47 protein-coding genes and 7 pseudogenes (1 of these 54 cut by a window edge) are annotated in these 57,671 nt (G+C 69.8%); 25 read left to right on the top strand and 29 right to left on the bottom strand.

All coding sequences use genetic code 11. The annotated features are described in order from the left end of the window. Positions 1-207 carry the 3' portion of a MaoC family dehydratase gene (locus F3T56_RS06665; protein WP_009301942.1) on the top strand. It extends 249 nt beyond the left edge of the window, so only the last 207 of its 456 coding nucleotides appear in the window; the start codon falls outside the window, past its left edge; the stop codon is at positions 205-207. A 69-nt stretch (positions 208-276) separates the two neighbouring features. Here F3T56_RS06665 and F3T56_RS06660 read toward each other — a convergent pair whose 3' ends face one another. From F3T56_RS06660 to F3T56_RS49245, 4 genes are all read right to left on the bottom strand, one after another. Next, the gene (locus tag F3T56_RS06660) at positions 277-1,083 is read right to left on the bottom strand and encodes a protein kinase (protein ID WP_246203448.1); all 807 of its coding nucleotides are present in this window, start codon (positions 1,081-1,083) and stop codon (positions 277-279) included. 7 nt (positions 1,084-1,090) lie between these two features. Continuing rightward, entirely contained in the window at positions 1,091-1,966 is an 876-nt protein-coding gene (locus tag F3T56_RS06655; RefSeq protein WP_149823739.1) for a radical SAM/SPASM domain-containing protein, read from the bottom strand. A gap of 379 nt (positions 1,967-2,345) precedes the next feature. Then, positions 2,346-2,585, bottom strand: a complete 240-nt coding sequence (locus F3T56_RS06650) for a DUF7848 domain-containing protein (protein WP_149823738.1) — start codon at positions 2,583-2,585, stop codon at positions 2,346-2,348. Beyond that, positions 2,582-2,704, bottom strand: a complete 123-nt coding sequence (locus tag F3T56_RS49245) for a hypothetical protein (protein WP_281291810.1) — start codon at positions 2,702-2,704, stop codon at positions 2,582-2,584. Before F3T56_RS49245 ends, F3T56_RS06650 begins: the two co-directional genes overlap by 4 nt. Positions 2,705-3,094: 390 nt before the next feature. On the opposite strand from F3T56_RS49245, the gene F3T56_RS06645 reads away from it, so the two are divergent. After that, on the top strand, positions 3,095-4,450 hold the full coding sequence (locus F3T56_RS06645) for an NsdA family TPR-like regulatory protein (RefSeq protein WP_149823737.1): 1,356 nt from the start codon (positions 3,095-3,097) through the stop codon (positions 4,448-4,450). Positions 4,451-4,591: 141 nt separating this feature from the next. Here F3T56_RS06645 and F3T56_RS06640 read toward each other — a convergent pair whose 3' ends face one another. From F3T56_RS06640 to F3T56_RS06605, 8 genes are all read right to left on the bottom strand, one after another. Beyond that, positions 4,592-6,253, bottom strand: a complete 1,662-nt coding sequence (locus F3T56_RS06640) for a PHP domain-containing protein (RefSeq protein ID WP_149823736.1) — start codon at positions 6,251-6,253, stop codon at positions 4,592-4,594. 24 nt (positions 6,254-6,277) lie between these two features. After that, positions 6,278-8,119 carry a LamG-like jellyroll fold domain-containing protein gene (locus F3T56_RS06635; protein ID WP_149823735.1) on the bottom strand — a complete coding sequence of 614 codons (1,842 nt, stop codon included), beginning with the start codon at positions 8,117-8,119 and terminating at the stop codon, positions 6,278-6,280. Between the two features lie 77 nt (positions 8,120-8,196). Then, complete coding sequence (locus tag F3T56_RS06630) at positions 8,197-11,160, bottom strand: glycoside hydrolase family 2 TIM barrel-domain containing protein (RefSeq protein ID WP_149823734.1); 2,964 nt, start codon at positions 11,158-11,160, stop codon at positions 8,197-8,199. Beyond that, positions 11,160-12,191, bottom strand: a complete 1,032-nt coding sequence (locus tag F3T56_RS06625) for an alkaline phosphatase family protein (RefSeq protein ID WP_149823772.1) — start codon at positions 12,189-12,191, stop codon at positions 11,160-11,162. The genes F3T56_RS06630 and F3T56_RS06625 overlap by 1 nt, the downstream gene beginning before the upstream one ends. Before the next feature lie 93 nt (positions 12,192-12,284). Beyond that, positions 12,285-13,154 (bottom strand): carbohydrate ABC transporter permease, encoded by an 870-nt coding sequence (locus F3T56_RS06620; RefSeq protein WP_149823733.1) that lies wholly within the window; start codon positions 13,152-13,154, stop codon positions 12,285-12,287. Next, a complete protein-coding gene (locus tag F3T56_RS06615; protein ID WP_149823771.1) occupies positions 13,151-14,035 on the bottom strand; it encodes a carbohydrate ABC transporter permease in 885 nt (294 codons plus the stop codon). Before F3T56_RS06615 ends, F3T56_RS06620 begins: the two co-directional genes overlap by 4 nt. A 124-nt stretch (positions 14,036-14,159) precedes the next feature. Then, a complete protein-coding gene (locus tag F3T56_RS06610) occupies positions 14,160-15,440 on the bottom strand; it encodes an ABC transporter substrate-binding protein (protein ID WP_149823732.1) in 1,281 nt (426 codons plus the stop codon). 66 nt (positions 15,441-15,506) lie between these two features. Further along, a complete protein-coding gene (locus F3T56_RS06605) occupies positions 15,507-16,526 on the bottom strand; it encodes a carbohydrate kinase family protein (RefSeq protein ID WP_149823731.1) in 1,020 nt (339 codons plus the stop codon). A 126-nt stretch (positions 16,527-16,652) separates the two neighbouring features. On the opposite strand from F3T56_RS06605, the gene F3T56_RS06600 reads away from it, so the two are divergent. The 4 genes from F3T56_RS06600 to F3T56_RS06585 all read left to right on the top strand — a co-directional run bounded on the left by F3T56_RS06600 (position 16,653) and on the right by F3T56_RS06585 (position 23,069). Then, on the top strand, positions 16,653-17,402 hold the full coding sequence (locus tag F3T56_RS06600; RefSeq protein WP_149823730.1) for a DeoR/GlpR family DNA-binding transcription regulator: 750 nt from the start codon (positions 16,653-16,655) through the stop codon (positions 17,400-17,402). A 135-nt stretch (positions 17,403-17,537) separates the two neighbouring features. Beyond that, positions 17,538-18,878, top strand: a complete 1,341-nt coding sequence (locus tag F3T56_RS06595; protein ID WP_149823729.1) for a 6-phospho-beta-glucosidase — start codon at positions 17,538-17,540, stop codon at positions 18,876-18,878. A gap of 94 nt (positions 18,879-18,972) precedes the next feature. Next, positions 18,973-22,029: an alpha-mannosidase gene (locus F3T56_RS06590; protein WP_149823728.1), complete on the top strand. Its 3,057-nt coding sequence runs from the start codon at positions 18,973-18,975 to the stop codon at positions 22,027-22,029. Between the two features lie 158 nt (positions 22,030-22,187). Further along, positions 22,188-23,069 carry a sulfotransferase family protein gene (locus F3T56_RS06585; RefSeq protein ID WP_149823727.1) on the top strand — a complete coding sequence of 294 codons (882 nt, stop codon included), beginning with the start codon at positions 22,188-22,190 and terminating at the stop codon, positions 23,067-23,069. A 286-nt stretch (positions 23,070-23,355) separates the two neighbouring features. Here F3T56_RS06585 and F3T56_RS06580 read toward each other — a convergent pair whose 3' ends face one another. Then, entirely contained in the window at positions 23,356-24,465 is a 1,110-nt protein-coding gene (locus F3T56_RS06580) for an ATP-grasp domain-containing protein (protein ID WP_149823726.1), read from the bottom strand. Positions 24,466-24,757: 292 nt separating this feature from the next. Here F3T56_RS06580 and F3T56_RS06575 point away from each other — a divergent pair, with 292 nt between their 5' ends. From F3T56_RS06575 to F3T56_RS06565, 3 genes are read left to right on the top strand one after another with little or no spacing between them, the layout of a single operon-like run. Continuing rightward, positions 24,758-25,666 carry a metallophosphoesterase family protein gene (locus tag F3T56_RS06575; protein WP_149823725.1) on the top strand — a complete coding sequence of 303 codons (909 nt, stop codon included), beginning with the start codon at positions 24,758-24,760 and terminating at the stop codon, positions 25,664-25,666. Further along, on the top strand, positions 25,614-26,321 hold the full coding sequence (locus tag F3T56_RS06570) for a 4'-phosphopantetheinyl transferase family protein (protein WP_149823724.1): 708 nt from the start codon (positions 25,614-25,616) through the stop codon (positions 26,319-26,321). The genes F3T56_RS06575 and F3T56_RS06570 overlap by 53 nt, the downstream gene beginning before the upstream one ends. Then, a complete protein-coding gene (locus F3T56_RS06565) occupies positions 26,318-27,298 on the top strand; it encodes a polyprenyl synthetase family protein (protein WP_149823723.1) in 981 nt (326 codons plus the stop codon). Before F3T56_RS06570 ends, F3T56_RS06565 begins: the two co-directional genes overlap by 4 nt. 57 nt (positions 27,299-27,355) lie before the next feature. Here F3T56_RS06565 and F3T56_RS06560 read toward each other — a convergent pair whose 3' ends face one another. The 5 genes from F3T56_RS06560 to F3T56_RS06540 form a co-directional block, all read right to left on the bottom strand. Beyond that, positions 27,356-27,583 (bottom strand): hypothetical protein, encoded by a 228-nt coding sequence (locus F3T56_RS06560; protein WP_149823722.1) that lies wholly within the window; start codon positions 27,581-27,583, stop codon positions 27,356-27,358. A gap of 139 nt (positions 27,584-27,722) precedes the next feature. After that, the gene (locus F3T56_RS06555; RefSeq protein ID WP_149823721.1) at positions 27,723-29,222 is read right to left on the bottom strand and encodes an FAD-dependent oxidoreductase; all 1,500 of its coding nucleotides are present in this window, start codon (positions 29,220-29,222) and stop codon (positions 27,723-27,725) included. Continuing rightward, positions 29,206-30,414: an MAB_1171c family putative transporter gene (locus F3T56_RS06550; protein ID WP_149823720.1), complete on the bottom strand. Its 1,209-nt coding sequence runs from the start codon at positions 30,412-30,414 to the stop codon at positions 29,206-29,208. The genes F3T56_RS06555 and F3T56_RS06550 overlap by 17 nt, the downstream gene beginning before the upstream one ends. A gap of 21 nt (positions 30,415-30,435) precedes the next feature. Beyond that, the gene (locus tag F3T56_RS06545; RefSeq protein ID WP_149823770.1) at positions 30,436-30,984 is read right to left on the bottom strand and encodes a toxin-antitoxin system, toxin component; all 549 of its coding nucleotides are present in this window, start codon (positions 30,982-30,984) and stop codon (positions 30,436-30,438) included. Positions 30,985-31,015: 31 nt separating this feature from the next. Then, on the bottom strand, positions 31,016-31,672 hold the full coding sequence (locus F3T56_RS06540) for a helix-turn-helix domain-containing protein (RefSeq protein WP_149823719.1): 657 nt from the start codon (positions 31,670-31,672) through the stop codon (positions 31,016-31,018). Positions 31,673-31,945: 273 nt separating this feature from the next. Between F3T56_RS06540 and F3T56_RS06535 the strand changes: the two genes are divergently transcribed. After that, positions 31,946-32,629 carry an MmyB family transcriptional regulator gene (locus F3T56_RS06535; protein ID WP_149823718.1) on the top strand — a complete coding sequence of 228 codons (684 nt, stop codon included), beginning with the start codon at positions 31,946-31,948 and terminating at the stop codon, positions 32,627-32,629. A gap of 52 nt (positions 32,630-32,681) precedes the next feature. Here F3T56_RS06535 and F3T56_RS06530 read toward each other — a convergent pair whose 3' ends face one another. The 4 genes from F3T56_RS06530 to F3T56_RS06515 all read right to left on the bottom strand — a co-directional run bounded on the left by F3T56_RS06530 (position 32,682) and on the right by F3T56_RS06515 (position 36,080). Continuing rightward, positions 32,682-33,476 carry an ABC transporter ATP-binding protein gene (locus tag F3T56_RS06530; RefSeq protein ID WP_149823717.1) on the bottom strand — a complete coding sequence of 265 codons (795 nt, stop codon included), beginning with the start codon at positions 33,474-33,476 and terminating at the stop codon, positions 32,682-32,684. A gap of 23 nt (positions 33,477-33,499) precedes the next feature. Beyond that, positions 33,500-34,276, bottom strand: coding sequence for an ABC transporter permease (locus F3T56_RS06525; RefSeq protein ID WP_149823769.1), 777 nt, complete (start codon positions 34,274-34,276; stop codon positions 33,500-33,502). Between the two features lie 8 nt (positions 34,277-34,284). Beyond that, the gene (locus tag F3T56_RS06520) at positions 34,285-35,052 is read right to left on the bottom strand and encodes an ABC transporter permease (protein WP_149823768.1); all 768 of its coding nucleotides are present in this window, start codon (positions 35,050-35,052) and stop codon (positions 34,285-34,287) included. Positions 35,053-35,114: 62 nt separating this feature from the next. Further along, positions 35,115-36,080 (bottom strand): ABC transporter substrate-binding protein, encoded by a 966-nt coding sequence (locus F3T56_RS06515; protein ID WP_149823716.1) that lies wholly within the window; start codon positions 36,078-36,080, stop codon positions 35,115-35,117. A 295-nt stretch (positions 36,081-36,375) separates the two neighbouring features. On the opposite strand from F3T56_RS06515, the gene F3T56_RS06510 reads away from it, so the two are divergent. Continuing rightward, on the top strand, positions 36,376-37,254 hold the full coding sequence (locus F3T56_RS06510) for an IclR family transcriptional regulator domain-containing protein (protein WP_149823715.1): 879 nt from the start codon (positions 36,376-36,378) through the stop codon (positions 37,252-37,254). Here F3T56_RS06510 and F3T56_RS06505 read toward each other — a convergent pair. From F3T56_RS06505 to F3T56_RS06500, 3 genes are read right to left on the bottom strand one after another with little or no spacing between them, the layout of a single operon-like run. Further along, on the bottom strand, positions 37,205-38,140 hold the full coding sequence (locus F3T56_RS06505) for a PDR/VanB family oxidoreductase (protein ID WP_149823714.1): 936 nt from the start codon (positions 38,138-38,140) through the stop codon (positions 37,205-37,207). The genes F3T56_RS06510 and F3T56_RS06505 overlap by 50 nt on opposite strands. Further along, entirely contained in the window at positions 38,137-38,307 is a 171-nt protein-coding gene (locus F3T56_RS46030; RefSeq protein WP_172638829.1) for a hypothetical protein, read from the bottom strand. The genes F3T56_RS06505 and F3T56_RS46030 overlap by 4 nt, the downstream gene beginning before the upstream one ends. Continuing rightward, positions 38,304-39,368, bottom strand: coding sequence for an aromatic ring-hydroxylating dioxygenase subunit alpha (locus F3T56_RS06500; protein ID WP_149823713.1), 1,065 nt, complete (start codon positions 39,366-39,368; stop codon positions 38,304-38,306). Before F3T56_RS06500 ends, F3T56_RS46030 begins: the two co-directional genes overlap by 4 nt. A gap of 495 nt (positions 39,369-39,863) precedes the next feature. Between F3T56_RS06500 and F3T56_RS50005 the strand changes: the two are divergent. From F3T56_RS50005 to F3T56_RS49995, 13 genes and pseudogenes are all read left to right on the top strand, one after another. After that, positions 39,864-40,151, top strand: a pseudogene (locus F3T56_RS50005) (Rieske 2Fe-2S domain-containing protein); the annotation flags it as partial. A gap of 9 nt (positions 40,152-40,160) precedes the next feature. Next, positions 40,161-40,406, top strand: a pseudogene (locus F3T56_RS49640) (muconolactone Delta-isomerase family protein); the annotation flags it as partial. Continuing rightward, positions 40,406-41,157, top strand: a pseudogene (locus F3T56_RS06490) (CoA transferase subunit A). The pseudogenes F3T56_RS49640 and F3T56_RS06490, both read left to right, overlap by 1 nt. Continuing rightward, a pseudogene (locus F3T56_RS06485) lies at positions 41,157-41,803 on the top strand (CoA transferase subunit B). Before F3T56_RS06490 ends, F3T56_RS06485 begins: the two co-directional pseudogenes overlap by 1 nt. 2 nt (positions 41,804-41,805) lie before the next feature. Continuing rightward, positions 41,806-43,433, top strand: a pseudogene (locus tag F3T56_RS50000) (acetyl-CoA C-acyltransferase). A gap of 112 nt (positions 43,434-43,545) precedes the next feature. Further along, on the top strand, positions 43,546-44,649 hold the full coding sequence (locus F3T56_RS06475; RefSeq protein WP_149823711.1) for an NAD(P)-dependent alcohol dehydrogenase: 1,104 nt from the start codon (positions 43,546-43,548) through the stop codon (positions 44,647-44,649). Positions 44,650-44,870: 221 nt separating this feature from the next. Beyond that, positions 44,871-45,113: an alpha/beta fold hydrolase gene (locus F3T56_RS06470; protein WP_149823710.1), complete on the top strand. Its 243-nt coding sequence runs from the start codon at positions 44,871-44,873 to the stop codon at positions 45,111-45,113. Then, positions 45,110-46,555, top strand: a complete 1,446-nt coding sequence (locus F3T56_RS06465) for an aldehyde dehydrogenase (RefSeq protein WP_149823709.1) — start codon at positions 45,110-45,112, stop codon at positions 46,553-46,555. Before F3T56_RS06470 ends, F3T56_RS06465 begins: the two co-directional genes overlap by 4 nt. An 83-nt stretch (positions 46,556-46,638) precedes the next feature. Further along, positions 46,639-48,288, top strand: coding sequence for an ATP-binding SpoIIE family protein phosphatase (locus F3T56_RS06460; RefSeq protein WP_342786899.1), 1,650 nt, complete (start codon positions 46,639-46,641; stop codon positions 48,286-48,288). A 759-nt stretch (positions 48,289-49,047) separates the two neighbouring features. Then, entirely contained in the window at positions 49,048-49,860 is an 813-nt protein-coding gene (locus F3T56_RS06450; protein WP_216372928.1) for an oxidoreductase, read from the top strand. Positions 49,861-49,925: 65 nt separating this feature from the next. Continuing rightward, complete coding sequence (locus F3T56_RS06445) at positions 49,926-50,444, top strand: nuclear transport factor 2 family protein (protein ID WP_149823707.1); 519 nt, start codon at positions 49,926-49,928, stop codon at positions 50,442-50,444. 295 nt (positions 50,445-50,739) lie between these two features. Further along, the gene (locus F3T56_RS06440) at positions 50,740-51,897 is read left to right on the top strand and encodes an L-dopachrome tautomerase-related protein (protein WP_149823706.1); all 1,158 of its coding nucleotides are present in this window, start codon (positions 50,740-50,742) and stop codon (positions 51,895-51,897) included. A 57-nt stretch (positions 51,898-51,954) separates the two neighbouring features. Beyond that, positions 51,955-52,572: pseudogene (locus tag F3T56_RS49995) on the top strand (reverse transcriptase domain-containing protein); the annotation flags it as partial. An 81-nt stretch (positions 52,573-52,653) separates the two neighbouring features. Here F3T56_RS49995 and F3T56_RS49990 read toward each other — a convergent pair. From F3T56_RS49990 to F3T56_RS06425, 3 genes and pseudogenes are all read right to left on the bottom strand, one after another. Next, positions 52,654-52,791 (bottom strand): annotated as a pseudogene (locus F3T56_RS49990) (tyrosine-type recombinase/integrase); the annotation flags it as partial. A gap of 71 nt (positions 52,792-52,862) precedes the next feature. After that, a complete protein-coding gene (locus F3T56_RS06430; protein ID WP_149823705.1) occupies positions 52,863-53,696 on the bottom strand; it encodes a PIG-L family deacetylase in 834 nt (277 codons plus the stop codon). Positions 53,697-53,902: 206 nt separating this feature from the next. Then, positions 53,903-54,538: a TetR/AcrR family transcriptional regulator gene (locus tag F3T56_RS06425; RefSeq protein ID WP_172638828.1), complete on the bottom strand. Its 636-nt coding sequence runs from the start codon at positions 54,536-54,538 to the stop codon at positions 53,903-53,905. A gap of 316 nt (positions 54,539-54,854) precedes the next feature. On the opposite strand from F3T56_RS06425, the gene F3T56_RS06420 reads away from it, so the two are divergent. Beyond that, entirely contained in the window at positions 54,855-56,990 is a 2,136-nt protein-coding gene (locus F3T56_RS06420; protein WP_246203444.1) for an MMPL family transporter, read from the top strand. 93 nt (positions 56,991-57,083) lie between these two features. On the opposite strand, the gene F3T56_RS06415 is transcribed toward F3T56_RS06420, so the two are convergent. Then, a complete protein-coding gene (locus F3T56_RS06415; protein WP_149823703.1) occupies positions 57,084-57,527 on the bottom strand; it encodes a hypothetical protein in 444 nt (147 codons plus the stop codon). Between the last annotated feature and the right edge of the window lie 144 nt (positions 57,528-57,671).

The following is a 57,671-nucleotide window of genomic DNA, read 5'->3' as shown; positions in this document are numbered from 1 at the left end:
GTCTCGACGAAGGTCAACTACGGCCTCAACAAGGTGCGTTTCCCCTCCCCGGTGAAGGTCGGATCCAAGATCCGCCTGGTCGGCAAGCTGGCCTCCGTCGAGGACGTGCCCGGCGGCGTCCAGATCACGGTCGACGGCACCATCGAGATCGAGGGCGGGGCCAAGCCGGCGGCTGTGCTGCAGAGCCTGTCCCGGTTCTACGCCTGAGCGTTGCAGGTACGGAAAGGGGCGCGGATTCCCGCGCCCCTTCTGCTGGTACGCCAGGCATGGGCACCGTCAGTCCACCGTTACGCCGCGATGCTCGACCCACGACTGACCCGCCGCAACCATGGCGTGAAGCCACGGCGAATCCGGCTTGCGCCCCACGGCCGTGCGGTACATGCGGAGCTGAGCGGCGGCGAACTCGTCAAGAGCCTTCGGCTCCGCTTCTGCCCACGCCGTACACTGTGCCCCCCCACGACTCCGCAGACTCGGCACTGTGTCCGGCGGCCACCAGTTGAAGATCCAGGATGGCCGGATCGATGAAGGCCGCCCCCCCCGAGTTGGCCAGGCCCAGTCCACTGCCCACATGCCCGACTCGCCGACGAGCAAATTGCTCGGGTTGATGTCCGTGTGAAGCAGGGTCTCGCCCCGGAAAAACTCGGCCTCCGAGTCGTTACGAACGAAGGGGTCCCAGCGGGTCTCTGGCCAACCCTCGGCGACCGGGGGGAGCTTCAGCCGTCCGATGCACTCGACGAGTTCAACGATCGATCGCAGATCCGCGGAGTCCGGTCCGAAGTTGGCCGGCCGCCCTTCGACCGCCTCGAAACCCAACACGACCCAAGACCCATCTTCGACATGCCACCGCAGGGCCGGGGAGATGGGCCACACGAACGCATTGACTTGCTTCTCGCGCGTGATGGAGTCGCGGCGACCGCCGGGGCTGTTGCGAACCGCCTTGACGAAGAATGGCCCCCTCTCGCAGTCGACGATGGCCGTGAGATCCGACATGAAGCCGCGCGCCGTTCGCTCGAAGCCGGTCACCGCCCCGGTGTGGGGGCGGATCAGGGCCTGAACCTCGGATGCGGTGAAGTCCTTGCTCATTTGTCCTTCAGTTCCTGGGGGTGCACTCACTTCCCGGCGTGCCGGGCGTGCATTCGTCGTCAGTGTCCGGAGTACAAGGTTTGGTGCCAGAGGCAACCGCGTCTCGGATGGACGCTTGAGCGGACGCCATCGCGGCGCCGCCGAGGATATCGGCCAGGGAAGCGGCTTGGACGTTGCCGACTGACCACGCCGTCGAGAACACGCACGGCGACACATCGCCATTCGGCCCGATGGCCGCCCGGCCGTCGCCGCATCGGCCACACAATCCACCCATGTCCGGGGCCGAACCCGTCGAGCCACGGCCGAAGGGGCGTACGTGGTACCTGCGGATGCTGGTCACGCCGAGGGCGTGAAGCTCCCGCTCCGCCTCGTCCGCGCGCCGCGCGTCGTCGCCGGCGATCAATCCCACGCGCAGCGGAATGCCGAGCTGCACTGCCTTGCCGATATTCGCCCGCGTACGGGCGTGACTCGGCCGCCCGGTCATCGCGTCGTGCTCCGCCGACTGGTCGGAGTAGTACGACGTCGCGAGCGTGACCCCGTCGCGCTGCAACAGGCCCCACCACTCTTCCGTGACGTGCACCAAGTTGCTGTAGACCTCGACCTTCAGCCCGAGACTCAGCACGCAGTTGACCAGCTCGGGCGCATCCGGGCGCATGGTCACTTCACCGCCCGTGAACTGGACGCCGGGCACACCGACACTGACGGCCTGGTCGAGAACGCCCTTCCAGTCGTCACCGGTCATGGCGCCGTGATCGCCGTCCGGCCCCGACGCGTTGTAGCAGTGCCCACAGCTGAGCTGGCACTTGCGGGTCAGGTCTAGCCACAGAAACCGGGGTGCGCCGGTGGCCGCCTCTACAGTCGAAGCTTCCGCGACTGTGGTCATGCTGCACTCTCCTTCGTGGGTGGCGTGCATCTGACGGACCGCCTTGCCACCCTCCGCCGACAGAGGATGGGCAAGGTGGGTAGTCCCCTTACCCGGGCTCGAACCGGGGTCGCTGCGCGCGGGAATCGAATCCTGCGAACAAACCGCGCGTATCTCAGTGCTCGTCCTGACCGAGCTACAAGGGGCCAGGGCGCGGTCTCGGCGCCTCAGTCTTGAGGGTGTGGCTTGGGCTGTTCGTGCCCGTCCAGGCCGCCACCCGGCTCGCCCTCACCGAAACACGGCTCTTTGCACAGGGAGGAGAAGTTCCGGGCCGCATTGCCCGCAGCCGCTTCATTCGCCGCCCTGCGGAATCGGACAAGTCATTGGCTCTCTCGCGCAGTCACAGCCATGCCCCCGCCTCGAATCGGTACGAGCGGGTGATGTGCTCCCGGTAGGTCAGGTGACCGGGGTTCGCCTTGAGGTGCTCGACGGCCCAAGCGCTGCCGTCCTCGCCCCACTCGGTGCCGTCGCTGCTCTCTCCGCACCCCTTGCACTCCATGGCGAACAAGGTGCGCTCGGCGTCCTCCCCGGTGTGGGGGTTCAGCGTCTGCTCACGGAATCGGTAGGTCGTGCGCGTCACGCCGCCCCCTTGGTCTCGCTGTGCGGATGGTTCACAAGCTCTTCGTTGCAGGTCTTGACCTTCGTCGTGTTCGCGACCCTCCGGGCGGCCTCACGCGCCTCGACCTGGGCGGTACACACGGTGCACCCCTCGACCGCCACGGGTTCGAGGCCGACTACCAGAACAACCGGCGCCCTCAGGGGCGTTACCGCCTCTTGCGGGTTCATGAGATGAGCCGACTCCGAAGACCCGAGAAGACACCCTCGATGTCCTCACGCGTCGGCTCCCTGAACCGTCTCGGCCACCATGCGGGGGCATGATCGGCCCACTTGCGCCACTGGTCCATCTCGACCACCACGGACACGGGCCCCGTGTAAGTCGGCCCCCGTTCCTGCACCTTGGCTGTCACGCTTCACCCCTCGCTGACGTCTGACACACACGCAACCGCGAATGAAGGCCGAGCGGTACCTTTGAAAGAGCGCGCGAAGTGGAAAGCGTGGAAGTTCGCCGACTTACGGGGAGCCGAGACCGTGACCGAGCGTCAGCCGAACGAAGGTCTGAGCGGGCTTCTCGCCGAAGCCCGGTGGACGCAAGTCGAGCTGGCCGCCGCAGTCAACCGGACCGGGGCGGAAGCTGACGTAGCCGTGAACTGCGACAAGAGCAATGTCAACAAGTGGCTTGGCGGAACAAAGCCACGAAAGGACGTGCGTCCACTTGTTCTTGAAGCCCTCTCACGACGACTCGGGCGGCCCGTCACCTACGAAGAAGCGGGTTGGCCGCTCTCGGCGGCCGAAACCGCGGTCTTCGCAGCGTCGCGGCCCGCTGACATCGTGGAAGGGCTTGTCACGACCGGAAGGGAAGACATGGACCCATCGCGGCGCAAGTTCCTCGCAACGACCCTCTACTCCGCGGCACTGCCAATCCCGGCGTTCGCGGAGCTTCAGGGGCGGGCCGAGGCGCACGCGTCAGGCCGCACTACGCGAATCGGGGCCGGCGAAGTCCGCACCGTGCGCACCATGACGGAACGGATCGCTGACATCCTTGACGAACTCGGCGGGGGGCACGCGCGGCCCATGGCCGCCGCCTTCCTGGTCAACACCGTTGCGCCGTACCTTCGGGCCGACGCGTCCGAGGCCGTGAAGAAGGACATGCTGGCCGCCGCTTCTGATCTCGTTTACTTGACGGGATGGATGGCCATGTACGAGAAAGCTCACGGACTCGGCCAGCGCTACTACGGTCAGGCCCTCGAACTTGCCGGAGCGGCTGACGACCATGTGACGTACTGCCGGACCCTTCGCGGCATGTCGCTCCAGGCCGCCAACCTGAAGCACACGCGGAAGAGCCTCGAACTCGCAGACTCGGCCGCCGAGGCGGCCCCGAAGGCGGGGCCTCGGCTTCAAGCCTTCCTGACAGGACAGCAAGCGCATGGCGCCGCTCTGGTCGGCGACCGGCGGCAAGCCTTCCAACGGCTTCGCGAGACCGAGGCCGCGCTGTCGAAGGCCGACAACCGACGTGACGCAGTGGGCGGTTACGATCAGGCCGCCTATCACTTCCATGTGTCCAGCGTCCTCTACGCCTTCGGCGACGTACCCGGATCGGTCAAAGCCATGCAGGACTCGAACCGGGTCCGCCCCTCGGTGGAGAAACAGGGAAGCGCTCACGCGAACGGCCTCCTGGCACAGCGTCAGTTGGAAATGGGACACCTCGAAGCAGCGTGCGCCACCTGGGGGAAGTTCCTCGACGACTACGAGACCTTGTCGTCGTCGCGTGCCGACGAACACTTCGAGATCATGCGGCGGCGCCTCCGCCCGCACATGTCCAACCTCTACGCGCGGGAACTCAGCGAACGAGCGCGCGAACTCGCGCGACAGAAGTCCGCGGTTTAAGGGCGCCTGCGCAAACCCCGGAACGATGACCCCCTGATACCAGAACGGCGCGGGGGACTGCAAGACCGTCGTGGCTGGTCGCGACCGCGCGGCGGAGCCGCATATCGACTCCGCCCCGCGCCACTTAAGGTTTGTTATTGCTCAACTCACATCCACGAACACCGGGTTCGAGTAGAACCAGGTGTCCTCCCACGGGTCCCCGTTGCCCGGAGCGTGCGGGATCGGGCCATGCGGGTCGACGGACGCGCCCAGATAGCCAGCCCCGTTGCGCTTGCCGTCGCTGCCGCGCAGGCGGAGGTAGAAGGACTCGTCCCCTGCCGTGATCGGGATGCACAGGGTGTACGTGCCCTTGCGGCCGGTCACGTCCTTCGTGTGGACGACCTTCGTGTCGGGGGCCTTCCAGGCGTCCCGGTCGGCCGCCGGGCCCCGTACCGTGCCTCTGATGACGTCCACGTGGGCCAACTCCGGGAGGATTCCCTGGGGGTTGGGGCGGGAGGCGGAGGTCACCGTGATGTTCAGGGTGAGTTTCTCGCCCTTGCGAACTCGCAGGCGGCCGCCCAGGGTGACGCCCCGGCCGTGGTCGTGGGCGCGCTTCACCCGGACGTCCAGGCCGTCCAGCAGGTGGCCGTGGTCGAGCCAGACGCGGCCGGCGCGCAGGCCCGCCATCACGGCGCGGTAGCCGAAACGCGTGACGCCCACGTGGGTGCGGCTGAACTGGCCGGGCCAGAAGTCGCTGCCGGGCTGCGGGGTGGTGGTGTTCACCGGGTCGGGGAGCCGGCCGGTGTTGTCGAAGTTCTGCCCGGCGGCCCAGTCGCCGTTCTTCCAGGTGTCGAAGACGATGCGGTGGGCGTCGGAGTTGGTGGTGATCGAGAACAGTTTGCCCTCGGCCAGCATCGAGTCCCAGAGGCCGCCGACCGTGGCCGTCGCCCAGTCGAAACCGCCGTACGTGAGGTACGCCTCCGCCGGGTAGCCGGGCCAGGACTGGGCGGACGGCTTGTTCTCGTACTCGCCGCGGATCGAGGTCGTGCCGCGCCAGCCGGGGATGGCCGCGCCCTGGGCGCCCGGTGCGCCCTCCATGCCGATCATGATCTTGGGGGCCGCGTCCCGCCAGTTGCGCATCTCGTGCGGGGAGTCGATGCCCAGGCGCATGGGGTGGTTGGCCAGTACGAGGACGTCGTCGACGTAACCCGTGCGGCGCTGCTCGGCCAGCCACTGGATGGCCTTGACCGCGTGTTCCTCGTTGCGGGCGGTGGCCGCGCCGCCGACGGAACCGTCGGTGTAGCCGAGCAGCTTGCCGTCGTAGGCGTTCTCGAACCGGGTGAGGAGGTCGATCTCGTTCGGGCCGGGGGCCGTGAAGACCGTGCAGTGCTCGGCGGCCGGGATGTACCACTCCAGACCCTGGAAGATCAGCTGACGCGGGTTCTCGGCGCGGGCCTTGAGGATCTCGGCGTGTTCCAGCGAGGCACCGTACCTGGCGTGCCCGATGTTGGAGTGCTCGGTGAACACCAGCCAGTCGAGGCCGTACTTCGCGCCCGCGGCGGCCAGTTGGGAGAACGTGTACTTGGCGTCGTGGCTGTAGACGGTGTGGATGTGGTGGTCGCCGACGAGGTACGCGAGGCGCGGGTCCTCGCCGCCGTGGTGGCCGGAGTCGGCCGTCGCGGGCGTGGCCAGTGAGCCCATCGCGAAGGCGGCCCCGAACAGGCCCGCGCCGCGCAGGAGCCCGCGGCGGGAGACGCCCTGCGGGTCCAGCGAGTCGGGGGAGACGGACGGGTCGGCCCAGACGGGCAGTTGCTGCTCGGACATGGTCGTACAGGCCTTCCGGGGGTGTCAGTGGTTCATGAACGACTTGACGGGCAGCGCGCGTTCGACGATGCGGACGTCGCCGAGTCGGCCGTACAGGATCTGGTCGATCCTGCCGCCGTACTCGTAGCCGCCGAGCAGCCACGGCAGGCCCACGGAGGTGATGCCGACAGAGGCCGCCTTCGGGTTGCGGACGACCGGGCAGCCCTCGACGTACAGGGTGGTGTGCTCGCCGTCGTTGACGACCGCCAGATGCCACCAGGTCTCCAGGGGTGTCTCCTGGCCCCAGTTGGTGGCGATGCCCTGCTGGTTGAGCGGGCGCATGGCCCACTGCGGCTCGCGGTCGTTGGAGAGGGACAGGGTGGCCAGCGGCTCGTCCGGGTCGTCGGCGGTCTTGCCGGCGGCGCCGCCGGTGCCGGTGCGGCTGACCAGGCCCGACCAGGCGTTGTGGGAGGGGTTCCAGTCGGCCGGGAGGCGGTAGAACGCCTCGATGGTGTAGCCGTTCTCGAACGTCGCCGAGTTGAGCGGGGCACCGTCGACCGTACGCAGATAGGCGCCCTTCAGCGGGGACTTGAAGCCCCGGAACTCCAGGCTGCCGTGACCGGGCTGGTCGGGGTGGTGGTCGGCGGACCAGCCCAGCTGGCCGCCGCCGACGGTGACCAGGGAGAGGTCGTTGCCGCGTCCGGAGCGGTCGCGGACCGTGTCGCTCACGGCCTGGTCGAACCGCCAGTACGCCACCGTGCCCGGGACCAGCAGCTTCGACACGGGCCGCTCCGCACGCGCGGGCACCGGGTCGAAGCCGTTGAAGCGGGCGGCGAAGTCGATGTCGACCGTGAACCGGTCGGCGTCGCCGGAGAGTTCGATCTCCTGCCGCTCCAGCTCGTTGAGCCCCTTCGCGGCCCGGCCCAGGATCCACGGGGAGATCGTCTCCACGTCGATGGCGTTCCGGTCGAGGTCGAAGTGGTAGAGGCGGATCATCGCCGCGCCGCCGAAGTACAGGTTCTGGTAGTTCGTGAGGTGCAGGTGGACGTCATGTCCCGCCGCGTTCTCGCGGGTCGCCCGGCCGGCGGGCCAGTAGTGGCCGTTGAGGGTGAGGAAGATCTGGTCGTGGTCCTTGATCAGCCGGTCCCACAGCTGCTGACCGTAGGACGACACCGCGTCGTCCTCCACGACCAGTTCGTGGGTCGTCAGGATCACCGGCGCCTTCGGGTGCCGTGCCATGACCTCCTTCGCCCAGGCGTACCCCTTGTCCGACAGCCGCCAGTCCAGCGCCAGGACCATCCACTGCCGGCCGCCCGCCTTGAAGAGGTGGAAGGAGTTGTAGCCGTCCGGGGAGGAACCGCCGTACGTCTTCTTGCCCTTGAAGCGGTCGGGGCCGAACACGTCCAGGTACGGAGTCGAGCCCCGCTGGTCGGTCGTCGACGACCTCACGTCGTGGTTGCCCGCGAGGATGCTGTAGCCCACACCCCGCCGGTCGAGGAGCCGGAACGCCTCACCGATCGCCGCGCACTCCTCCTTCGTGCCGTTCTGGGTGAGGTCACCGAGGTGGGACAGGAAGACGATGTTCTCTTCCCGACCGTGTTCCAACAGATAACGCAGGGACGCCTCGACGGGCTCCTTGTCGATGCTCGGCCCGTCGAAGAGGTACTGGGTGTCGGGCATCACCGCCAGCGTGAAACGGCGGCTGTCCGGATCGGGCCGCCAAGCGGCGGTGCGGGACTCGGCCGGGGCGGCCTGCGCCGTGGCCGCCGGGAGTGTGGCGACGGCCGTGGCCGCGGCGCCCATCAGGGCGGTGGCCCGCAGGAAGTTGCGTCTGCCGGCGCCGGCCTGGGCGGCCTCGCCCTGCTCGTGGTCATGCGAAGTACACACAGGTGCTCCGTGAAGGTGACAACAGCGGTGACAACAGCGGTGATGACAACGGGTGACAACAGCGAAGGGGGGTGGGATCAGAGGGCACGCAGCGTCCACGCCCAGCGGTGGACACCTGGTGGGATCAGATAGGAAGGCGAGGTGTCCGGGCCGCACGAGGCGGTGCCCAGCCCCCGGTGCGCCGCGTCGATGTGCACCACACAGCCCGGCCGGGGCACCAGTTCGTCGTGGTGCGCGGCGGCGGCCAGCTCCTCAGCCCGGTGACGGGTGACCGAGACCTGCCGGGGCCGGTCCAGCCGTACCGTCAGGACATGGTCGTCCCCCGAGAGCGTGAAGTGCCGTACGCCGTGCCGTCCTCCGCTCTCCTGCGGGCGCAGATACGGGGTGAACAGCTCGTCCACGGCTGCCGAGTGGTGCCCGACGGGCGCTCCGGCCGCGCGGTCCGGATAGCTCTCCCACGGGCCCTGCCCGTACCAGGCGAGGCGGTCGAAGCCGTCGGCGGTCTCGAACACCGTGCCGACGCGGGCCACGTCCGTCAGCTCCTCGGGCAGCACCGCCGTCTCCTCGACGAGGATCCGGCCGTCCACCAGCGCCGTGAACGTCTGCTCGTGCTCGACGGCCCCGGCACCGGTCAGCCAGCGGGACCGGACCCGCACCATGGGGCCCTTCCGCTCCACGGAGACCGTCTCCCGCTCCGGCCGCTCCAGGCCCAACTCGCGCCAGCGCCCGGCCATGCCACCGAGTACGTCGTTGTCGGTCGGGGCCCGCCACAGGCTCAGCGTCGGCGCGGCGGCGAGCAGCGGGTGCAGGAGCAGCCCGTCCTCGTCCGTCTCCGGCGGGGGTACGTGGCCCAGGTCGTCCTCGGCGCCCACCACCGGCTCGGCCGCGTCTTCCTCGGACGCCTCGTACCACTGCACCTGCGGGCTGCACACCTCGGTGCCGCGCGGTGCCCAGGGTTCGTCGGCGGCCGTCGTCACGCGGAGCGTCAGCCAGATCTCGCCGGCCCCGTCGAGTACCTCGGGCCGGTCGATCACGGCCGAGCCGCCGGGCGGTACGGCGGGGAGCTGGGCCGGGACCGTCCAGGTACCGCCGTCGGCCGCCGCGAACTCCCACTCGGCGGCCAGCCACGACAGATCACGGAAGTGCTGCCGGTTGTGCACCCGCAGCACCCGCCAGGTGCCCTCGCCCTCCACGGACAGCCGCACCGGCGCGGCGATCTCCCGGTGTTCGTACATCACCGGCTTGGGCGTGCGGTCGGGGAAGACGACCCCGTCGGCGATGAACGCGCCGTCGTGGACGGTCTCGCCGAAGTCGCCGCCGTACGCCCAGCGATGGCCGGGGGCGGCGACCCCGTTCTCGTAGAGCCCGGCGCCCCCACGCCCGGCCGGTCGTCCGTCGTTCACACACTGGAGAATGCCGTGGTCCCAGAACTCCCAGATGAACCCGCCCTGAAGACCTGGGGTGGCCTCGATGGCGGCCCACATGTCGGCGAGCGTGCCGTTGCTGTTGCCCATGGCGTGCGAGTACTCGCACTGGATCAGCGGCCGGGTCTGCGCACCGGAGAGCGCGTGCGCGACACAGTCCTCGATGGGCGCGTACATCGGGCACGCGAGGTCGGAGGCGTCGTCCGTGGCGGCCCAGTCCAGCTTCGCGGCGCCCTCGTACTGCACCGGCCGCGTCGGGTCGTGCCGCCGCAGCCAGCCCGCCGCCGCGTCGTGGTTGGCGCCGTAGTCGGACTCGTTGCCCAGCGACCAGATGATCACCGACGGGTGGTTCTTGTCCCGCAGGGCCATACGGGAGACGCGGTCCACGAAGGCGTTGAGATAGCGCGGGTCGTCGGCGATCTCATGGGCGTGGTCGTGCGACTCGATGTTCGCCTCGTCGACGACATAGAAGCCGAGCTCGTCGGCCAGGTCGTACAGGCCCGGGTCGCCCGGATAGTGCGAGGTGCGGATCGCGTTGAAGCCGAACCGCTTCAGCGTGACCAGGTCGGCGCGCATGTCCTCGTACGACACCGTACGGCCGGTCAGGGGGTGGAAGTCGTGCCGGTTCACGCCCCGGATGTAGACCCGATTCCCGTTGACGAGCAGGTCCCGGCCGCGGATCTCGACCTCGCGGAAGCCTATGCGGTGGTGCGAGGTGTCGGCGACGGTGCCGTCGGCGCGGTGGAGGTGGACGGTGAGGTCGTACAGCTCGGGGGTCTCGGCGGTCCAGGTCCGCACCTCGGGTACGACCGTCCGCAGCCGGACCTCGCCGAGGAAGTCGGAGACCCGCTCGTCCTCGGCGTTGACCCGGTCGAACTCGGTGTCCTGGGTGAGCGCCAGCCCGTCCAACTCCCCGCTGACGTACCACCCGGCGGGCAGCGCGTCCGTCCCCTCGGCCGACCGCACCCGGCAGTCCACCCGCAGCTCCCCGTCGCACCGCGCCCGCACGGTCACGTCCGCGAGATACAGCGGATCGGTGGCGTACAGCAGCACCGAGCGGGTGATGCCGCCGAGCCACCACTGGTCCTGGTCCTCGATGTGCGAGGCGTCGGACCACTTGACGACGGTGAGCCGTACGGTGGCGGGCGAGCCGGGGCGCACCAGGTCCGTCAGGTCGAACTCGGCCGCGAGATGGGAGTCCTTGGAGATGCCGACGGGCTGCCCGTCCACATGGACGAGCAGCACGCTCTCGGCGGCGCCGACCTGGAGGACGATCCGGCGGCCGGCCCAGGCGGCGGGTATGCCGACTTCCCGCTCGTACACACCGGTCGGATTGGCGGCGGGCACCTCGGGCGGGAACTCGGGCCACGGCATACGGACGTTGGTGTACTGCGGCGGGTCCTCCGCCGCCTCCAGGGCCCAGGAGCCCGGAAGCCCGGCCCACGACCAGGCGGGGCCGGGCTCGGTCTCGGGGGACGGCAGTAGTTGGAAGCGCCACTGGCCGTCGAGGGACAGCGCCCGGGCGCGGCGGTCGACCGCACTCATGGGCAACCGCCTCCAGGAGGTCACCTCGGGTGACTCCCAGGGGCGGAGGGCGATCAGGGGATCGCGAGGCATCAACGAAGGGCTCCCGTCGGTGGTGACTTGGGGGACGTGGTCGGCCGGGGAAGGATGCGGCCCTGCAGGCCCCAGGCGGGGTCGACGGGGATGCCGAGACGGTCCAGGACGGTGGGGGCGATGTCGATGAGGCGGGGCGTGTCCAGCCGGGTGCCGCCGGACGTTCCGGGCTCAGCTCCTGGCTCAGCTCCGGACTCGGCTCCTGGCTCGGCTCCGGGCTCAGCTCCGGGCTCGGCACCGGGCTCGGCTCCGGGCTCGGCTCCGGGCTCGGCGAGGACGACGAAGACCTCCTGCTCGGCACGCGTGTCGCCTCCGTGGCCGCCGGTGTCGAGATGTCCGTGGTCCGTGGTGACCAGCACGGTCCAGCGCTCTGCCGCACGGGCGGGGTCGGAGCGCCGGGCGTCGATCGCGTCCAGCAGCCGCCCGAAGTGGGCGTCCTGGTCGAGGAGGGCCCGGTCGTAGGCGGGGCTGAGGGGGCCCGCGGCGTGGCCGGCCTCGTCGGTGGCGCCGAAGTACACGAACACGACGTCCGGGTCGTCCTTGGTGAGCCAGCGCACGGCGGTGCGGGCGACGAGGCGGTCCGCGGTCTTGTAGCCGCGACGCTCGCCGTTGTAGCGCACACGTCGGCCGATGGCACGGCCGAGGGTGCCGCGGCGGACCAGTGCCGGCCAGGACACCGCGGCCGCCGTGCGCAGACCGGGCCGCGCGGTGGCGGCGCGGCTGAGGAAGTCCGGGTAGCGGGTGTAGTCGGCGCCGGTGAAGTCGTTGCCGGTCACCCCGTGCCGGTCGGGCCACACCCCGGTCAGCACGCTCGACCAGCCGGGGCCGGAGTCGGTGTAGGCCATGCTGGTGGACGGCCCGTTCTCGGCCTGGCCGTCCACCTCGCCGTAGGGCAGCAGGCTGGTGCCATGGGCGCCCGTGGCCATCAGGCCGTGCAGCACGGGTGCCGTGGACGGCGAGCGAAGCGAGATGGGGGTCCCCCCGGCCGGAGGCTGGGGGAGGATCAGCCGGTCGAAGCGCAGCCCGTCCATGCCGACCACGAGCACCTTGCCGCGCCGCGGCCGTTCCCCGCCGGAGACCTCCACCACTGTGCCCCTCCCTCTCGACTCCCTCTCGACACCGGTTCAGCTGCCCTGTACCGCGCCTTCGGTGGCGCCCGCGATGAACCCGCGCGCGAAGATGCTGAAGACCACGACCAGCGGGATGGCCGCCATGAGTACACCGGCCATGACCATGCTGTAGTCGGTGTTGTGGCCGAGGTTGAGCTGGGCGAGCTCCACCTGGAGCGTGACGTGGTCGGGGTTGGTGAGCACGATGAGCGGCCAGACGTAGTCGTTCCAGGCGTTGACGAAGGCGTAGATGGCGAGGAAGGACAACGCGGGCTTCATCATCGGCAGCGCGATGTTCCAGTACTGGCGGAAGAACCCGGCGCCGTCGATGCGCGCCGCGTCGAGCAGTTCGTCGGGCACGCCGTTCTCGATGTACTGGCGCAGCCAGAAGATGCCGAAGGCGTTGGACAGGGCGGGCCAGACCAGTGCCTTGAGCATGCCGACCCAGCCGATCTCGGACATCAGGATGAACTGCGGCAGGACGGCCAGCTGGAGCGGCAGCATCATGAACACCAGCAATGTGCCGAAGAGCACCTTGCGCCCGGGGAAGTCGAACTTGGCGAAGGCGAAGGCCGCCAGGGAGTCGACGAACAGCACCAGGACCGTGGTGACGCACGCGACGACGACCGTGTTGAGCATCGACCCGAAGAAGTCGATGGTGTTGAGCACGTTCCGGATGTTCTCGAGCAGATGGGAGCCGAAGGTCAGCTTCGGCGGGCTCTTGTAGATGTCCTTGGTGGTGTTGGTCGCCATCACGATCGTCCACACGAACGGGAAGACCGAGATCAGGACGGCCAGCATGAGGAGGATGTGTGCGGACAGGCCCTTGGGGCGGCGCAGCCGCCTCGCGCCCGTGGCCGGCCGCGTCGTGGCGGCTGTCGTCATGACTTCCTCCCTCGTTGCACGATGCGCCAGTTGATGACGACGAGCACGATGATCAGTACGAAGAAGGCCCACACGATGGCAGCGCCGTAGCCGTAGTCGTTGTCGAGGAAGGCCGACTGGTAGAAGTACAGCAGCGTGGTCAGGCCCGCCTGGCCGGGGCCGCCCTGGTTCTGGTTGGCGGCATTGCTGGCGAAGAGCACCTGGGGCTCGCTGAAGCTCTGCAGGCCGTTGATGGTCGAGATGACGACCGTGAACAGGATGATCGGCCGCATGATCGGCATGGTGATCTGGAAGAAGGTACGGACGGGACCGGCGCCGTCCATCTTGGCCGCCTCGTAGATCGACTGGGGGATGGCCTGGAGGCCTGCCAGGTAGATGATCATGTTGTAGCCGGTCCACATCCAGGTCATCAGCAGCGCGATCACCACTTTGATCAGCCACGGATTGCTCAGCCACGGGACGGGCTCGATGCCGACCGTGCCCAGGATCGCGTTGACGAGGCCGAAGTTGTTGCTGAACACCGCGCCGAAGAAGATCGCCACGGCGACGATCGACGTCACGTTCGGCACGTACAGGGCGATGCGGTAGAAGCCCTTGAAGCGGCGCACCGAGTGCAGCAGCGTCGCCAGCACCAGGGCGCCGAACAGCGTGGGCACGGTGGACAGCACCCAGATCAGCAGGGTGTTGCGGATCGACAGCCAGAAGACCGGGTCGTTCCAGAGGAACTCGTACTGCTGCAGACCCACGAACTGCTTCGCACCCAGGCCGTCGTAGCGCTGGAAGGACAGATACAGCGAATAGAAGACGGGGACGAAGCAGAACGCGGCGAAGATCAGGTAGAAGGGCGAGATCGCCAGGTACTGCCGCCAGTACGACAGCACCCCACGACGCCTGGGCCGAGCGGCGCCCGCGGGCGGGATGCGCCGCGGGCGGAAGCGGGCCGGGCCCGGCCCGCCACGGTGCTCGTGCACCGTGGCGGGGCCGGTGACCGGAGGGGACGACACCTCAGTTCACCCCCTGTCGCCGGGCGATCTGCTTGGCCTGGCTGACCGCGTCGTTCCAGGCGTCGTCGGGCTTCTTGCCCTTCGCCTCGATGCTGCTCAGCTCGGCCATGAAGGGCGCCATGACCGCGGAGTCGGCGGGTGCCTCGTAGCTGATGGGGATGGCCTCGGCGGCCGGGCCGAAGACCTCGATGATCTTCTGCCCACCGAAGAATTCGTCCCCGCCCGTCATGGCCTCCATCTCGTACGTCGCCGGAGAGGCGGGGAAAATGGTGGCGTCGGTGTAGCTCTTGGCGTTGTTGTCGGGGCTGAGGATCCAGCTGATGATCTTGAACGCCTCTTCGGGGTTCCGGCACTGCGAGGGCAGAGCCAGGTAGGAGCCGCCCTGGTTGGCCGGCCCGTCGGGCGACGCGCAGACCCGCCAATTGCCCTTGGTGCCCGGAGCCGCCGACTCGATGTCCAGCGCGTGCCAGGCGGCGCCGAGCTCGGTCGCCAGGTTCTTGCCGATGGCGGCGTTCCAGGTCTGGTCGTTGATCTTGGCGTCGATGCCCAGCGTGTAGGGGCGGATCGCCGTGTCCCATGCGGCGCGGATGTGGTCCTGGTCGCCGATGAAGTGGTTGTCCTCGTCGATGAACCGCTTGGTGCCCTGGCCGACCGCGATGTTGAACACCGAGCTGATGTTGTTGACCAGGAAGACGCCGGGCTGTGCCTTCTTCAGCTCCGAGCCGAGGGCGAAGTAGTCGTCCCAGGTCTTGGCTACGGCTGCGACCTTGGCCGGGTCGGTGGGCAGCCCGGCCTTGTCGAACAGGTCCGCGCGGTAGAAGAGCGCGGTGGGACCGATGTCGATCGGGAAGCCGATCTGCTTGCCGTCCTTGGTCTGGGCGAGCTTGGTCTTCCACTCCAGGTACTGGGACGAGATCTTCTTGAAGCCCAGGTCGTTCAGGTCGAGGAAGCGGTCGGCGTTGGGCAGGAAGGAGGCGATGTCCTCGCCCTTGATGCCGGTGATGTCGGGCACGGAGTCGCCGCCCGCCGCGAGGGTGGTGGTGAGCTTCTGCTTGAAGTCGCCGCCGATGGAGGAGCTGGTCAGCTTGATCTGGCCGCTGAAGTGTGTCTTGGCCTCGGCGACCACCTTGTCGCTGAGGGCGCCGCCCCAGTACCACATGGTGAGGTTCTTGCCGTTCTTGGTGCCGCCGGATCCCGAGCTGCCGCCGCAGGCGACGGTCAGGCCGGAGGCGGCCGCGGTGAGCGCGGCGGCCTGCAGGAAGCCTCTACGAGAAAGGTCCACGGGTCACTCCTGTTTGTTCCTGTTCGTGGTACTGAGGGGCGTTTTTCTGAGGGCTCGGCTGGGGGTTCAGTGCGGCCGCGCGGGCGGGGTGACCGGGGCGTGGTGCACCGGCGGGCCGACATCCGCCGGGATGTGGTGCGCGAGGAAGCCGTATGCCTTTTTCAGCTGGGGGTCGGTGGTCGAGCGCCACCAGCGGTCGACGCCGTACCAGCCGGGGGCCGCGAGCGCCCCGCCGTGGTTCCGCACCGACAGTCCGGCGGCCAGGACGGCGAACCGCAGCCGTTCCTCCAGCGGCCAGCCGCCGAGGGAGGCCGCGACGAAGCTCGCGCCGAAGACATCACCGGCGCCCGTCGCGTCGAGCACGTCGACGTCGAGGGCGGGGACCCGAGCGTACTCGCCGGTCGTCTGGTCCACGGCGATCGCGCCCTCGCCGCCGCGTGTGACCACGGCCACCGGAACGATTTCGCTCAGTGTGCCGAGCGCGGCGACCGCGCTGTCGGTACGCGTGTACGCCATCGCCTCGGTCTCGTTGGGGAGGAAGGCGTGGCACATGGCGAGCTGGTCCAGGAGGTCGCGGGACCACTGCTGGGTGGGGTCCCAGCCGACGTCCGCGTAGATGTGCGTGCCGTTCGCGGCGGCCTTGGCGAGCCACTCGCGTGGCTCGGCCTCGATGTGCACGAGCGCCGTGCGCGCCTCGGGCGGAGTGCGCATCAACTCGTCCTGGGAGTACGGCGGCTCCTGCCCGTGGGTGACCAGGGCACGGTCATTGCCGTACGCGAGCGAGACGGTGACGGGGGTGTGCCAGCCGTTCGCGGTGCGCGAGAGGGAGAGGTCGAGGCCCTCCTGGTCGGCGAGGACGTCACGGCAGTACGCGCCGTAGTGGTCGTCGCCGAAGACCGTGGCCAGGGAGGTGTTCAGGCCGAAGCGGGCGGCGGCGACCGCCAGGTTGGCGATGCCGCCCGGGCCGCAGCCCATGCCGTCGGTCCAGATCTCCTCGCCGGGCGTGGGCGGCCTTCCCAACCCCGTGAGGACGAGGTCGTAGAAGAGCAGCCCGGTCAGCAGCACGTCGGGCCGGTCGTCGTCCACGCGCGCACCTCTCGTCAGAACTCTTCAAATCGATGCCCGGAATCGTGCGCTGCTCCGGGAGATTGGTCAATACCCGAGCAGAAGTGAGCATGGAAATGATTGGGAATGGCGAGTACTGTTCAGCGCGTGCTGGCAGAACGACGACACCAACTCATCCTGCGGGCCCTGAGATCAGGCGGCCCCGCGGCCGTGACCGATCTCTCCGAGCAGCTCGGTGTGAGCCCGGCCACGATCAGGCGTGACCTGGTCAGGCTGGAGGAGGAGGGTCTGCTCACGCGTGTGCACGGCGGCGCGGTCGTGGAGGAGGGCGATCAGCCCTTCGCCGAGGTGGCCGGGGTGCGGGTGGCCGAGAAGGACGCGATAGCGGCGAAGGCCGCGTCGATGGTCCGCGACGGCCAGTCCGTACTGCTCGACATCGGCACCACCGCCTACCGCCTGGCCCGGCAGCTGCACGGCCGCCGCCTCACCGTGATCACCAGCAACCTGGTGGTCTACGAGGAGCTCGCCGACGACGAGGGCATCGAACTGGTGCTGCTCGGCGGCATGGTCCGCCGCGAGTACCGCTCCCTCGTCGGCTTCCTCACCGAGGACAACCTCCGCCAGCTCCACGCCGACTGGCTGTTCCTCGGCACCAGCGGAGTGCGGCCCGGCGGCCAGGTGATGGATACGACCGTCGTCGAGGTCCCCGTGAAACGAGCGATGATCAAGGCCGGCGACAAGGTCGTCCTGCTCGCCGACTCCACCAAGTTCCCCGGTACGGGGATGGCACGGGTCTGCGGTCCCGGGGAACTCGACGTGGTGGTGACCAACGACCCCGTGGACCAGGCGACCTGCTCGTCGCTGGAGGAGGCCGGGGTGGAGGTCGTGAAGGCATGACCCGCGTACTGGAACATGAACCACGCCGGCGGCGGCATGATCCACGACGACGGCCCGACCCGCACCCGTGACGGGAGGGCTGACACGTGTCGGAACAGTCGGCACGAATGCACGATCGGCAAAGGTGGTAGTTGCGTGAAGCTGACGATTCTGGGCGGCGGAGGATTCCGGGTGCCCCTCGTGTACGGGGCGCTCCTCGGCGACCGCGCCGAGGGCCGGGTCACCCATGTCGTCCTGCACGACCTGGACGCCGAGCGGCTCTCCGCCGTCACCCGCGTCCTCGCCGAGCAAGCGGCGGATGTGCCGGACGCCCCCGAGGTGACCGCCACCACCGACCTCGACGAAGCCCTCACCGGCGCCGACTTCGTCTTCTCCGCGATCCGCGTCGGCGGCCTGGAGGGCCGGGCCGACGACGAGCGGGTGGCCCTCGCGGAAGGCGTGCTCGGCCAGGAGACCGTGGGCGCGGGCGGCATCGCCTACGGCCTGCGCACGGTCCCCGTCGCCGTCGACATCGCCCAGCGGGTGGCCCGGCTCGCCCCCGACGCCTGGGTCATCAACTTCACCAACCCGGCCGGCCTCGTCACCGAGGCCATGTCCCGCCACCTCGGCGACCGCGTCATCGGCATCTGCGACTCACCGGTCGGCCTCGGCCGCCGTATCGCCCGCGTCCTCGGCGTGGCCAACCCGGGCGAGGCCTGGATCGACTACGTCGGCCTCAACCACCTCGGCTGGGTCCGCGGCCTGTGCGTCGCCGGCCGCGACGAACTCCCGCGCCTGCTCGCCGACCGCGACCTCCTCGGCTCCTTCGAGGAGGGCAAGCTCTTCGGCGTGGACTGGCTCCAGTCCCTCGGCGCCATCCCCAACGAGTACCTGCACTACTACTACTTCAACCGCGAGGCCGTACGCGCCTACCAGCAGGCCGAGAAGACCCGCGGCGCCTTCCTCAAGGACCAGCAGGCCCAGTTCTACGAGGAGATGCGGCGCCCCGACGCCCACGCCCTGAAGGCCTGGGACCGCACCCGCGCCGAGCGCGAGGCCACCTACATGTCGGAGAACCGGGAGACCGCGGGCGCCGGTGAACGCGACGCCGACGACCTCTCCGGCGGCTACGAGAAGGTCGCCCTCGCCCTGATGCGGGCCATCGCCCGCGACGAGCGCACCACCCTCATCCTCAACGTCCGCAACAAGGGCACCCTCTCCGTCCTCGACACCGAGGCCGTCATCGAGGTGCCCTGCCTGGTCGACGCCAACGGCGCCCACCCGGTCGTCGTCGACCCGCTGCCCGACCACGCCACCGGCCTGGTCTGCGCGGTCAAGGCCGTCGAACGCGAGGTGCTGGCCGCCGCCGAGGCCCACTCCCGCGCGACCGCCGTGAAGGCATTCGCCCTGCACCCCCTCGTGGACTCGGTGAACGTGGCACGCCGCCTGGTCGAGGGCTACACGGCCGTCCACCCCGGCCTCGGCTACCTGAAGTGATCCATCCCGGCTGACCGAAGTAACTTTTCACGGCTGACCAGCACAGCCTTCCGTGATTGTCTGAAGCCGGACCCTATTGAGGAGACGTACGGCCATGCATGACGAACGCCGCCGCATCGAGGAACGCGTCGAGCGCGTCCACAACCAGCGCATCAAGCCCGCGATCTACGCGGCCTCCGTGCCCTTCGAGGTCGAGGCCTGGCAGGCGCCCGGCGAGCCCGTGCCCTTCGAGGAGGCCGCGGCCGCCTCGTACACGCCCTTCGCGATGGACACACCGTGGGGCCCGCCGTGGGGCACGACCTGGTTCCGGATGCACGGCCAGGTGCCCGCCGAGTGGGCCGGCCGGCGGGTCGAGGCCGTCATCGACCTCGGCTTCGTCGGCGACTGGCCCGGCAACCAGGCCGAGGCCCTCGTCCACCTCACCGACGGCACTCCGCTGAAGGCCGTCAACCCGCTCAACCAGTACGTGCCGATCGGCAACCCGGTCAGCGGCGGCGAGACCATCGACTACCTGGTCGAGGCGGCCTCCAACCCCGACATCCTCGCCGACAACTTCTCGAAGATCACGCCGCTGGGTGACATCCTCACGGCCGGCGACAAGCCGCTGTACACCTTCCAGCGCGCTGACATCGCCGTCCTCGACGAGGAGGTCTTCCACCTCGACCTGGACCTCCAGGTGCTGCGCGAGCTGATGGTCCACCTCGGCGAGCACGAGCCCCGCCGCCACGAGATCCTGCACGCCCTGGACCGGGCCATGGACGCCGTCGACCTCGACGACGTCTCCGGCAGCGCCACCGTCGTCCGCGCGATCCTGGCCCCCGTCCTCGCCAAGCCCGCCCACGCCAGCGCGCATGTGGTGTCCGGTGTGGGCCACGCGCACATCGACTCCGCCTGGCTGTGGCCCATCCGCGAGACCAAGCGCAAGACGTCCCGTACGTTCTCCAACGTCACCGCGCTCGCCGACGAGTACGAGGACTTCATCTTCGCCTGCTCCCAGGCCCAGCAGTACGAGTGGGTGCGCGACAACTACCCGCACGTCTGGGAGCGCATCAAGAAGTCCGTCGAGAAGGGCCAGTGGGCCCCCGTCGGCGGCATGTGGGTCGAGTCCGACGGCAACCTGCCCGGCGGCGAGGCCATCGCCCGCCAGCTCATCCACGGCAAGCGGTTCTTCATCGAGCACTTCGGCATCGAGACCAAGGGCGTCTGGCTGCCGGACTCCTTCGGCTACAACGCCGCCTACCCGCAGCTCGCCAAGCTCGCCGGTAACGAGTGGTTCCTCACCCAGAAGATCTCGTGGAACCAGACCAACAAGTTTCCCCACCACACCTTCTGGTGGGAGGGCATCGACGGCACCCGCATCTTCACCCACTTCCCGCCCATCGACACCTACAATGCCCGCTTCAGCGGCGAGGAGATGGACCGCGCCGTCCGCAACTACCAGGAGAAGGGCGCCGGCACCCGCTCCCTCGCCCCCTTCGGCTGGGGCGACGGCGGCGGCGGCCCCACCCGCGAGATCATGGAACGGGCGAGGCGTCTGGCCGACCTGGAGGGCTCGGCGAAGGTCGTGGTCGAGCACCCCGACGAGTTCTTCGCCAAGGCCCGCGAGGAGTACGAGGACGCCCCCGTCTGGAACGGCGAGCTCTACCTCGAACTCCACCGCGCCACGTACACCTCCCAGGCCCGCACGAAGCAGGGCAACCGGCGCTCCGAACACCTCCTGCGCGAGGCCGAGCTGTGGGCTACGACGGCCGCCCTGCACGCGCCGGGCTACTCGTACCCGTACGAGAAGCTGGACCGCCTCTGGAAGACGGTCCTCCTCCACCAGTTCCACGACATCCTGCCGGGGTCGTCGATCGCCTGGGTCCACCGCGAGGCGGAGGCGGAGTACGCAAGGGTGGCGAAGGAACTGGAGGAGCTCACGGGGGAGGCCGTGGCAGCTCTGGCTTCTGGCGCTGTGCCGGGCGCCCATGTCTTCAACACCAGCCCCAGCGCCCGCGCCGAGGTCGTACGCACCCCGGAAGGCCCCCTCGCCTACACAAAGGTCCCGGCGAACGGCATCGCACCCCTCACCCCCACCGAACCCCCGCACCCCGTCACCGTCTCCGGTCGCGTCCTCGACAACGGCCTGGTCCGAGTCGAGGTGGCCGAGGACGGCACCCTCGCCTCCGTCCGCGACCTGCGCGCCGACCGCGAAGTCCTCGGCGACAAGGGCAACCTGCTCCGCCTCCACACCGACCTCCCGAACTACTGGGACGCCTGGGACGTCGACAAGCACTACAAGAACCGCTACACGGACCTGCTGGAGGCGGACTCCGTCACGGTCGTCGAGGAGGACCCGCTCCGAGGCGCCATCCGCGTGGAGCGATCGTTCGGCAAGGGCTCAAGGATCACCCAGACGATCACCCTCCGCGCCGGCAGCCCCCGGATCGACTTCGAGACGGACATCGACTGGCACGAGGCCGAGAAGTTCCTCAAGGCCGGCTTCCCGATCGACATCAGGGCGCCGCACTCCTCCGCCGAGATCCAGTTCGGCCACATCCAGCGCCCCACCCACACCAACACCAGCTGGGAGGCGGCCCGCTTCGAGGTGTCGGGCCACCGCTGGGTGCACGTGGCCGAGCCCGGCTACGGCGTAGCGGTGATCAACGACTCCACCTACGGCCACGACGTCTCCCGCACGGTCCGCGAGGACGGCGGTACGACCACCACGGTCCGCCTCAGCCTGGTCCGCGCCCCGCGCATCCCGGACCCGGAGGCCGACCAGGGCAAGCACCGCCTCACGTACTCCCTCCTCCCGGGCGCGACCATCGAGGACGCGGTCGCCGAGGGCTACGCGCTCAACCTGCCGCTGCGCGTCGCGGACGCGGCGGGCGCGCCCGAGCCGGTCGTCTCCGTGGACGGCGAGGGCGTGACGGTCGAGGCGGTCAAGCTGGCCGACGACGAGTCCGGCGACGTCGTCGTCCGGCTGTACGAGTCGCGCGGCGGCCGGGCCCAGGGCGTCCTGCGCACCGGATTCCCGCTCGCCGGGGCCCAGATCACCGACCTGCTGGAGCGCCCCTTGTCGGAGGCGGCCACGGACGGCGACGGTGTCCCCGTGACCCTGAGGCCATTCGAGGTGAAAACGTTGCGTCTGGCGGTGGGGAAGTCGTGACCGCCGTTCCCATCAAGAATTAAGAAACACGTAAAAGCCCAGGTCGCGGCGGGTAGGTTACCCGCCGCGACCCCCGTTCGTTCCCTTCACGACACCTAAAGTTCTTTTACCGACCGTGTGATACGGGACAACGCGAGTGAGAGTTGTGAGGTGTCATCGTGCGAGACCCGCGAATGTCAGCGATCGGCAAGGGGCTGAGGCGCCGCGGCAGACTGATCGCCGAGGCGGTGAGCCCGCCGAAGAAGCCCCTGAACGCTGTTCCGGCGCCCCGGACCGAGACCGCCGCCGAAGAGCCGAAGTACGTGGCCCCGCGCGCCCCCCGGCTTGTGGAGTCGCCGGTGTTCGTCCTCTCCTCGGTGCGCTCCGGCTCGACGCTGCTGCGGGTCATCCTCAACAGCCACAGCCAGATCCGCGCCCCGCACGAGATGCATCTGCGCACCGTTCACGTCCATCTCTCCCGCGACTTCACCGCGCCCGCCATGCAGGCGCTCGAACTCGACAAGGCCGAGCTGGAACACGTCCTCTGGGACCGGATCCTCCACCTCGAACTCAGCCGCAGCGGCAAGCGGATCATCGTCGACAAGACGCCGCCCAACACCCTCATCTGGCCGCGCCTGGAGCGATGCTGGCCGGACGCCCGCTACATCCTGCTGCTCCGCCACCCCGGCGCGGTCGTCCAGTCCCTGACCAGCCGCCGCGCCGACCCCGACCACGAGGCGATCCGGGCCGAGGTCCTCTCCTACAGCGAGAAGCTGGAAGAGGCCCGCCAGAACCTGCCGGTCCACATCATCAAGTACGAGGACCTCACCTCCGAGCCGGAAAAGGTCACCCAGGGCATCTGCGACTACCTCGACATCCCCTGGGAGTCCGCCATGCTCGACTACGGCTCCAAGGACCACGGCACGTTCCGCCCCCAACTCGGCGACTGGTCCTCCACGATCAAGTCCGGCCGAATCCAACAGGCCCGCCAGGCCGACCCCACCGCAGAACTCCCGCCCCGCCTCAAAGAACTGGCAAGGGCATGGGGCTACTCCGCGTAACTCTGTAAGACCGCCTTCGAACTCGGCCGGGTCGGTGCATTGGCGGGTGCGGGTGGTGTGTGGTTGCTCGCGCAGTTCCCCGCGCCCCTGAAAAGCGGGGGCTGCGCCCCGCTTTTCATCGGCCCGCAGGGCCGTCTTTCAGGGGCGCGGGGAACTGCGCGACAAGCCCCCGCTAACCCGCACATGGGGGTCGAAGGGGCGCAGCCCCTGGATGGGGGTCCCCCCGCTCGAGCGGAGCCGTGAGTGGGGGAGGGGCGGGTAGGGGCGGCGGGGGGCGCGAAACCGGTCAGACGGCCAACGCCCGCGCCTCCACCGGCTCCGCCGGAACCACCGGCACCTCAGCAACAACAGGCACATCCTGATGCGGCAACGCCACCGGCCGCACCGGCCGCGCCCCCGACACCACCGTGTAGTCCGGCCCGAGCCGAGCCGGCATCACGTCACCGACCTCCTCGCCCAGCGCCAACTGCACAGCGGCCCAGGGCGCGTTGATCCCGCAGAGGGCCAGCTGATGCAATCCCCCCGCCGGCCGGGTGTTGACGTCCATCAACACGGGCTCGTCGCCGTACATCCGGAACTGAATGTTCGTCAGATAGTGCAGCCCGAAGGACTCCGCGATGAGCCGAGCCGGATCGATCCACGCGGGGTTGAGGCTGAACCCGCGCCGCCGTCCGTTCTTCGTGCGACCGACGGCCATCCGGACCCGCCCGTCGGGCCCGGTGAGGCAGTCGACGGACACCTCGGGCTGTTCGAGGCGCGGCATCACCAGCCAGTCCACCGGCTCGTCGGCGGCTCGCAGCGCCGAGACGACCATGTCGAGCGGCACATACGGGCTCGGAAACCCGTTGAGGTGAGCGAGCGAGAAGGGGGCGCGCGTAACGACGCGGAAGCCCACACCACCCGCCCCCGCCGCCGGCTTGAAGCACGCCTTATGCCCCCCGGCCTCCAACTCCTCCACGGCGGCGGTGAGTTCGTCCTCGGACGTCACCCGGAACCACGGCGGCACGGGAACCCCGTACGCCTGGACCGCCTCGTACGCGGTCACCTTGTCCTCGAAGACCTCGATCGCCTCGGCGGGCGGCGCCAGCAGCGCCGTACCGACGGCCGCGAACTCCTCGCGATGCGCGGCGATGGCGGCCTGGTGCAGCCGGGGCACGAAGACGTCGATACCGCGCTTGGCGCACTGGTCGAGCGCGTACTCGACGTACGCGGCGGGGGAGAGGCCCTCGGGCTCGAGGTCGGCCGTGTCGGCGGCGGCCAGTACGGGGGAGTCGGCGTCACCGTGGGTGGCATGGATGTCCACTGGTCGAGCGTGTGGATTACTCCGCAGCTGATCCATGAAGAAGACGTTCTCCGCGTACGTGCGGTTGAGCCAGACGCGTACGCGAGAGACCATGCAGGCCGCCTTTCTACGGTTCGCGGGCACGGCGGAGCAGGCCGTGCCCGGCCAGGGAAGATGGAGGTACGCCGAACCGCCGTACGCGAAAGGGAGGGCGTGGCGGTGGTGTAGGAGGGATCATACGGCCATGGGGACCGAAGTTTTTGTCACGCGCGTGTTAATCCTTGTGCGGCGCGCTTGCCGGGACGCACCGTAGTCCTTTGCCCAGAGCTTTCGGCGGGTCGCCCTTGTCCGTTGGTACGCACGTGTGTTCTCGTGTTTTCGATCGGTGTCACGGAGGGGAGCGCGGGTGGAGTCGACGGTCGGCCGTCATGGAAATCTGCTGGCCATCAGCGATCTGCACATCGGTTACCCCGAGAACCGCGCCCTGGTCGAGAGGATGCGGCCCGAGACGGACGACGACTGGCTCCTCGTCGCCGGTGACGTCGCCGAGACCGTCGCCGACATCCGCTGGGCCCTGGAGACCCTCGCCGGCCGCTTCGCGAAAGTCGTATGGGCGCCGGGCAACCACGAACTGTGGACCCACCCGAGGGAGACCGTCCCGTACCGCGGCGTCGAACGGTACGAACACCTCGTCGCCCTCTGCCGCGACCTGGGCGTCGTCACCCCCGAGGACCCCTACCCCGTCTGGGAGGGACCGGGCGGCCCCGTCGCCGTGGCACCGCTGTTCCTCCTGTACGACTACTCGTTCCTGCCCAAGGGCTGCACGACGAAGGACGAGGGTCTGGAGTACGCGTACGGCACCGGCGTGGTGTGCACCGACGAACACGTGCTGTACCCCGACCCGTACCCGAGCCGCGACGCCTGGTGCCGCGCCCGGGTCGCCGAGACCGAGCGCCGGCTCGCCGAGCTGCCCGCCGACCTGCCTACGGTGCTGGTCAACCACTACCCGCTCGACCGGCACCCGACGGACATCCTGCGCTACCCCGAGTTCGCCATGTGGTGCGGCACGGAACTGACCGCCGACTGGCACCGGCGCTTCCGCGTCGAGGTGATGGTCTACGGCCATCTGCACATCCCGCGGACCACGTGGCTGGACGGGGTCCGATTCGAAGAGGTGTCCGTGGGTTACCCCCGCGAGTGGCGTCCGCGCCCGGAACCGCCGGGAAGGCTGCGCCGCATTCTGCCGATGGAGGTCGGAGCCGGTGATCGAGGAACTGCTCCCGGAGTCGGTCGTGGCCGTGGAGGCGCACTCTGACGACACGGCCGAGGGAGCGTGGGAGGGCGCCCTCTACCCCGAGGAGGAGGTGTTCGTGGCCCGCGCGGTGGTCAAGCGGCGCCGTGAGTTCACCGTCGTACGCCTCTGTGCCCGGCGTGCCATGGAGAAGCTCGGTGTGGCGCCGCGGCCGGTCCTGCCCGGCGAGCGTGGCGCCCCCGGCTGGCCGGACGGGCTGGCCGGCAGCATGACCCACTGCGACGGATACGCCGCCGCCGCGCTGGTCCGCACCACCGACCTCGCCTCCCTCGGTATCGATGCCGAACCCCACAGCGCTCTGCCCGAGGGTGTGCTGGAGGCGATCGCGCTCCCCGCGGAGGAGGCCCGGCTGCGCCGGCTGACCGCCGACCGTCCGTCGGTCCACTGGGACCGCCTGTTGTTCAGCGCCAAGGAATCCGTCTACAAGGCGTGGTTCCCGCTCACCGGCCGGTGGCTGGACTTCTCCGAGGCCGACATCGAGGTGACCGTCGACGCCGACGGCCGGCGCGGCGGTCTGCGCGCCGAGCTCCTCGTCCCCGGACCGGTGGTGGGCGGCCGGCGCATCACGGTCTTCACCGGACGCTGGACCGTCCGGCGGGGGCTCGTGGCGACGGCGGTCACGGTTCCCTTCCCCACGGAAGAAGAGGACGCCAATTGAACTCCTTTTCCTATTTGGATCTGCACAGACAGGTCGCGGCTGATATCGACGCCGACATCGCGTCCGCTCTGGAGAGCTTAGGTCCGGAGTCGTCAGCAGTACGGACATCCATATCCACGCTGCTGGGGCACCAGCAGATGAAATATCCGCTCTCCGTGCTCCCGCTGCTCGTCCACGCGGCCGAGACCGGGGAAACCGCACCGGCCGTTCCCCTGTCGGCCGTGCATGTCCTGTGGTGGACTTCAGCCTGCTATCTCGACGACCTGTCCGACGGCCACGGCGGCAACATCCCCGACGGACTCGGCGCGGACGCGGCTCTGCTGGCGTCCGTGCTGAGCGGACAGGCCCTGCCTATCCGGGTCGTGCGGGCCCAGCCGGTCCCGGACACGGTCCGTGACGCCCTGACCGGCGAGATCGTCGATTGCTGGATCGACGCCGTGGAAGGCCAGTTGCGGGACCTGCGGGGCGACCTGGAGAACGCCTCACGGGATGCGGTCGTCGCGGCCTATCGAGGGAAATCCGGCGCCCCGTTCGGGATGATCACGGCCATGGCGGCGACGCTCTCCGGCGCCGGGAGCGAGCGCACCGAGCTGTGGCGCGAATTCGGTGCGGTCTTCGGTATTCTCTGGCAGCTCTTCAACGACCAGGAGGACATCCTTTCGGGCCGCGACGAGGATCTCCTGAACGGCACGGTGACCTATCTCCTCGCCTGCGTCCTGGAAGAAACCCCGCCCGATTCCAGAGCGCGTATCGCGGAACTGAGCGCCGCCGCCCGCACTTCTGAACCGGCCCGGACGGAACTCACGGCCCTGCTGCTCAACCCCGCCGTTCTCCTGCGCTACGAGAAGGACCTCTCCGCGTACCGCGACGAGGCCTACCGGGTCCTCGGTGAACTGGGCGGCCACGAGACGTACATGGCGGCGCTGCGGCAACTCGTCGACCAGTCCTCCGGGATGTATCTGTCCCCGGCGGACTGAGGCTCTTGGTGGCGGTCCGCCGGGGCGCACCGGCGGACCGCCGCTTCACATCCGCGCTCAGACTTCCGGGCACCAGCTCCTCAGCAGCCGGAAGAACTCCTCCTCGTTGCCCGCCAGTCCGGCCGCCGCCAGCGCCTGCTCCGCCTCGGCGAGCGCGGCGGTCGGCACCACGGGTGGTCGGCGGGACTCCGGCGGCCCGTCGAACGCGGCTCGTACGGTACCCAGCAGCCGCAGATACGCCTGGACGGCGGTGCGCTCGCGGTCGGTCAGTACGGCGGTCGGCATCGAACGGCTCTCCCCTGGTCGGATCGGTGAAGCGCCACATGGAAGTGACACCCCACCAGCTTGCCGTCCGCCACTGACAATCCCGTTTCGCTACACGTCCGTTCGCCCGGCCGGCGGACGGAAAAGGGGCCCGGTACGGCTACCGTTGCGCGGCGCCCAGCGTCGTCTCCCGCTCGGGGTCCGTCAGCGGCGGTCCCGTCAGCGGTGGTTTGACCGGGCCCCGCAGTACCGCCATGAGGACCTCCGGCCTGACGAGGGCGCCGGCCGGCTCGGTGAGGGTGATGACGCCGAGGAGGGCCTTGCAGACGAGGGGACGCCCGGTCGCGGTGCGCATCAGCCGCCGTACGTAACGCTGGAAGAGTTTCTGCCCGGCGTTCGGCTGTTTGCCGATCGCCTCGGGGTAGCGGATGTCCGTGCCGGTGGCCAGCTCCCAGGCGATGCCCACCGGTACGGCGACGGCCCGCTGGATGCGGCGGGCGAGCCCCGGTGCCGTGATGCCGTGCGCCGCGACCCGCTCGCGCAGCGCCAGGGCGCCCTGGGCGGCGACGGACATGCCGTGGCCGTAGATCGGGTTGTACCCGGCGAGCGCGTCGCCGACCGCGACGAATCCCTCGGGCCAGGCGGAGACCTTCTCGAAGTAGCGCCGCCGGTTGATCGTGCTGCGGGTGACCATGACGTCCGTCAGCGGCTCCGCGCGGGATATCAGCTCGCCGACGACCGGATGCCGGAGCGCGCGGGCGAACTTCTCGAACTCCTCGGCGTCACCGGTGGGTTGACCCCCGCGGGTGCCCGAGATCGTCACCAGCCAGCGGCCGCCCTCGATGGGCACGAGAGTCGCGCCCTGCCCCGGCACCGGCACTGTCACGTCCGGCTGCACATTGACCACCGGGAACTCCTCGGTGCCCTCGGGCGCCCGGAAGATCCGGCTGGCGTAGACGAGCCCGGAGTCGACCTCCTCCATCGGCGCGGGCGGCACCCCCAGCGCGTCGAGCCAGGCGGTGCCCCGTGAACCGCGGCCCGCGGCGTCCACCACCAGGTCGGCGGCCAGGACCCGCTCCTCGCCCCCGGCAGCCGGCCGGACCCGTACACCCGTGACCCTGGCGGCATCGCCCCCCAGGCCCAGGATCTCGGTGCGCTCCAGGAACGTGACCCGCGCGTCGGACCGGAGCCGGGCGCGGACGACCGACTCCAGCAGATCGCGGCTGCACGCGATCATGAACTCCATCTCCGGCCAGCGCCGCAGCCACCCCTGGGCGGACATCGAGACCAGACCGGTCGGCAGCGGTATCCGCCGGGCGCCGGCCGCCAGCCAGGCCTCCGTGACCCCCGGCAGCAGCTCCTCCATCGCGCGGGCCCCGCCGGACCACAGCAGATGGGCGTGACGGGCCTGTGGGACGCCCTTGCGGGGCTCGGGCCCCTCGGGCAGTTCGTCGCGCTCGACGACGGTGACCTCGGCGTGGTCGCGCAGCGCGGCGGCGGCCAGCAGACCGGCCAGTCCCGCGCCGAGGACGACGGCACGCCGGGTGGTCGTGACCGCGGTGTCGGAGGGCCTAGGCCCTGTCGTCGAATTCCCCTCTGCCCGCCCGCCCTCCGGGCGGACGACGGGAATTTGACGACAGGACCTAACGGGTTCGCTCATGGAAGTCGCTTTCTGACCTGGTCGCGGCGGCCCACTCGCGGGCGGCCGCTACGACGGGGGACTGACGCAGGGCGATGGACATGCGCACGAGGTCACGGGGGTTCTCGGCCGGCAGATCGGGGGCGTCGGTCACCGCCGAACTGATGACCCGGCCCTCCGGGTCGTCCGCCCTCGCCCGTACCGCCGCCGTCACCATCGCGGCATCGGCCTCGGCCCGCGCCTGGACCGGCTCGGAACCGGCCGCCACGGCCGCGTCGTAGGCCTTGGCACGCACCTCGGAGTCGAAGTACGGGTACAGGCTGAGCATGCCGTCGTGGATGTCGGACTCCCGCTGCGTCATCTGGAGCTGGGCGGGAGCCCACCAGGAGATCCGTACGTCATGGCTCGCCTGGGCCCAGACGGGCCGCAACTCCCGCCACAGCGGCCCGAGTCGACGGTACATGGACCAGGTCGTCCAGGAGTCGCCGATGCGCTCCCCGGCCAGCGGCAGGCAGAAGCCCAGCGCGCAGACCTGGGCGCCGGCGGAGGACAGCACGGGGGCGACGTACGTGCTCAGATAGTCCAGGTCCCCGCCCTGCCAGCGGGCCACCACGGCGATCAGCTTGACCGCCGCGAACGGCACGTTGACGAGATAGCCGAGCGCGATGATCAGCAGTCCGGCGCGCAGCCAGCCGCGCACCTGGAGCGCCCAGCGCCAGCACATCAGGTTCATCGCGACGCCCGCGACGGTGAACCCGACGAGATACAGCACGATCATCTCGCGCAGGAAGGGGGTGTTGGCGTAATACGTGTCGAAGTCCCGCACCCGCTCCACGGGCGCGTCCCCGAGGAGGAACAGCACCACGATCGCCGCGCACACCACCGCGTACCCGGCGATCCAGCGACGCGAGAGCCCGCGGGTCGACTCGGGCGGGCCGCCCCGCCAGTTGACGATCAGCACCAGGCAGGAGCCGCTGAAGGCGCTCAGCAGGACGTAGACGACGGCCGCCGAGATGTTCGTGACGCCGGTGACGCGATTGACCTCGGCGATCGTCGGGGGCGCGGCGAAGAAGAACACCAGACAGGCCAGCGTCATCAGCGCGCACACGGACCTCAGCAGGGGGTCCCGCCAATTGCGCAGCAGTGCGGGCGTCTTGAGGGCGAGGGCGATCGCCATCGCGACGGCCGGTATGTAGTAGCTGGTCCCGTCCATAGGTGTCGGCGGCTGTGCCGCTCAGCCCTGCGGTCCGCGGTAGCCCAGGGAAGCCCCGATCCGGCCGGCCAGATGATCGCGTCGCACGGGCCCGCGCAGCGCCGAACCGGCGAGCCAGGTACGGCACTTGCTGGCCAGCAGCAGTCCGAAGCTCTCCGCGTCCTGCTCGTCGGCCAGGTCGAACCGGGTGCGGGCGGCGACCCTCAGGACCGTCGCCCGGAGGTCGGCGTCCGCGTTCAATAAGCGCGCGGCGACGGCGGCGCCCTCAGGACTCTCGGCCACTTGCACATGTTGACCGCAGTGCCCGGCCTGCATGTGCCACAGCTCGTGGCCGAGGATCACCAACTGGTGGTCGGGGGCGGTGCGTTCCTCGATGACGACGAGGTCCCGCTCGGGCATGTCCAGCCACAGCCCACTGGCCGTACCGGGCGGGAAGGCGGCCGTACGGTAGTGGACGGGGCGGCCGCGGCGTCTGCTCATGGCGTCGCACAGGGCGCTGTAGATGTCGGCGGGGTCCGCCGGTGCCGGGAGCGTCAGCTCGCCGACCAACTCGCCGCACAGACGGCGCATTTCCTTTCCGATGCCCACAGTTCTCCCCCGGTCAGGACTCGGGCCGCTTGACGCTCTCCAGCAGCATGTCCAGCCACTCCGCCACCTTGTCGCGGTGCTGGTCGGTGGGCAACTGGGCTGCCCGCCAGGCGATGGAGCGCACACCGTGGTTCTGCAGCAGCCGCTGCAGCGGGTCGTCGGCGGCCTCGGCTGCCGCCCGCTCACGGTCGGCGAGCTGCTGGAGGAGCTCCTGCTCGGTGCGCATCAGGGCGCTCGCCAGCGCCTCGGGATCCTCGGCGGTGAGGAAACCGGCGTGCACTCTGAAGAAGCGCTGGATGGCGTCGCAGTGTTCCATCGTGGGGCGCCGGTCGCCGTTGATGAGGGCGCCCGCCTGCTGACGCGACATGCCGGCGCCGTCGGCGATCTCCTGCTGGGTGTACTTGCGGCCGTTGGGCTTGAGTCTGGTGCGCCGCAGCAGGTCCAGGCGCTGCAGGAAACGGGCCTGGATGTCCGGCTCGCCGGCGCGCTGCCCGCTGAGCAGCGCCTTCACCACCGCCTCCGGCACGCCGGACGCGACCGAGAGTCGTCGGGTGTCGAAGACCTCCGCGTGCGCCACGCCCAGCCTGTCGGTCAGCGCGGTGACACGGGCCACGACGGCCGGCAACAGAACCGTCGCCGTGGCGTCCGGAACCTCGAAGCCCTCCGTCACCGACAGATCTCCTACGTCTCTCTCAGGCCAATTTCGCGGTACTGCGGAATCCGTGGATCCAAGCCTGGCGCGAGACCCTGGTCCCGGCAAGTACACCGTGAACTGCGGGGAGACTAGCGGTTCTGTCGAACTCTCATCCAGGTCTCGCCACAACTGTGGCGAGATTCAGCCGTCAACGGGCGCCGAATGCCACGATAGTTGACACGACTGAGCCGGGGAAGGAGGATCAAGGTGCCGCGTGAAGGCCGCATAGGCAAGAGGGGTGACCTCCCGATGGCATATCAGGCAGGAGGGCAGCGGTCGGTACCGCAGGCCGTCCCCGACACTCTCGAAGCCCAGGAAGCGCAGGCGTACCTCCACGACTACGCCACGCTGCTGGAGGCCGTCTCCTTCCCGTCCGTCGTCCTCGACCACCGCTGGGACGTCATCCTGACCAACTCCGCGTTCCGGGCGCTCTTCGGCGCCGTGGGACCACACCCGACGGCCATGCCGGGGGACAACTTCCTGCGCTTCGTGCTCTTCCACCCCGACGCCGCCACGGTCCTCGGCGACCACGAGGCCGGCTGGTGCCTGCCGATGCTCGCCCACTTCGCCGCCGCCGTGGAGCGGCACGCTCAGGACGGCGGCCTGCAGTCCATCCGCCGCGACATCGCCCAGGACCCCATCATGGACGCCGCCTACCGGCACGGCCTGCCCCACTGGCTCCGTACGGTCGGCCCCGAGGCCGTCCAGCGCGACGGCGCCGTACGCCCGCTGGTCCACCCCGACCCGCGCTGGGGCGCCACGGACTGCCGGGTGATCGACGAGACCCCCGACACCCTCCGCGACCTGGGCTACACCCGTATGACCCTCGTCCTGCGCGAGGCCGGCCGCCCGTCCGACACGCACCGCAGGTCCCGCCGCCCGCGCCGCACCACCGCGAGCCATCTCAGCGTGGTGCCCTCACCCCACCAGTGAGGCGCGCCCCCTCCGGCGCCGCCGGCGTTCAGGTCGCCGACGGCGCCGGAGGTCAGTCCTTGCTCAGCGGAACTCCCCGCTTCGCCGCCTGGATCTGCTCGTACACATGTGTACGCAGCTCCGCGAAGCGCGGGGCCACCCGGGTGTGCAACTGGTCGCGTTCGACCGGCAGATCGACCTTGAGCTGCTCCTGTACGACCGTGGGGGAGGCGGACAGGATCAGGACCCGCTCGCCGAGATAGACGGCCTCGTCGATGTCATGGGTGACGAAGAGGATCGTGATGCCACGCTCCCGCCAGAGGCCGCGCACGAGGTCCTCCAGGTCGGCGCGGGTCTGCGCGTCGACCGCGGCGAACGGCTCGTCCATCAGCAGCACGTCCGGCTCGTACGCGAGCGCCCGGGCGATGGCGACCCGCTGCTGCATACCGCCGGACAGCTGCCAGGGGTACGCCCCCGCCGCGTCGGAGAGGCCGACCGAGGTGAGGGCGTCGTCGACCAGCTCGCGGCGGCGTGACCTGCTCAACTTCTTCTGCTTGAGCGGCAGTTCGACGTTGTCGCGGACCCGCATCCAGGGGAACAGGCTGCGGCCGTACTCCTGGAAGACGACCGCCATACCCGGCGGCGGCCCGCTCACCGGCCGTCCCCCGAGGAGGACTTCGCCGGCTGTCGGGTTCAGCAGGCCCGCCACGCACTTCAGCAGCGTGGTCTTGCCGCAGCCCGACGGGCCCACCAAACAGACGAGTTCGCCCGCGTCGACGGTGAAGGTGAGGTCCCGCACCGCCTCCACACGGCGCCCGGAACCCTCGTAGACCTTGCGCAGGCCCGATACCTCAAGCAAGGCGTGCATGGTTCGCCCCTTCTCAAGCTTCACTACGATCGCCGGGAGGACGCGCGCAGACCGTGGTACCAGCCGAGCACGCGCCGCTCGACCAGCCGGAACACGACGGACAGCGCGAACCCGAGCAGACCGAGGACGAGGATCCCGGTCCACATGTCGGGGATCGCGAAGCCGCGCTGGAACTGGACGATGGTGAAGCCCAGACCGTTGCTGGCCGCGAACATCTCGCTGATGACCATGAGGATGATGCCGATGGACAGCGCCTGGCGCAGCCCCGCGAAGATCTGCGGGCTCGCCGAGCGCAGGACGACGTTCCGCAGCCGTGCCGTGCCCGTGATGCCGTACGACCGTGCCGTCTCGGACATCACCGAGTCCACCGCTCGTACGCCCTCGACCGTGTTGAGGAGGATGGGCCACACACAGCCGCTCGCGATCACGGCGATCTTCATCGTGTCGCCGATGCCCGCGAACAGCATGATGACCGGGACCAGGACCGGCGGCGGCACCGCCCGCAGGAACTCAAGGACCGGCTCGCACACCGCCCGCACCCGGCGGTAGGAGCCGATGACCGTGCCGAGCGCGAGGCCGACCACGGCCGCCGAGGTGTAACCGGCGAGGAGCCGCAGCACGCTGGGCAGGACGTCGGCGCGCAGCCGCTCCCCCGTCCAGACGTCCGGGAAGGCGGTGAGGATCGTGCGCAGGGGCGGCCAGTACACGTCAGTGCTGTCGTCCGACGCGAGCCACCAGGCGGTGACCAGGACCAGGGGCAGGGAGACGACGAACAGCAACCGGAGCAGGACGCCCTTCAAGCCGCCACTCACACCGCCACCTCCCCGCGCACCGACTGGTGCCAGGCCAGCGCCCGCCGCTCCACCGTCCGCGCGCCCACGTTGATCAGCAGCCCCAGCACCCCGGTGACCACCACCAGCGCGTACATCTCCGGCACGGCCTGAGAGGTCTGGGCGACCGCGATGCGCGCGCCCAACCCCGGTGCGCCGATGACGAGTTCGGCGGTCACGGCCAGGATGAGGGCCACGGCGGCGGCCAGCCGGACGCCGGTCATGACGTACGGCAGAGCGGTGGGCCACAGGACGTGCCGCACCCGCGCCCAGGGGCCGAGGCCGTAGGAGCGGGCGGTCTCCTCGGCGACCGGGTCGACGTCCTGGACGCCGTACAGGGTCTGGATCAGGATCTGCCAGAAGGACGCGTAGACCACCAGCAGGAGCACCGACTGCAGTTCGGTGCCGTACAGGAGGACCGCGAGGGGGATCAGGGCGACCGAGGGGATCGGGCGCAGGAACTCGATCGTGGAGGCCGTCGCCTCGCGCAGATACGGCACGACGGCGATGACGACTCCGGTCAGGATCCCGGCGGTCACCGCGATGAGAAGACCGACCGCCCAGCCGGTGAGCGTGTCCCCGAGCGCCGTCCAGAACGTGTCGTCGGAGAGTTCGGTGGCGAGCGCGTCGGCGACCCGGCTGACCGGCGGGAAGAAGTCGTCCTCGACGAGGCCGAGTCGCGGGACCGCCTCCCACACGGCGAGGAATCCCGCGAGCCCGGCCGCGCCCAGGGCGGCGTTGGTCAGCCCCGGGCGGCCAGAAGTGGGAGACACCGACCTCGGGCGGGCGTCTTCGAGTTGCTTGTCCTTCACGGCAGCAGCTTGTCCAGGTCCGGCGTCTCCTTGAAGAGGCCATCGGCCTCGCCGAGCTTCATGAGGGCCTCGATGGAGGGGCGGTTGGCCTCGGCCGGCCACTCCGGCAGGATCACCTTCTCCAGTACCGCCGCCGGGATCTTCGTGTACGTCGTGACGACCTCGCGGGCCTCGTCCGGGTGGGCGTCGGCGTAGGTGAGAGCCTCCGCGGTGGCGTCCTGGAACCTCTTCACCACCTCCGGGTTCTTCTGGGCGTACTGCGTGGAGGTGAAGTACATCGCGACGGTGAGCTTGGGTGCGACGTCGACCATGGGCGAGGCGATCACCACGCCGCCCTGGCCCTTGATGGTGGCGGTCGCCGGCTCGACCACCATCGCGGCGTCGATCTGGCCCTTGTCGAGAGCGGCCGGCATCTGGTCGAAGGCCAGCTCGACGAAGTCCACCTTGTCGGGGTCGCCGCCCGCCTTGCGCACCGACTCGCGCACCGCGGTCTCGTTGATGTTCTTGAGGGTGTTGATGGCGACCTTCTTGCCCTCCAGCCCGTCGGCCGACTTGATGGCGCTGCCCTTCTTGACCATGAGGGCCTCGAAGTCCTTGCCCTGCTCGCCGTTGGACGCGATGCCGTTGGCGACGGCCTGCACGGGAACACCGTTGGTCTGGGCGACCATCAGCGAGGTCATGTTGGAGAACCCGAACTGGAACTGGCCGCTGGCGACGCCCGGCACGATCGCCGCACCGCCCTGAGCGGCGCTGAACTCCAGCTTCAGGCCGTGCTTTTCGAAGATCCCCTTCTCCTGGCCGAGGTAGAGGGGCGCGACGTCGACGATCGGGATGAGGCCGACCTTGACGGTGGTGACACCGCCGGAGGCATCGTCCGACGCCACGGAGGAGTCGGACGAGCCGCAGGCCGTCGCGGCGACCAAGAGGGCACCGGTACCGAGACCGGCGAACAGACGACGCATGGCTCCTCCTGAGGAGACCCGGGTGTGCCGACAGGCTCCGCGCACGAGTGTGCGCAGACCGTACAGAAGTGCTCAGCCGGAAGGTAGAACGCCGCCGGGTGCGGGTCAATGGCCTTGCCGTGCGAGGCCGTTGACAGTTGCAGAAGTGTGCTCCTAGCGTGCGCAGAGCGCACTTCCGTGCGTACAGAGCGCATTTTCATGCGTACAGAGCATTTCCGTGCGTACAGAGCGCGCATTTTCAGGGTGCGTCTTCGTGCGTCCTCGTGCGTGCTTGTGCGTCCTCGTGGAGGCGACGATGCCAGATCGAGCCCGGTTCGGTGGAGCCCGCGAACCGCATTTCGTCCGGTCCTTCGAGCGGGGCCTCGCGGTGCTCCGCGCCTTCGACGCCGAGCATCCCTCGCTGACGCTGAGCGAGGTCGCCCGCACCTGCGAGCTGACCAGGGCGGCCGCCCGCCGCTTCCTGCTGACCCTTGTCGACCTCGGGTACGTCCACACCGACGGCCGTCTGTTCCGGCTGACCCCGCGCGTGCTCGAACTCGGCTACGCGTACCTGTCGAGCTTCACCCTGTCCGACCTCGCCGAGCCGCACCTGGAGCGGCTGGTCGCGCAGGTGGGGGAGTCGTCCTCGCTGTGCGTCCTCGACGGCGACGACATCGTGTACGTGGCGAGGGTCCCCACCAGCCGCATCATGACCGCGACGATCAACGTGGGCACCCGCTTCCCGGCCCATGTCACCTCGGTCGGCCGGGTGATCCTCGCGCATCTGCCGGACGACGAGATCGACGCCCGGCTTGCCCACGCCGACCTCAAGCCCTTCACTCGCCGCACCGTCGTGTCACCGGACCAGTTGCGGGCCGAACTGCGCCGCGTACGACGGCAGGGGTACGCCATCGTCGACCAGGAACTGGAGGAGGGGCTCAGGTCCGTCGCCGCCCCGGTGCGGGACCGGGACGGCGAGGTGGTGGCCGCCGTGAACATCCCCGTCCACGCCGGCCGCAACTCCGTGGAGTCGGTACGCCGCGACCTGCTTCCCCATCTCCTGGCCGCGGTGGCCAGAATCGAGGCCGACCTGGGTGTCGCCGGGACGGCAGGGGGCCGGACGCCGGCCGTGCCGCCCGACGCCGCTACAGGTCGAGCACGAGTCGGGCGCCCCGGCACCGGGACACACAGATGAGCATGGTCTCCCCGGCCTCGCGCTCCTCGTCGCTGAGCACCGAGTCCCGGTGGTCGGGGGTGCCGTCGAGGACGTCCGTCTCACACGTCCCGCAGGTGCCCTCGGCGCAGGAGTAGAGCACCTCGACCCCGGCGGACCGCACGGTGTCGAGCACGGAGACACCGACGGGCACGGTCAGGGTCTTGCCGGTCCGCTCCAGTACGACCTCGAACTCACTGTCCGGGCCGGTCTGTTGCTCCTTCGGCTGGAACCGCTCCACCCGTAGCGCCCGCCCGGGGCACCGCTCCTCGACCGCGTCGAGCAGCGGACCCGGACCGCAGCAGTAGACGAGGGTGCCCTCGGGGAGGTCGTCGAGGACCGAACCCAGGTCGAGCAGCCCCGTCTCGTCCTGCGGAGCGACCGTGACCTTGTCCCCGTACGCCCCCAACTCCTCCTGGAACGCCATGGACTGCCGACTGCGCCCGCCGTACAGCAGGAACCACTCGGCGCCCGCTGCCTCGGCCGCCGCCAGCATCGGCAGGATGGGCGTGATGCCGATGCCGCCGGCCACGAACCGGTAGCGGGGCGCCGGCTCCAGAGCGAAGTTGTTGCGCGGCCCGCGCACCCGGACCTTGTCGCCCGGCTTCAACTCGGCGTGCACATAGGCGGATCCGCCGCGCCCCTCCGGTTCCCGCAGGACCCCGATGCGCCAGCTGTGCCGGTCCGCCGGGTCGCCGCACAGGGAGTACTGCCGCTCCAGCTCGGGCCCCAGCAGCACATCGATGTGCGCGCCCGGCTCCCAGGCCGGGAGTTCCTCGCCCAGCGGGTGGCGGAGGGTGAGGGCGAGCACGCCGTCGGCCGCGAACTCCCGGCCCTCGACGACGAGTTCGGCTTCGTACACGGTCATGAGGTGTTTCCTTGTGGCTCGTGTCCCTGCGGATGGGCGAGCATCCACTCCCACATCTCGATCGGGTCCTGCGCGGTGTGCTCACGCCCGCAGTGACATGTGCCGTGCAGGATGTCGGTGCCCGGCAGCCAGTCGATGCGGTAGACCTCTCCGGTCGGTGACGTCACTGGACCTTCTCCATGGGCTTCTCGCCCTCCTCGATGAGCCGGGCGAGGATACGGCGGGCGGCGAGACCGCCGGTGTCGATGTTGATGCTCAGCTCCTGGTAGCCGGTGCGCTCGGTGCCGAGCGTCTCCTGGAGGAGGTTGAGCGCGTCGACGTCCTGCATGACGACCGTGTGGTTGTTGCCCCTGAGGAACTCGGTGACCTCGTCGTCCTCGGTCGCCCAGTCGCGCGAGACCATCCAGAAGTCGTACACCTTGCCGTCCGAGGAGGGCGTGATGGCGTACGTGATCTCGGTGTGGAAGCCGTTCGGGTCGCTGCCGTCGGCCTCGGGCAGCACGCCGACGGGCGCGATCCGGCTGTGCAGCAGATACAGACAGGGCGCGTGGTACTCGATGTCCTGCCAGCGGGTGATCCGGCCCTCTATGCCGGTGGACTTGGCGTAGAAGGGCGGGCACTCGGCGTCGTCCATGTGCCGGCTGACCCGCACGATCCCGGCCCCCTCGTCGACCTCCGTCGTGATCGGCGTCTCGGCGACCTCGGGGGTTCCGATGTATCCGCCGTGCAGGTACGTCTCGTGGGAGAGGTCGAGCAGGTTGTCGACGAGGAGCCCGTAGTCGGCGTCGATCGGCTCCATGCCGCGCACGGTGACCCAGCCGGGGGAGTCCAGGTGCTTGGCGCGCGGGATCGTCTGCGGGTCGGAGAGGGCCGGGTCGCCGATCCACACCCAGATCAGCGCGTCCTGCTCGACCACCGGGTACGAGGCGACCCGCGCCGTTCGCGGAATCCGCCTCTGCCCCGGCACGTACACACACGCGCCCGTCGTGTCGTACGTGAACCCGTGGTACCCGCACACGATCCGGTCCCCGTCGAGCCCGCTCTTCGACAGCGGGTACCGGCGGTGCACACACCGGTCGTGCAGCGCGACGGGCGTCCCGTCCTCCTCCGTCCGATAGAAGACGAGCGGCTCACCCAGAATCGTCCGGCCGAGCAGTTCCCGCCCGACCTCATGGGCGTAGGCGGCGACGTACCACTGGTTCCTGGCGAAGGCGGTGGTGTGAGGCATGGGGTTCCCGTCCCTGTCGGCGGGGCGTCATCGCCCCGCGTGCCGTGGTTGGGATCAGGGTCCTGACGGCTGGGGTTGCCACGCAAGGCGGCTTCTGCCAGGCGGAAGCGTCTCTGCGAAAGAGCTGGTCAGGGCCTTGTCATGTGCCTTGCTCAGCACTGGCAGGGGCTGCGGAGTAGCGCCGCTGGGTGGATCACTCCTGAGGCGGCCGCTGATGGATGCGGCGAACACGTCTGATCGCGGCACTGCCGCGATTGTCCGAAAGAGTAACTATTGTTGATGAACGCACCAATTTCTTGCCGGTTCTTGAGCGGTACACCGGCAGAACCTGGATTCTCGCAGTTCAACGCTGGTCAGTGCTGTCACAAGGCCGTGCTGGGTCGAATCCGGGTCGAATCCGGGTCGAATTGGCCCGTCTTGGCGTACCTGGCTGGGTCATCGCAGGTCCCCTCCTCCCACGAAGCCCGCCTGACCGAGGTCGGCCCGGGCACGCCGATGGGCGAGGCGCTGCGGCGCTACTGGCAGCCGATCGCCAGCTCCACCGCCCTGACCAGCGACGTCCCACACCGCGCCCGCATCCTGGGCGAGGACCTGATCGTCTTCCGGGACGGCCAGGGGCACCCCGGCGTCGTCTTCGAGCGGTGCTCGCACCGCGGCAGCAGCCTCTTCTTCGGCCGTATCGAGGAGGACGGCATCCGCTGCTGCTACCACGGCTGGAAGTTCGACGTGCAGGGCCACTGCCTGGACCAGGCCTGCGAGCTCGACGGCGGCAAGCGCCGCAACCTCGACCCCGAGGTCCGCGGGGACCTGGTGGCGCGTGAGAAGGCGTACTGCCAGGAGCTGCAGAAGTCGGGGGAGTGGGTGCACATCTGGCGGTGCGTCGGCGAATACGCCAACATCAGCGTCTTCGACGTCGCCGACAACGAGGCGCTGCACCGGATCCTGTGGAACCTCCCCCTCTTTCCCTACCTGACGCTCGACGTGACGCCGCTGGCTCAGCATCCGTCCGATCTGGCCGCCGGGGAGGTCGTGGCGTGATGGACAAGGTGATCGCCACGGCGGCCGAGGCGGTGGCCGACGTGCCGGACGGCGCGTCGCTCGCCGTCGGCGGCTTCGGGCTCAGCGGGGTGCCGAACGTGCTGATCCAGGCCCTGTACGAGCGGGGTGTGGCCGGGCTGTCGGTGGTGTCCAACAACTGCGGGGCGATGGACTCCGGCCTGGCGGTGCTGCTGGCCGCCGGCCGGATCGCCCGGGTGACCGGTTCCTACATCGGGGCGAACAAGTCGCCCGGCAGTACCTGGCCGGCGAGCTGGAAGCCGAGCTGATCCCGCAGGGCACGCTGGCCGAGCGGCTGCGCGCGGGCGGGGCCGGCATCCCCGCCTTCTACACCCCGGCCGGGGTGGGCACCCAGGTCGCCGAGGGCGGACTGCCGTGGCGGTACGACGGTGAGGGCGGCGTCGCGCTCGCCTCGCCGCCGAAGGAGGTGCGGGAGTTCGACGGCACCGAGTACGTGCTGGAGCGCGGTATCCGCACCGGCTTCGCGCTGGTGCGGGCGGCGAGGGGCGACCGGCACGGCAACCTCGTCTTCAACATGTCCACCCGCAACTTCAACCCCCTCGCGGCGATGGCCGGCAAGGTGACGATCGCCGAGGTCGAGGAGCTGGTGGAGCCCGGCGAGATCGACCCGGACGCGGTGCACCTGCCGGGCATCTTCGTGCAGCGCGTTCTCGCGCTGACGCCCGAGCAGGCGGCCGACAAGAAGATCGAGCAGCGGACGGTGAGCGGCTGATGGCCTGGACACGCGAACAGATGGCCGCCCGGGCCGCGCGCGAACTGCGGGACGGGCAGTACGTCAACCTCGGCATCGGTCTGCCGACACTGATCCCGAACCACCTCCCGCCCGGCGTCGAGGTGGTCCTGGAGTCGGAGAACGGCATCCTCGGCACCGGTCCGTATCCGACGGAGGAGCAGGTCGACCCGGACCTGATCAACGCGGGCAAGGAGACGGTCACCGTCCTGCCGGGCGCCTCCTTCTTCGACTCGGCGCTGTCCTTCTCGATGATCCGCGGCGGTCACATAGACGTCGCCGTGCTCGGCGCCATGCAGGTGTCGGAGAAGGGCGACCTGGCGAACTGGGCGATCCCGGGGAAGCTGGTCACCGGGATCGGTGGGGCGATGGACCTCGTCCACGGCGCCCGCACCGTCATCGTGGTGATGACTCACACCGCCAAGGACGGCTCGCCCAAGATCCTCACTCAGCGCGTGCTGCCGCTCACGGCAAGGCGTGTGTGAACCGGATCATCACCGACCTCGGCGTCCTGGACGTCACCGACGACGGCTTGGTACTCGTCGAGACCGCGCCCGGGGTGAGCGTCGACGACATCGTGGCCAGGACCGACGCCAAGATCCGCATCACCGAGGAGATCTCGTCATGACACTGCGGGACGTCTACATCGTCGACGCGGTCCGCACTCCGGTCGGCCGCTACAACGGCGCGCTCGCCTCCGTCCGCCCGGACGACCTGGCCGCCCACGCCATCCGCGAACTCCTCGCCCGTACACCCGACTTGGCCCCGGACCGGATCGAGGACGTGTACCTCGGCAACGCCAACGGCGCCGGCGAGGAGAACCGTAACGTCGCCCGCATGGCCGCCCTGCTCGCCGGCCTGCCGACCTCGGTGCCCGGCGTGACGGTCAACCGGCTGTGCGCCTCCGGCCTGGAGGCGGTCATCCAGGCCGCCCGCGCCATCGCGGTCGGCGACGCCTCCATCGCCGTGGCCGGCGGTGTGGAGTCCATGACGCGGGCGCCTATGTGCTGCCCAAGTCCGACAGGCCGTTCCCGGCCGGGCACGCCGAGCTGTACTCCACCACCCTCGGCTGGCGCATGGTCAACCCGAAGAAGGACCCGCAGTGGACCGTCCCGCTCGGCGAGAGCGCGGAGCTGATCGCCGAGAAGCACAAGAACAGCCGTGAGCAACAGGACGAGTTCGCGCTCGCCAGCCACCAGAAGGCCGCACGTGCCCAGGAGGCCGGCCTGTTCGACGCCGAGCTCCTGCCGGTGTCCGTCCCACAGCGCAAGGGCGAGCCGCTCGTCTTCGCCGCCGACGAGTGCGTACGACCGGATGCGTCGCTGAGCGCCATGGCCAAGCTGAAGCCGTCCTTCCGCACCTCCGGGGGAACGGTGACCGCGGGAAACGCCTCCCCCCTGAACGACGGCGCCGCCGCCCTGCTCCTCGTCGACGAGGAGGGGCTGAAGGCCACCGGCCGCGAACCGCTGGCCCGCGTCTCGGCAACCGGTGTCTCCGCGCAGGGCACGCCCGGGCTGCCGTCGTACCTCGTCGGGCGCCCCGAGGGGTACGCGGTACTGGACGCGCTGCGGGCCGCTCAGCGCATCGACGGCTCCGGCGTTTCCGAGCGGTCGCCGGTCGGGATCTCGGGCTACTCGCAGGGTGGCCAGGCAGCGGGCTGGGCGGCCGAACTCCTCGGCGACTACGCTCCCGAGCTCAGGCTCAAGGGCGTGCTCGCGGGCGGTGTCCCGACCGACATGCTGACCGAGGTCAACCACCTCAACGGCAACCCCACCGCGGGCGCCGGCTTCGCCGTGGCCGCACTCGTCGGGCTCGATCACGCCCATCCGGAACTGGGCCTCGCGGCCCGGCTCACGCCCGAGGGCGAGCAAGCCGTGGAGCGTGTCGAGAACAGCTGTGTCTTCGAGGACTACCTGACGTTCGGCACCCTCACCACCGGCGACGTCACCCAGCCCGACGTCCTCGCCGATCCCCGCTGGCAGAAGCGCTTCGCGGAGTCGAGGCTCGGCACGCGCAAGCCCGCCGCACCGGCCTACGTCTACCACGGCACATCGGACACGCTCGTCCCCTTCAGCCAGGGCTCCAGGCTCTACCACGACTGGTGCGCACGAGGGCAGTCCGTCCAGTTCGAGGCGCTCTCCGGGGTCGACCATGTTCCCGGCATCGTCCTCGGCCCCCCGCGCGGTGTGGAGTGGCTCGTCGTCCGGCTGAACGGCGGAACCACTCCTGAAGGCTGCAACGAAGTCGGCCTGGGCTGATCACGGCAACCGGACGCGTGCCCTGATCGAAGTGTCCACGAATTGAACAGTTGAGAGGGTGGGAGCCGCCCTAGTTTTCCGGTCAGCAACCCACTGGCAAAGGAGCCGCAACATGCAGATCACCGCCGCGCTGACCGAGACCAAGGGCGCTCCCTTCACCCTCACCCCGCTCGACCTGGACGACCCGCGCCCCGGCGAGGTCGTCGTCAAGATGGTGAGCTCCGGGGTCTGCCACACCGACCTGATCGTCCGCGACCAGTGGTACCCGGTACCCCTGCCGGCCGTCCTCGGCCACGAGGGCGCCGGCGTCGTGGAGGCCGTCGGTGACGGCGTGACCTCGGTCGCCCCCGGCGACCACGTCGTTCTCACGTTCCAGTCCTGCGGGAGCTGCCGTACGTGTCTGCAGGGCCGCCCCGCCTACTGCGACCAGTTCTTCGCCTGCAACTTCGCCGGCTCCCGGCTGGACGGCAGCACGCCGCTGCACCGCGAGTCGGGCGACGGCGTGCACGGCGTGTTCTTCGGCCAGTCCGCCTTCGCGAACTACGCCCTCGCCACCGAGCGCAATGTGGTCAAGGTCGACCCGGCCGCACCTCTGGAACTGCTCGGCCCGCTCGGCTGCGGCATCCAGACCGGCGCCGGCGGCGTCCTGAACTCGCTCAAGCCGCCGGCCGGCAGCAGCATCGCGGTGTTCGGCGCCGGCTCGGTCGGCCTGAGCGCCGTCATGGGCGCCGTCGTCGCGGGCTGCACCACCATCGTCGCCGTCGACCTCCACGACCAGCGCCTGGAGCTGGCCAAGGAGGTCGGCGCCACCCACGTCATCAACGGCGCGGCGGGCGACACGGTGGCCGCGCTCCGCGACCTCACCGGCGGCCTCGGCCTCGACTTCACGGTCGAGACCACCGCGGTCCCGGCCATGCTGCGGCAGGCGGCGGACGCCCTCAACCAGGGCGGCATCTGCGGCCTGATCGGCGCCGCCGCACTCGGCACCGAGGTCTCCCTCGACATGTCCTCCCTGCTCTTCGGCCGCACCGTGCGCGGCATCGTCGAGGGCGACAGCGTGCCGCAGCTGTTCATCCCCAAGCTCGTCGACCTGTACCGGCAGGGCCGCTTCCCCTTCGACAAGCTGATCAAGACGTACGCCTTCGAGGACATCAACGACGCCGTCGAGGACTCCGAGAAGGGCACCACCCTCAAGCCCGTCCTCACCTTTGGCTGAGCGGCGGACAGGAATGTTCCTCTCGTACGAGGGTGCCGAGCCGGCGTATGAGGAGTACGGCTCGGGCGAGCCGCTGCTCCTGATCCACGGCAGCGGTGCGCAGGCCGCCACCTGGGGCCGGACCACCGGCGACCTGGCGGCGACCGGCCACCGGGTCATCGCCTACGACCGCCGTGGTTACGGCGCCTCCGCGCACTCTCCGGTGCGCGGCCACCGCCGCCATGTCGCGGACGCCGATGCGCCGGATCTGCGGCGTCCGCGTCCCGATCACCTTCTTGATCGGCGAGAACAGCCACCCCTTCTTCCACACCCTGCACCGGCGGATGGTGCGGGCCGTGCCCGCGATCCGCAGCGAGGTGATCCCCGGCGCCGGCCACCTCGTGCACGCCGACGCGCCGGACGCCTTCGCCATGGCCGTGTGCCGCGCCACCACCCGCCCGAGCCCCCTTGGAGCCGACCAGTGAACCTGCGCTACGACACCCTCTACATCGGCGGCGAGTGGGCCCGCCCCGCCACCGGCCGGACGATCGTCCCCGTCAACGCCAGCACCGAGGAGCCGCTCGGGCAGGTGCCCGAAGGCAGCGAGGCCGACATCGACCGTGCCGTCGCCGCCGCCCGCGCCGCCTTCGACGACCCGGCAGGCTGGGCGACTTGGGAGCCCGCGCGGCGCGCCGAAGTGATGGACCGCCTCGCCGACGCCATCGACAAGCGCGCCGACGGATTCATCGAGCGAGTCGCCGCCCAGAACGGCATGCCGGTCGCCGTCGCCCGCCAGCTGGAGGCCGGCTACCCGAGCGCCGTGCTGCGCTTCTACGCGGCGCAGGCCCGGGGGCTGTCGGTGACGGAGACGCGGGACGGCCTGTTCGGCGGTTCGATCGAGGTCCGCAAGCTGCCGGTGGGCGTGGTCGCGGCCATCGTGCCGTGGAACTTCCCGCAGGCCCTGACCATGTTCAAGATCGCGCCCGCGATGGCGACCGGCTGCACCCTGGTCATCAAGCCGTCCCCGGAGACCGTCCTGGACTCCTACCTGCTGGCCGAGGCGATCGAGGAGGCCGGCGTCCCGGCCGGCGTGATCAACATCGTTCCGGCCGGGCGCGAGGTCGGCGCCTACCTGGTCTCCCACCCGGCCGTCGACAAGGTGGCCTTCACCGGCTCCACGGCCGCCGGCCGGGCCATCGCCGAGACCTGCGGCCGGCTGCTGCGCCCGGTCACCCTCGAACTCGGCGGCAAGTCGGCGGCGATCGTCCTCGACGACGCCGACCTCGACCTGTCCAGGATCGGTGAGGGGCTGTTCGGCGCCACCCTCCTCAACAACGGCCAGACCTGCTTCCTCGGCACCCGCGTACTGGCCCCGCGCAGCCGCTACGCCGAGGTCGTCGACGCCTTCACCGCGTTCGCCGGCTCCCTGACCGTCGGCGACGCGAGCGACCGCACGACCCAGATCGGCCCGATGGCCACCGCCCGCCAGTGCGAGCGCGTGGAGTCGTACATCGCCAAGGGACGCGCCGAGGGCGCCCGCCTCACCACCGGCGGGGCCCGTCCCGACGGCCTGGAGCGGGGCTGGTTCGTGCAGCCGACGGTCTTCGCCGACGTCGACAACTCCTCCGTCATCGCCCAGGAGGAGATCTTCGGCCCGGTGCTGTCCCTGATCCCGTACGACGACGTCGACGACGCCGTCCGCCTCGCCAACGACTCCGACTTCGGCCTCGGCGGCACGGTGTGGACGTCGGACCCGGAGCGGGGCGCGGCCGTCGCCCACCGGGTGCGCACCGGCACCATCGGCGTCAACCGCTACATCCCCGACCCGGCCGCCCCGTTCGGTGGCGTCAAGGCGAGCGGCCTGGGCCGCGAGCTGGGGCCGGAGGGCCTGGCCGGCTACCAGCAGACGCAGACCGTCTATCTGTGACCCGCTCTGTCTGCGACCCGCCGGCACTGCTGCCCGGGCACCTCGGTGCTCGGGCAGCAGTGCCTTCGCACGGTTGTGAGGGCGTGACGGAGGGAGCAAGCTGGGAGCACAGCCGTGGACGGGTCCGCACGTCGCCGACTTCGTCGTCGTGGATCTGCTGGACAGCGCACTCCAGGGGGGCGGACACGGACGAGGCCCCGCCGGGCGACATCCTGGTCTTCAACCGGGCCGCCCAGCGGTCCGTGCTCGCGGGCTGCCCCGAGACGGTGGTTCCGCTCGGCCGGACACACACCTACCCGGTGGACTCGCCCGTGGGGTGCGCCCTGGCCGTCGGGCGGGTGACGCGGCACCGGATAGACGCCGACACCTTGCACTGGTGGGCCGCCGGCTCCCCCGAACGCGCCCGCAGTATCGAGACCCACGGGATGCACTCGATGATGCTGGCGCCGCTGCGGGCGCGCGGCGTCACCCTGGGCCTGGCGATCCTCGCCCGGCACCGTGCCGTGGATCCCTTCGACCAGGACGACGTGAACCTGGTCGAGGAACTGGCGGCCCGGGCAGCCCTGTGCGTGGACAACTCCCGCCGCTACACCCGAGAACGCGCCATAGCGCTCGCCCTGCGGCGCAGCCTCCTGCCGCGCCGCGCGCCCCGGCAGGCCGCGGTGGAGGTGGCCTCCCGCTACCTGCCCGCCCATGCCCGGGCCGGCATCGGCGGCGACTGGTTCGACGTCATCCCGCTCTCCGGCGCCAGGGTGGCCCTGGTCGTGGGCGACGTGGTCGGCCACGGCATCCGCGCCTCCGCCACCATGGGACGGCTGCGCACCGCCGTGCGCACCCTCGCCGACGTGGATCTGGCGCCCGACGAACTGCTCACCCAACTCGACGATTTCGTCCTGCGTATGGACCGCGAGGACTCGGTGGACGACGGCACCGATCCGGCCGCGGAGGAGGTAGGCGAGGTCGGGGCCACCTGCCTGTACGCCGTGTACGACCCTGTCTCTAGCCGCTGCTCCATGGCCAGGGCAGGCCATCCCCCGCCCCTCCTGGCCACCCCGGACGGCAAGGTCGGCCTGCTGGACGTGCCGGCCGGACCTCCGCTGGGGCTCGGCGGGCTGCCCTTCGAGGTCGCGGAGTTCGACCTGCCGGAGAGCAGCGTCCTCGCCCTGTGCACCGACGGTCTCATCGAGGCCGGAGGACGTGATCCCGACGCCGGCTACGCCCTGCTCCGTGACGCCCTCGCCGTCCCCAGCCGTCCCCTGGAGGAGACGTGCAAAACGGTGGTGCGGAGCCTGCTGACCGACCCCCGCACCGACGACGCCGCTCTCCTGCTGGCCCGGACCCGGACCCTGGGCCCCGACCGGGTCGCCACGTGGGATCTGCCCGCCGACCCCGCGGTTGTCGCCCGCGCCCGCGAACTGGCCTGTGCCCAACTGTTCGCATGGAACCTGGACGCCGACGTCGCCTTCACCACCGAACTCGTCGTCAGCGAACTGGTCACCAACGCCATCCGCTACGGCGGCCCGCCTGTCCGCCTGCGGCTGATCCACGACACCTCCCTCATCTGCGAGGTCTCCGACGCCGGCAGTGCCGCCCCCCATCTGCGCCGGGCCCGCGTCTTCGACGAGGGCGGCCGGGGCCTGATGATCGTGGCCCAGCTGACCGAGCGGTGGGGCAGCCGCCACACCGGAACCGGAAAGACGATATGGGCTGAACAACTTCTGCCGGCCACCTAGGCCACGCTCACGTCAGAAGCGTCGAGCCGGAATGGTCGAGTCGGCTGCGCGGTGGCGCGAGCTGTTTCAGCGTTGCCGCTCCAGGGGCAAGGATGGCGGCGGCGATCGACGACGTTCGATTCGGGCCGTACCCCCGGTGCCCGCGCCGCGGAGCGCGCCCGGTTGGCGGTGAGTTGGGTCGGCGGCAAGTCACCGCCGGGCGGGCGCCTGGCGGCGTCGTCACTCGTGGGCCGGCGCCCAGGAGGGCGCGGTCGGCGAGCACCATTCGAGCCGGGGCGGTTCATTTCGGGGTGTGCCGAGATCGGCCGCGTGTAACCGATCGCCATTGGGCTGCACATGGCGCGGGGAGGCCCGCTCGTGCCCCTCATCCCTTTGGTCACGCTCTCGAACGCCAGGCGGGCGCCTTCCGTGTTCCGCGTCAAGGCGGTGGCGGCGATCGCCTTCTCGCCCGGAAGAGTCGGAAGAGGTGCGGCTGCGGGACACCAACACGCTTGGCAATCGCCTGGGTGGAGGTGCCGCAGTGGCCGGTGAGCGCGAACTCGGCGATCTCAGCGCGGGGATGACGCTCCCGCGTCTCTCCTGCCTGCTCACCCAGCCCGTGCCGCCATGTTGGCGGGCGCCGGTCAACTCAACCTGAAGTCGGCCGGTGGCGCGGCGAGGGATCGGTTCGCTGTTTGTGCTTGCGGACTGGAAACCGATCGGTTTACAGTGAGGCAAGGTGAAACCGATCGGTTTCCTTCTGGTGTTCGGGAGTGCATGATGACGACAAATCGGCCGGTGGCCCTCGTGACGGGTGCCTCCTCCGGCATCGGCAAGCAGACCGCGCTCGCGCTGGTCGCGGCGGGTTTCGAGGTGGCCGGCACGGGCCGCGACACCTCGCGCGTCGCCCCGCTCCGGGGTGTGACGTTCTTCGACCTCGACGTGGTCAGTGACAAATCGGTCACCGCTGTGGTCCAGCAGGTGATCGAGCGGTTCGGGCGGATCGACGTCCTGGTCAACAACGCCGGCATCGGCTCGATCGGCGCGGCCGAGGAAACCTCCCTCGCGCAGGCCCAGGGCGTCTTCGACATCAACGTCTTCGGGGTCATGCGCATGGTGAAGGAGGTCCTGCCGCACATGCGCGCCCGGGGGCGCGGCCGCATCATCAACCTCTCGTCCGTCCAGGGTTTCATCCCCGCTCCCTACATGGCCGTCTACGGCGCGTCCAAGCACGCCATCGAGGGCTACTCCCAGTCCCTGGACCACGAGGTCCGGCAGTACGGCGTCCGCTCGCTCCTGGTCGAACCCGCCTACACCAACACCGGATTCGAGGCCAACAGCGCCAAGCCCGACACCCCCCTGCAGGTCTACGCCGACCAGCGGCACGTCTTCGACCGCCTGATGGCGGAGGCGATCAAGAGCGGTGACGACCCGGCCGTGGTCGCCAAGGCGATCGTCACGGCAGCGACCGACACCAAGCCGAAACTGCGCTACGCCGCCGGACCCATGGCCGGACGCGCACGCATGCTCCGCTTCGTTCCCGCCTGGGTCCTGGACAAGCAGATCCGCACGATGAACAAGCTCACCGGCTGACACCCCCCACCCGCGCACTCCGCCACCCACAAACCCGTTCGCGCCGTTGATACCGGGAGAGACCCATGTCCGAGACCCTGCACTCCGCTGCCGCTACCGTCGCGAGATGGCGCTCCGCCGAGGAACGCGGTGACGTCGACGCCGCGGTCGCCTGCCTGAGCCGGGACGTCGTGCTCAGCTCGCCGCTCACCGAGCAGTTCCGGTTCGAGGGATCTGACCAGCTGCGTGACTTCCTGACCTCGGCGTTCACGGCGGTCAAGGACGTCCGCTACCACACCCAGACCGGCGAGGGCGACGCGTACGCGCTGGTCTACCGGGCGCGGGTGGGGTCCCAGTCGTTCGAGGAGGTGCAGTTGCTGCGGCTCGACGACGAGGCAAAGATCAAGGAGATCACGCTCTTCGGGCGTCCGATGCCGGCCCTCACCGCCCTGATGACCACCCTGGGGCCGGAGCTCGCCCGCCAACAGGGCCGCCGGGGCCTCGCGGCGCTCATGCGCGCCAGCACCATACCCGTGCACGCGATGGTCACCTTCGGGGACCGCAGCATGGTCGCGAAGACCCGGCCGGCAGCCCGGTGGACCTGAGAGCACCAGGTCCACTGGCCGTTCGGCCCCGTTCCCCTTCCAGGAGTTGGCGGCAGCCGTAGGCGATGTCCCCGGCGGACAGCTTCAGGTCGCAGGAACGCACGAGGTACCTGCCGTCCAGGTGGGCTCCGGCTCGCCCTGACCACACGGGCGAAGCCGACTCCCGAGAGCGGCTGCTGGAGGCACCGTCCTCCACCGGCCACGGCAACGTTCGGCCAATCCCCCCCCAACGCGCCGATGTGATGCGGCAACTCGCCGCGCTTTCCAGCAACTTGACCCAACAGGAGACGCGCCCATGAAGCGACGTACGTTCCTTACAGCGACCACCGCGTCGCTGGCCGCCACCCAACTCGCCGGACCCGACTACGCCTCCGCCTCCCCCTCCGGTTCAACAGCCGGTCACTACGAGGTCGTTGCCCGCTTCTGGGGCGCGATGCCGACGGGTGTCACCGTCTCGCGCCGCGGCCGGGTCTTCGTCAACTTTCCCCGCTGGGGCGACGATGTCCCGTTCACCGTCGCCGAACTGCGGGGCGGGAAGCCGGTGGCCTACCCCGACGCCGAGGTGAACCGGCAGGATGCCTCAGACCTGGCCGGGCACTTCCAGTCGGTGCAGAGCGTCGTCGTCGACCCGGCCGACCGGCTGTGGATCCTCGACACCGGAAGCCCGGGGTTCGCCGGGTCCTCCTACGGCGGTCCCAAGCTCGTGGCGGTCGACCTGCGCACCGACCGGATCGTATGGAAGATCCTCTTTCCGCCCGAGGTGGTGCCGGCGAACGGCTACCCCAACGACGTGCGCTTCGACCTGCGGCGCGGCGCCGAGGGCATGGCCTTCATCACCGACTCGGGCGGCTCCAACGGCATCATCGTGGTCGACCTCGCCATGGGCCGCTCCTGGCGGCGACTGACCGGGCACTCCTCGGCACTCCCGGACAAGCAGTTCCTTCCCGTCATCGAGGGCCAGCCCTTCATGGTCCGCCCCGCGGGCGGCGAGCCCACGTACTACGAGACCGGCTCCGACGGCATCGCTCTCAGCGCCGACGGCACGCGCCTCTACTACTACCCGCTGTCCAGCCGCCGACTGCACAGCGTGTCCACCGACGCCCTCGCCGACCCGGACGCCACGGACGCCGAGGTGGCGGCGACGGTCGAGGACCTCGGGTTCAAGCCGATGGCCGACGGCCTGGAGAGCGACGACAAGGGGCGGCTCTACGGCGGCGACCTGGAACATAACGCGATCTGGCGCAGGAGCCCGAACGGCACCTACCGGACCCTCGCTCAGGGACGCGAACTGCTCTGGGTCGACACCCTGTCCGTCGCCTCGGACCGGCACCTGTACGCCATCGCCAACCAGCTCAACCGGCTGTCGCCCTTCCACGAGGGCAAGGACCTGCGCCGCAAGCCCTATCTCCTGGTCCGACTGCCGATCGACGCCGGGCCGGTCAGGCTCGTGTGACCTCTCCGGCCCGCGTCAGGCGGCCGCCTGGTCGCTGGATCAGAGCGCACCCCAGCCGTGCAGCGGGCACCCCCCGGCCCGGGCGCTGCCCCGGGCGCGGAACCGGTCGGGGCAGGGCTTGCCGGTGCAGTGCGCGGCGATGCGGTCGATATCGGTCAGACCGTTGTCCCCGTGCAACTCGACGCCCTCAACGCGCCGGCACCCGAGTCGGAGGCACGGTTCGAGTCGAAGTCGTACGGCTTTCGGCCCGACCGTGGCTGCCATGACGCCATCGAGGCGATCTTCACTGCGGTCGGGGGCAAGAACCCGCACCGCCGGTGGAGTCTCGACGCGGATCTGGCAGGGGTGTTCGACCGCATCGACCAGGGCATCTTCTCCGTCAGCTCGGCACATTCCCCGAGGGAACAGATCAAGCAGTGGCTGAAGTCGGGCGTGGTCGAGCGTGAACAGCTCACCTCGACCGAGGCGAGGGCTCCACAAGGCGGGCTTATCAGCCCGACGGTGTTGAACGTCGCCCTGCATGGGCTGCATGAAGCCGCCGGGGGCCGGTACCTCCCTGATGGGATGAGGCACGCCGGTGGGTTGGAGCCGGGCACCCCCGTGGTGATCCGTTATGCCGACGATCTGGTGGCTTTGTGCGTCAGCGAGGAACAGGCCCGACAGGTCAAGCAGCAGCTCACGGTGTGGCTGGCGCCGAGGGGACTGGCCTTCAACGAGGACAGCACGCGCGTCGTCCGCCTTGAAGAGGGCTCCGACGACGTCGGCAGCGAGCATGAAGGTGGCCGCACCGTGCCGGAGGTCGTGCGGCCGGACGGGCGGGAGACCGGAGGCGGCGAGCCGCTCGAAGAGGTCGGTGACCTTGCCGGGGTGCGGCCAGGAGTCGTCCTCTTGGGAGACCAGGCTCGGGGTGCGACGTGTACAGGCTGCGGTTCTCCGTGTGTCCCAGGGACGGCCGCGACCGCAGCTCAGCGCAGGCCGGCGAAGAGGTCGTTCTCGGGCAGGGGCGCGCCGGTGGTGTCGTGGACCCGGACGAACGTCTCCACGCCCATGAGTTGTGTGAACCTCTCCTTGCCCATCCGCAGGAAGAAGATGTTCTCACCCTGGCTGGCATGCGCGGCCAGTGCGTCGAACTTCTGGCTGCCGAAGTCGGTGGTGTCCACCCACGTGGTGATCTCCTCGTCGGGCAGGCCGATTTCGGGCCCCTCTCCGGCCTCGGACGGATCCGGCTCCTCCCACTCCGCGCCGAACTCGCGCATGATCTGCCCGAACTCCTTCATCATCGAGCGCGGCGCCGTCGTCCAGTACACCTTCGACGCCATCCCGGTCAGCGACAGCGCTGCCAGCGTGATCCGGTTCGCCTGTATGTGATCGGGGTGGCCGTAGAACCCGTTCTCGTCGTAGGTCACGACGACATCAGGCTGGTACCGCAGCATCAGTTCGGCCAGCCGAGCGGCTGCCTCATCCACAGGCGTACTCCAGAACGATCCAGGCGCGGTGTTGGCCGGCCAGCCCATCATCCCGGAGTCGGCGTACCCGAGCAGCTCAAGATGACCGACCCCCAGGACGTCACAGCTCGCTTCGAGCTCGCCTCGACGGATCACGGCAACGGCAGCCGGATCATGCCCGGGGTCGCCCGGCTTGGCACCCCCCGGACCGTCACCGCAGCCACCGTCGGTACACGTGACGAGCACCGTGCGGATGCCCTCCGCCGCATAACGAGCGAGGACACCCCCTGTTCCCGTAGCCTCGTCGTCCGGGTGGGCGTGCACTGCCATCAGCGTCAAAGGCCGGTCAGCCATGAAATCCATCTCCTGGTCGGTCAAGTGATCGGTGCCAGTCTGCGGCACAGCGGTACGTGACCGCCCGCAGCCCGCCGAGTCCGCCCAGTGTCCCCCAAGCCCGACCGGCCAAGGCAGCGGGGACTCATTTGCCACCTCGTGGGTCGCGACCCGAAAGGGTCCCGCTGGACCGTACGTTCAGGCCCGAAGCGGTACCGGCTCCGGGCTCACGGCACGTCCGCGAATCCCTGAACCTTCCCCTTGCTCTCTCGCCACCCCGCTACCAATACCCCCAGGGCCCGCTCATAGCAGTCGGCGACCGCGAGCCCTGGCGGCTCGTTCCCCGACAGCACCAGGGACACCAGGCCATGGGCCGTTCCCCAGACCGACAGCGCGATGACCTCCGGGTCGGACTCCGAACTGAACTGCCCTGCCTGCTGTCCGCGCCGCACGGCGTCGACGAGGGGCCGGTAGGTCTCGATGGCCTCAGGCGGCCTCTCCGACTCCGACTCGGACGGGCACTGGACGCTGCGGTCGGAGAAGAGGATCGCGTAGAGATGCGGGTTGGCGATGGCGTATTCGCGATAGACGAGCCCAAGTCGGATCACGTCGCCGGCCGGGTCGTCCGTCGGGCGGATGGCTGCCAGGCGTGCGACGAAGAGCCGCGCCGCCTCCTCGTACAGGCTCCTGAGCAGGCCCGCCTTGTTGCCGAACAGCGAGTAGACCGCCGTGGTCGAGGTCTTCACGTCCGCAGCGAGCTGTCGCAGGCTCAGCGCGGCAGTGCCGCGGTCGAAGACCGTGGCGGCCGCGCGATGCAGGAGCCGGAGCCGGAGTGCTTCGTCATGTGTCTTGAGCCTGGCCATGGCCCCATCATATTACAACGCCGTTACGAATGCTTCCCGGTATCGCCTTTGCTTGTTTTCGTCCGCTCCGTCCCGCGTCAGGACCCGCCGCTTCCGAACGAGCTCCTCTTGCATATGGGCAGGTCAGGGCTGAGGGGCTTGACCACTCTCTGAATGAGAGGTGTGCAACAGCGTTGCGTCGAGCAATAAAAACGCTGTTACGGTTCGTTCGGCGCCGACCTTCAGGCGGTCCTGCCCGGCGCTGGCTAACGATCTAGGAGAAGTCATGTTTGAGGGGTTTGGGCGTCTGCTCCACCGCAGGCGAAAGCCTCTGCTGATGCTGACCATGCTGTTCGCCGTCCTGTCCGGGGCCTACGGTGCCGGAGTCTTCGGCTCCCTGACACCGCTCGGCTTCCAGGACCCCGGCTCGGACAGCGTGCGCGCGGCCCGCATCGCTGAGAAGGCGTTCCCGCAGCGGACACCCGACGCGGTGATCGTCTACCGCGACAAGGACCGCACCGTCGACGACCCGTCCTTCCAGCAGGCGGTCGTCAAGCAGTTGGAATCCCTGCCGAAGTCGGAGGTGACCGGCTACCTGGACTTCTGGGCGACCAAGATGCCGGCGCAGGTCAGTTACGACCGGCACGCCACCTACGTCGCCCTGAACCTCCACGGCAGCAGCGAGAAGGCCAAGGAGGACGCGTACGAGGCGGTCAAGGACAAGATCCCGGCACCTGGCCTTCAGACCCTGCAGGGCGGAACGGTGCCCACCGGCCACCAGGCGAGTGAGAAGATCGAACACGACCTGAGAACCGCGGAGATCATCTCGGCCCCCGTGCTCTTCCTGCTCCTGCTGGTCGTGTTCGGCGGTCTCACCGCGGCCTTCCTCCCGCTGATCGTCGGCGTGCTCTCCATCCTCGGGTCGATGGCCGTCCTGCGGACCATCGCGAACATCACCGACGTGTCCGTGTTCTCCATGAGCCTGGTCACGATCCTGGGTCTCGCGGTCGCCATCGACTACGGCCTGCTGATCGTGAGCCGCTACCGCGAGGAACTTGAGGCCGGCTACTCCGGCGAAGAGGCGATCGGGCGCACCCTCGCCACGGCCGGGCGCACCGTGGTGATCTCCGGCACCACGGTCGCGGCGGCGCTGGCCGGCCTGACCCTCTTCCCGTCGACATTCCTGAAGTCGATGTCGTACGGCGGTGTGGCCGCGGTCCTGCTGGCGGTGCTCTTCTCCCTGGTCGCGCTGCCCGCGCTGCTCGCCGTCATGGGACCGAAGGTCAACGCCTTCCCACTGCGCCGCCGCAAGAAGGCCGCGCGCCCGACGGCGGCGGGCGAGGGCGCCTGGTACCGGTTCGGGCACGGCCTGATGCGGCGGCGATGGGTCGTGGTGGTGGGCGCGGTGGGCCTGCTGCTGACGCTCGCCCTGCCGTTCTCCAAGATCGAGTTCGGTTCCATCAACGCGCAGCAGCTGCCGAGCAGCTCCGAGGGCCGCCAGGTCTTCAACGGCATGGAGCACGACTTCGACGGCGACGCGGTGAAGTCCATCGACTCGCTGCTCGTGCTGAAGTCCGACGGGGCCTCGAAGGAGCAGGGCGCGGCGCTGAGGGCGTACGCCGAGCGGCTCGGCGCCACCGAGGGCACCACGAGCGCCCGGATCACCGGAGTCGAGGGCGCCACGGCCCGGGTGTCGGTCACGTTCGACGGCAATCCCATCTCGACTCACGCGCGCGACCTGGTGAACCGGCTCAAGGACGTCCCTGAACCGCCGGGCGCCCGGGCCTACTTCGGCGGTGAGTCGGCGGTCTACGACGACACTCTGGACGCACTGGGCGAGACCCTGCCGTGGATGCTGCTCTACATCGCGGTGATCACGTACGTCCTGCTGTTCCTCGCGTTCGGCTCGGTGCTGCTGCCGCTGAAGGCCATCGCGATGAACCTGCTGTCGCTGACCGCGACCTTCGGGGTCCTGGTCTGGATCTTCCAGGACGGCCATCTGCACCACCTGCTCGGCTTCGATCCGACGGGCAACATCGAGCCCAACATGCCGATCATGCTGTTCGCGCTGATCTTCGGACTCTCCATGGACTACGAGGTGTTCCTGGTGTCCCGGATGCGGGAGCAGTACGACAAGTCGGGCGACAGCACGGAGGCCGTGGCGTCCGGGCTGCAGTCCATCGGGCGCCTGGTCGTGAGCGCGGCGCTGCTGATGTGCGTGCCGCTGGCGGCGATCGGGATGAGCGATGTGCTGACCATCAAGCTCTTCGGCGTCGGCATGGTGTTCGCGGTCCTGGTGGACGTGCTGGTGGTGCGCGTCCTGCTGGGGACGGCCGTCATGAGACTGCTGGGCAGAGCGGCCTGGTGGGCTCCGGGCCCGCTGGCCCGCTTCTACGACCGGTTCGGCATCAAGGAGACCGACATGCCGGCCGACGACACCGCCGACGAGCGGGTCCCCGTCGCCGCGGGCTGAACCCTCCCGAGAGGCCGAAGTGCCTTCACCCGAGGCACTTCGGCCCTCGCTGCCGTTGCGAGCGGGGGTTGTCGGCGGTGCAGTGCCGTGGACTCACTCTTCCGGATGCTCGCCCCGCCCGCACGCACGGCGATCATGGCGACGGTGGTTCGCGTCCTCCTGGGCCAGGCGCCGTAGCAGCCGGACGACCGGCTCGAACAGCACGGTGAGGACCACCGCCCGCTCGGCGAGGGCGATGCGGTCCTCGATCCCCTCGAACTGCGCGAAGTCCAAATCGGCGGTGGAGGTGGCGAGCTGTGCGTAGGGGATGAGGTCGTCGGCCGTGTAGTCGGTGCCGAGGCGGCTCAGTGCGGCGAGACTTTCGGCGAGTGCGGGGCGGTGCGGTGACGCGTCGGAGATCCGCCAGCCCATGTTCTCGATGAGAGCCTCGACCCTCGCGGCGGCTGCGCCCGGTACAGCCTCGTCGGCGGCGCTCTCCGCTCCGGGACCGTCCTCGCTGTCCGCGCCGCCCTTCCCGTTCGTTTCTGCGGAGGGCACGGGCAGTGCGTCGTGGGCGACGCCCAGAGTCTCGAACGCATCCAGTGGACGGTCGACGGCTTCGAGCACTTCACGGGTGCGGGCGACGGAGAGCCCGCCGAGCTGGATGAGAGAACGGATCAGTCAAGACGGGGCCATTACTCG

It is taken from the genome of Streptomyces tailanensis (assembly GCF_008386495.1).
Classification (GTDB): Bacteria; Actinomycetota; Actinomycetes; order Streptomycetales; family Streptomycetaceae; genus Streptomyces; species Streptomyces tailanensis.
The sequence above is the reverse complement of the archived record's forward strand: the minus strand, read 5'-3'. Positions and strand labels throughout refer to the sequence as shown.

What these genes read in the sequence shown, in the direction of transcription:
- F3T56_RS06660 (WP_246203448.1), bottom strand. Translation starts at nt 1,083, where the DNA reads ATGAGCAAGGACTTCACCGCATCCGAGGTTCAGGCCCTGATCCGCCCC.
- F3T56_RS06655 (WP_149823739.1), bottom strand. Translation starts at nt 1,966, where the DNA reads ATGACCACAGTCGCGGAAGCTTCGACTGTAGAGGCGGCCACCGGCGCA.
- F3T56_RS06640 (WP_149823736.1), bottom strand. Translation starts at nt 6,253, where the DNA reads ATGTCCGAGCAGCAACTGCCCGTCTGGGCCGACCCGTCCGTCTCCCCC.
- F3T56_RS06630 (WP_149823734.1), bottom strand. Translation starts at nt 11,160, where the DNA reads ATGCCTCGCGATCCCCTGATCGCCCTCCGCCCCTGGGAGTCACCCGAG.
- F3T56_RS06625 (WP_149823772.1), bottom strand. Translation starts at nt 12,191, where the DNA reads ATGGACGGGCTGCGCTTCGACCGGCTGATCCTCCCCCAGCCTCCGGCC.
- F3T56_RS06620 (WP_149823733.1), bottom strand. Translation starts at nt 13,154, where the DNA reads ATGACGACAGCCGCCACGACGCGGCCGGCCACGGGCGCGAGGCGGCTG.
- F3T56_RS06590 (WP_149823728.1), top strand. Translation starts at nt 18,973, where the DNA reads ATGCATGACGAACGCCGCCGCATCGAGGAACGCGTCGAGCGCGTCCAC.
- F3T56_RS06580 (WP_149823726.1), bottom strand. Translation starts at nt 24,465, where the DNA reads ATGGTCTCTCGCGTACGCGTCTGGCTCAACCGCACGTACGCGGAGAAC.
- F3T56_RS06560 (WP_149823722.1), bottom strand. Translation starts at nt 27,583, where the DNA reads ATGCCGACCGCCGTACTGACCGACCGCGAGCGCACCGCCGTCCAGGCG.
- F3T56_RS06555 (WP_149823721.1), bottom strand. Translation starts at nt 29,222, where the DNA reads ATGAGCGAACCCGTTAGGTCCTGTCGTCAAATTCCCGTCGTCCGCCCG.
- F3T56_RS06550 (WP_149823720.1), bottom strand. Translation starts at nt 30,414, where the DNA reads ATGGACGGGACCAGCTACTACATACCGGCCGTCGCGATGGCGATCGCC.
- F3T56_RS06545 (WP_149823770.1), bottom strand. Translation starts at nt 30,984, where the DNA reads ATGCGCCGTCTGTGCGGCGAGTTGGTCGGCGAGCTGACGCTCCCGGCA.
- F3T56_RS06535 (WP_149823718.1), top strand. Translation starts at nt 31,946, where the DNA reads ATGGCATATCAGGCAGGAGGGCAGCGGTCGGTACCGCAGGCCGTCCCC.
- F3T56_RS06530 (WP_149823717.1), bottom strand. Translation starts at nt 33,476, where the DNA reads ATGCACGCCTTGCTTGAGGTATCGGGCCTGCGCAAGGTCTACGAGGGT.
- F3T56_RS06515 (WP_149823716.1), bottom strand. Translation starts at nt 36,080, where the DNA reads ATGCGTCGTCTGTTCGCCGGTCTCGGTACCGGTGCCCTCTTGGTCGCC.
- F3T56_RS06510 (WP_149823715.1), top strand. Translation starts at nt 36,376, where the DNA reads ATGCCAGATCGAGCCCGGTTCGGTGGAGCCCGCGAACCGCATTTCGTC.
- F3T56_RS06505 (WP_149823714.1), bottom strand. Translation starts at nt 38,140, where the DNA reads ATGACCGTGTACGAAGCCGAACTCGTCGTCGAGGGCCGGGAGTTCGCG.
- F3T56_RS06500 (WP_149823713.1), bottom strand. Translation starts at nt 39,368, where the DNA reads ATGCCTCACACCACCGCCTTCGCCAGGAACCAGTGGTACGTCGCCGCC.
- F3T56_RS06475 (WP_149823711.1), top strand. Translation starts at nt 43,546, where the DNA reads ATGCAGATCACCGCCGCGCTGACCGAGACCAAGGGCGCTCCCTTCACC.
- F3T56_RS06470 (WP_149823710.1), top strand. Translation starts at nt 44,871, where the DNA reads ATGTCGCGGACGCCGATGCGCCGGATCTGCGGCGTCCGCGTCCCGATC.
- F3T56_RS06450 (WP_216372928.1), top strand. Translation starts at nt 49,048, where the DNA reads ATGACGACAAATCGGCCGGTGGCCCTCGTGACGGGTGCCTCCTCCGGC.
- F3T56_RS06445 (WP_149823707.1), top strand. Translation starts at nt 49,926, where the DNA reads ATGTCCGAGACCCTGCACTCCGCTGCCGCTACCGTCGCGAGATGGCGC.
- F3T56_RS06440 (WP_149823706.1), top strand. Translation starts at nt 50,740, where the DNA reads ATGAAGCGACGTACGTTCCTTACAGCGACCACCGCGTCGCTGGCCGCC.
- F3T56_RS06430 (WP_149823705.1), bottom strand. Translation starts at nt 53,696, where the DNA reads ATGGCTGACCGGCCTTTGACGCTGATGGCAGTGCACGCCCACCCGGAC.
- F3T56_RS06425 (WP_172638828.1), bottom strand. Translation starts at nt 54,538, where the DNA reads ATGGCCAGGCTCAAGACACATGACGAAGCACTCCGGCTCCGGCTCCTG.
- F3T56_RS06420 (WP_246203444.1), top strand. Translation starts at nt 54,855, where the DNA reads ATGCTGACCATGCTGTTCGCCGTCCTGTCCGGGGCCTACGGTGCCGGA.